This is a genomic window from Frigoribacterium sp. UYMn621, from assembly GCF_040549525.1.
Taxonomy (GTDB): Bacteria; Actinomycetota; Actinomycetes; order Actinomycetales; family Microbacteriaceae; genus Lacisediminihabitans.
The window spans coordinates 227,923-275,162 of sequence record NZ_JBEPTM010000005.1; the positions used below are offsets into that span (position 1 = coordinate 227,923).

The 47,240-nt window shown below is 67.3% G+C and carries 45 protein-coding genes (1 of these 45 running past the window's edge); 17 read left to right on the plus strand and 28 right to left on the minus strand.

Going from position 1 to position 47,240, the window contains the following annotated elements:
- On the minus strand, positions 1–850 hold the 5' end (the start) of the coding sequence (locus tag ABIB54_RS10975; protein WP_354575544.1) for a RecQ family ATP-dependent DNA helicase. Its footprint begins 1,250 nt before the window's first position; 850 of the gene's 2,100 nt are visible here — the first part of the coding sequence; it begins with the start codon at positions 848–850; its stop codon lies off the left edge, out of view.
- A 187-nt stretch (positions 851–1,037) separates the two neighbouring features.
- Here ABIB54_RS10975 and ABIB54_RS10980 point away from each other — a divergent pair, with 187 nt between their 5' ends.
- Positions 1,038–1,511, plus strand: coding sequence for a hypothetical protein (locus tag ABIB54_RS10980; protein WP_354575545.1), 474 nt, complete (start codon positions 1,038–1,040; stop codon positions 1,509–1,511).
- An 87-nt stretch (positions 1,512–1,598) separates the two neighbouring features.
- On the opposite strand, the gene ABIB54_RS10985 is transcribed toward ABIB54_RS10980, so the two are convergent.
- A complete protein-coding gene (locus ABIB54_RS10985; protein WP_354575546.1) occupies positions 1,599–2,102 on the minus strand; it encodes a glutathione peroxidase in 504 nt (167 codons plus the stop codon).
- A gap of 216 nt (positions 2,103–2,318) precedes the next feature.
- Here ABIB54_RS10985 and ABIB54_RS10990 point away from each other — a divergent pair, with 216 nt between their 5' ends.
- On the plus strand, positions 2,319–3,239 hold the full coding sequence (locus ABIB54_RS10990) for a J domain-containing protein (protein WP_354575547.1): 921 nt from the start codon (positions 2,319–2,321) through the stop codon (positions 3,237–3,239).
- Positions 3,240–3,268: 29 nt separating this feature from the next.
- Here the strand turns inward: ABIB54_RS10990 and ABIB54_RS10995 are convergent, their stop codons facing one another.
- Together ABIB54_RS10995 and ABIB54_RS11000 are read right to left on the minus strand one after the other, a co-directional pair.
- Positions 3,269–3,991, minus strand: a complete 723-nt coding sequence (locus ABIB54_RS10995) for a DUF2510 domain-containing protein (protein WP_354575548.1) — start codon at positions 3,989–3,991, stop codon at positions 3,269–3,271.
- A gap of 35 nt (positions 3,992–4,026) precedes the next feature.
- Positions 4,027–5,652, minus strand: coding sequence for a DUF2510 domain-containing protein (locus tag ABIB54_RS11000; protein WP_354575549.1), 1,626 nt, complete (start codon positions 5,650–5,652; stop codon positions 4,027–4,029).
- Positions 5,653–5,792: 140 nt separating this feature from the next.
- Between ABIB54_RS11000 and ABIB54_RS11005 the strand changes: the two genes are divergently transcribed.
- Together ABIB54_RS11005 and ABIB54_RS11010 are read left to right on the plus strand one after the other, a co-directional pair.
- Positions 5,793–6,644, plus strand: coding sequence for a phosphotransferase (locus tag ABIB54_RS11005; RefSeq protein ID WP_354575602.1), 852 nt, complete (start codon positions 5,793–5,795; stop codon positions 6,642–6,644).
- Between the two features lie 66 nt (positions 6,645–6,710).
- The gene (locus tag ABIB54_RS11010) at positions 6,711–10,124 is read left to right on the plus strand and encodes a TM0106 family RecB-like putative nuclease (protein ID WP_354575550.1); all 3,414 of its coding nucleotides are present in this window, start codon (positions 6,711–6,713) and stop codon (positions 10,122–10,124) included.
- Positions 10,125–10,197: 73 nt separating this feature from the next.
- Here ABIB54_RS11010 and ABIB54_RS11015 read toward each other — a convergent pair whose 3' ends face one another.
- Entirely contained in the window at positions 10,198–10,533 is a 336-nt protein-coding gene (locus ABIB54_RS11015) for a hypothetical protein (protein WP_354575551.1), read from the minus strand.
- Positions 10,534–10,755: 222 nt separating this feature from the next.
- Here ABIB54_RS11015 and ABIB54_RS11020 point away from each other — a divergent pair, with 222 nt between their 5' ends.
- Both ABIB54_RS11020 and ABIB54_RS11025 read left to right on the plus strand, forming a co-directional pair.
- On the plus strand, positions 10,756–11,445 hold the full coding sequence (locus ABIB54_RS11020; protein WP_354575603.1) for an endonuclease/exonuclease/phosphatase family protein: 690 nt from the start codon (positions 10,756–10,758) through the stop codon (positions 11,443–11,445).
- Positions 11,446–11,590: 145 nt separating this feature from the next.
- Positions 11,591–11,872, plus strand: a complete 282-nt coding sequence (locus ABIB54_RS11025) for a hypothetical protein (protein WP_354575552.1) — start codon at positions 11,591–11,593, stop codon at positions 11,870–11,872.
- 52 nt (positions 11,873–11,924) lie between these two features.
- On the opposite strand, the gene ABIB54_RS11030 is transcribed toward ABIB54_RS11025, so the two are convergent.
- The 3 genes from ABIB54_RS11030 to ABIB54_RS11040 all read right to left on the minus strand — a co-directional run bounded on the left by ABIB54_RS11030 (position 11,925) and on the right by ABIB54_RS11040 (position 13,868).
- Positions 11,925–12,383, minus strand: a complete 459-nt coding sequence (locus ABIB54_RS11030; protein WP_354575553.1) for a DUF2269 family protein — start codon at positions 12,381–12,383, stop codon at positions 11,925–11,927.
- A 32-nt stretch (positions 12,384–12,415) separates the two neighbouring features.
- Positions 12,416–13,267 (minus strand): universal stress protein, encoded by an 852-nt coding sequence (locus tag ABIB54_RS11035; RefSeq protein WP_354575554.1) that lies wholly within the window; start codon positions 13,265–13,267, stop codon positions 12,416–12,418.
- A gap of 139 nt (positions 13,268–13,406) precedes the next feature.
- Complete coding sequence (locus ABIB54_RS11040) at positions 13,407–13,868, minus strand: MarR family winged helix-turn-helix transcriptional regulator (protein WP_354575555.1); 462 nt, start codon at positions 13,866–13,868, stop codon at positions 13,407–13,409.
- A gap of 151 nt (positions 13,869–14,019) precedes the next feature.
- Between ABIB54_RS11040 and ABIB54_RS11045 the strand changes: the two genes are divergently transcribed.
- Entirely contained in the window at positions 14,020–14,799 is a 780-nt protein-coding gene (locus ABIB54_RS11045; protein ID WP_354575556.1) for a TetR/AcrR family transcriptional regulator, read from the plus strand.
- Between the two features lie 166 nt (positions 14,800–14,965).
- Here the strand turns inward: ABIB54_RS11045 and ABIB54_RS11050 are convergent, their stop codons facing one another.
- From ABIB54_RS11050 to ABIB54_RS11075, 6 genes are all read right to left on the minus strand, one after another.
- Positions 14,966–15,730, minus strand: coding sequence for an FAD:protein FMN transferase (locus ABIB54_RS11050; RefSeq protein ID WP_354575557.1), 765 nt, complete (start codon positions 15,728–15,730; stop codon positions 14,966–14,968).
- Between the two features lie 4 nt (positions 15,731–15,734).
- Entirely contained in the window at positions 15,735–16,238 is a 504-nt protein-coding gene (locus ABIB54_RS11055; protein WP_354575558.1) for an FMN-binding protein, read from the minus strand.
- Entirely contained in the window at positions 16,235–17,656 is a 1,422-nt protein-coding gene (locus ABIB54_RS11060; protein ID WP_354575559.1) for a ferredoxin reductase family protein, read from the minus strand. Before ABIB54_RS11060 ends, ABIB54_RS11055 begins: the two co-directional genes overlap by 4 nt.
- Positions 17,657–17,721: 65 nt before the next feature.
- Positions 17,722–19,071, minus strand: coding sequence for a sensor histidine kinase (locus ABIB54_RS11065; protein ID WP_354575560.1), 1,350 nt, complete (start codon positions 19,069–19,071; stop codon positions 17,722–17,724).
- Positions 19,072–19,073: 2 nt separating this feature from the next.
- Positions 19,074–19,793 carry a response regulator transcription factor gene (locus ABIB54_RS11070; protein WP_354575561.1) on the minus strand — a complete coding sequence of 240 codons (720 nt, stop codon included), beginning with the start codon at positions 19,791–19,793 and terminating at the stop codon, positions 19,074–19,076.
- On the minus strand, positions 19,786–20,514 hold the full coding sequence (locus ABIB54_RS11075; protein ID WP_354575562.1) for a VIT1/CCC1 transporter family protein: 729 nt from the start codon (positions 20,512–20,514) through the stop codon (positions 19,786–19,788). The genes ABIB54_RS11070 and ABIB54_RS11075 overlap by 8 nt, the downstream gene beginning before the upstream one ends.
- A gap of 280 nt (positions 20,515–20,794) precedes the next feature.
- Between ABIB54_RS11075 and ABIB54_RS11080 the strand changes: the two genes are divergently transcribed.
- The 3 genes from ABIB54_RS11080 to mgtA are packed head-to-tail and all read left to right on the plus strand — an operon-like array spanning position 20,795 to position 24,675.
- On the plus strand, positions 20,795–21,589 hold the full coding sequence (locus tag ABIB54_RS11080; protein ID WP_354575563.1) for an ABC transporter permease: 795 nt from the start codon (positions 20,795–20,797) through the stop codon (positions 21,587–21,589).
- A 40-nt stretch (positions 21,590–21,629) separates the two neighbouring features.
- Positions 21,630–22,178: a universal stress protein gene (locus ABIB54_RS11085; protein WP_354575564.1), complete on the plus strand. Its 549-nt coding sequence runs from the start codon at positions 21,630–21,632 to the stop codon at positions 22,176–22,178.
- A 16-nt stretch (positions 22,179–22,194) separates the two neighbouring features.
- Positions 22,195–24,675 carry a magnesium-translocating P-type ATPase gene (mgtA, locus tag ABIB54_RS11090; protein WP_354575565.1) on the plus strand — a complete coding sequence of 827 codons (2,481 nt, stop codon included), beginning with the start codon at positions 22,195–22,197 and terminating at the stop codon, positions 24,673–24,675.
- Positions 24,676–25,678: 1,003 nt separating this feature from the next.
- Here the strand turns inward: mgtA and ABIB54_RS11095 are convergent.
- The 6 genes from ABIB54_RS11095 to ABIB54_RS11120 all read right to left on the minus strand — a co-directional run bounded on the left by ABIB54_RS11095 (position 25,679) and on the right by ABIB54_RS11120 (position 32,892).
- Entirely contained in the window at positions 25,679–26,125 is a 447-nt protein-coding gene (locus tag ABIB54_RS11095; RefSeq protein WP_354575566.1) for a pyridoxamine 5'-phosphate oxidase family protein, read from the minus strand.
- A gap of 86 nt (positions 26,126–26,211) precedes the next feature.
- The gene (gene cydC, locus ABIB54_RS11100; RefSeq protein ID WP_354575567.1) at positions 26,212–27,915 is read right to left on the minus strand and encodes a thiol reductant ABC exporter subunit CydC; all 1,704 of its coding nucleotides are present in this window, start codon (positions 27,913–27,915) and stop codon (positions 26,212–26,214) included.
- Positions 27,908–29,542, minus strand: a complete 1,635-nt coding sequence (gene cydD, locus ABIB54_RS11105) for a thiol reductant ABC exporter subunit CydD (protein WP_354575568.1) — start codon at positions 29,540–29,542, stop codon at positions 27,908–27,910. The genes cydC and cydD overlap by 8 nt, the downstream gene beginning before the upstream one ends.
- Before the next feature lie 4 nt (positions 29,543–29,546).
- Positions 29,547–30,581, minus strand: coding sequence for a cytochrome d ubiquinol oxidase subunit II (gene cydB, locus ABIB54_RS11110; RefSeq protein ID WP_354575569.1), 1,035 nt, complete (start codon positions 30,579–30,581; stop codon positions 29,547–29,549).
- An 8-nt stretch (positions 30,582–30,589) separates the two neighbouring features.
- The gene (locus tag ABIB54_RS11115; protein ID WP_354575570.1) at positions 30,590–31,999 is read right to left on the minus strand and encodes a cytochrome ubiquinol oxidase subunit I; all 1,410 of its coding nucleotides are present in this window, start codon (positions 31,997–31,999) and stop codon (positions 30,590–30,592) included.
- Positions 31,996–32,892, minus strand: a complete 897-nt coding sequence (locus ABIB54_RS11120) for a universal stress protein (RefSeq protein WP_354575571.1) — start codon at positions 32,890–32,892, stop codon at positions 31,996–31,998. Before ABIB54_RS11120 ends, ABIB54_RS11115 begins: the two co-directional genes overlap by 4 nt.
- Before the next feature lie 182 nt (positions 32,893–33,074).
- Between ABIB54_RS11120 and ABIB54_RS11125 the strand changes: the two genes are divergently transcribed.
- The 5 genes from ABIB54_RS11125 to ABIB54_RS11145 all read left to right on the plus strand — a co-directional run bounded on the left by ABIB54_RS11125 (position 33,075) and on the right by ABIB54_RS11145 (position 39,498).
- Complete coding sequence (locus tag ABIB54_RS11125) at positions 33,075–34,793, plus strand: sensor histidine kinase (protein WP_354575572.1); 1,719 nt, start codon at positions 33,075–33,077, stop codon at positions 34,791–34,793.
- The gene (locus tag ABIB54_RS11130; RefSeq protein ID WP_354575573.1) at positions 34,790–35,431 is read left to right on the plus strand and encodes a response regulator; all 642 of its coding nucleotides are present in this window, start codon (positions 34,790–34,792) and stop codon (positions 35,429–35,431) included. Before ABIB54_RS11125 ends, ABIB54_RS11130 begins: the two co-directional genes overlap by 4 nt.
- A gap of 201 nt (positions 35,432–35,632) precedes the next feature.
- The gene (locus tag ABIB54_RS11135; RefSeq protein ID WP_502917119.1) at positions 35,633–35,995 is read left to right on the plus strand and encodes an aldo/keto reductase; all 363 of its coding nucleotides are present in this window, start codon (positions 35,633–35,635) and stop codon (positions 35,993–35,995) included.
- 45 nt (positions 35,996–36,040) lie between these two features.
- Positions 36,041–37,426 carry a MoxR family ATPase gene (locus ABIB54_RS11140; RefSeq protein WP_354575574.1) on the plus strand — a complete coding sequence of 462 codons (1,386 nt, stop codon included), beginning with the start codon at positions 36,041–36,043 and terminating at the stop codon, positions 37,424–37,426.
- A 5-nt stretch (positions 37,427–37,431) separates the two neighbouring features.
- The gene (locus ABIB54_RS11145; RefSeq protein WP_354575575.1) at positions 37,432–39,498 is read left to right on the plus strand and encodes a vWA domain-containing protein; all 2,067 of its coding nucleotides are present in this window, start codon (positions 37,432–37,434) and stop codon (positions 39,496–39,498) included.
- A gap of 13 nt (positions 39,499–39,511) precedes the next feature.
- On the opposite strand, the gene ABIB54_RS11150 is transcribed toward ABIB54_RS11145, so the two are convergent.
- From ABIB54_RS11150 to ABIB54_RS11185, 8 genes are all read right to left on the minus strand, one after another.
- A complete protein-coding gene (locus ABIB54_RS11150; RefSeq protein WP_354575576.1) occupies positions 39,512–40,279 on the minus strand; it encodes an SCO1664 family protein in 768 nt (255 codons plus the stop codon).
- Positions 40,280–40,281: 2 nt separating this feature from the next.
- On the minus strand, positions 40,282–40,845 hold the full coding sequence (locus tag ABIB54_RS11155; protein WP_354575577.1) for a DUF3090 domain-containing protein: 564 nt from the start codon (positions 40,843–40,845) through the stop codon (positions 40,282–40,284).
- Between the two features lie 9 nt (positions 40,846–40,854).
- On the minus strand, positions 40,855–41,565 hold the full coding sequence (locus tag ABIB54_RS11160; protein ID WP_354575578.1) for a histidine phosphatase family protein: 711 nt from the start codon (positions 41,563–41,565) through the stop codon (positions 40,855–40,857).
- Positions 41,566–41,690: 125 nt separating this feature from the next.
- Positions 41,691–42,137 (minus strand): pyridoxamine 5'-phosphate oxidase family protein, encoded by a 447-nt coding sequence (locus tag ABIB54_RS11165; RefSeq protein ID WP_354575579.1) that lies wholly within the window; start codon positions 42,135–42,137, stop codon positions 41,691–41,693.
- On the minus strand, positions 42,127–43,200 hold the full coding sequence (locus ABIB54_RS11170; protein ID WP_354575580.1) for a 2,3-butanediol dehydrogenase: 1,074 nt from the start codon (positions 43,198–43,200) through the stop codon (positions 42,127–42,129). Before ABIB54_RS11170 ends, ABIB54_RS11165 begins: the two co-directional genes overlap by 11 nt.
- 48 nt (positions 43,201–43,248) lie before the next feature.
- A complete protein-coding gene (locus tag ABIB54_RS11175; RefSeq protein ID WP_354575581.1) occupies positions 43,249–44,670 on the minus strand; it encodes an NAD(P)(+) transhydrogenase (Re/Si-specific) subunit beta in 1,422 nt (473 codons plus the stop codon).
- Positions 44,667–45,005 carry an NAD(P) transhydrogenase subunit alpha part 2 gene (locus ABIB54_RS11180; protein ID WP_354575582.1) on the minus strand — a complete coding sequence of 113 codons (339 nt, stop codon included), beginning with the start codon at positions 45,003–45,005 and terminating at the stop codon, positions 44,667–44,669. Before ABIB54_RS11180 ends, ABIB54_RS11175 begins: the two co-directional genes overlap by 4 nt.
- Complete coding sequence (locus ABIB54_RS11185) at positions 45,002–46,279, minus strand: NAD(P) transhydrogenase subunit alpha (protein WP_354575583.1); 1,278 nt, start codon at positions 46,277–46,279, stop codon at positions 45,002–45,004. Before ABIB54_RS11185 ends, ABIB54_RS11180 begins: the two co-directional genes overlap by 4 nt.
- Positions 46,280–46,629: 350 nt before the next feature.
- On the opposite strand from ABIB54_RS11185, the gene ABIB54_RS11190 reads away from it, so the two are divergent.
- Together ABIB54_RS11190 and ABIB54_RS11195 are read left to right on the plus strand one after the other, a co-directional pair.
- The gene (locus ABIB54_RS11190; protein ID WP_354575584.1) at positions 46,630–46,758 is read left to right on the plus strand and encodes a hypothetical protein; all 129 of its coding nucleotides are present in this window, start codon (positions 46,630–46,632) and stop codon (positions 46,756–46,758) included.
- A gap of 120 nt (positions 46,759–46,878) precedes the next feature.
- Positions 46,879–47,091 carry an aldehyde dehydrogenase family protein gene (locus ABIB54_RS11195; RefSeq protein WP_354575585.1) on the plus strand — a complete coding sequence of 71 codons (213 nt, stop codon included), beginning with the start codon at positions 46,879–46,881 and terminating at the stop codon, positions 47,089–47,091.
- Positions 47,092–47,240: the final 149 nt, after the last annotated feature.

Consider the following 47,240-nt stretch of genomic DNA (forward strand, 5'->3'; position numbering starts at 1 on the left):
CGGTGCGACCGGTGTAGGCATGCACCTCGTGGCCGGCCTCGCGCAGCAGACGGGCCGTGTCCTCCGCCGCCGAGACGGTGAGGGCGTAGATGATGCCGCTTCCGGGAAGTTGCGAGAGGTGGCTCAGCACCCAGGCCAGCCGGGCTTTCGAATCCGGAAGTCTCAGCACGCCGAGACGCAGGGAGGCCCGGGCGAGCGGACCCCGGATGGTGGAGACCTCCGAGTCGACCGACCCGGCGGTGTCGCCGAGCTGCTCCGCGACATCCGCCACCACCCGGCTGTTGGCCGTCGCCGTGGTCGCGAGCACAGGGATTCCTGCCGGAAGCTGAGCGATGAGGTCGCGCAACCGGCGGTAGTCGGGTCGGAAGTCGTGCCCCCAGTCCGAGATGCAGTGAGCCTCGTCCACCACCAGAAGCCCGGCGCGGGCAATCAGCGTGGGCAATTGCTCGTCGCGGAAGGAGGGATTGTTGAGCCGCTCGGGGGAGACGAGCAACACATCCACCTCGTCGGACCGCAGGCGCTCGAGCACCTCAGCCCATTCGTGCGCGTTCGAAGAATTGATGGCGACCGCTCTGACCCCCGCGCGAGCCGCCGCTGCGACCTGATCGCGCATCAGCGCGAGCAGAGGGGAGATCAGAATGGTCGGGCCGGCACCCCGCTGCCGAAGGAGCAGGGTCGCCACGAAATACACGGCGGATTTGCCCCAGCCGGTGCGCTGCACGACGAGGGCGCGGCGACGACGGTCCACAAGCGTCTCGATCGCTTCGAACTGGCCCTCATGGAACACGGCATCATCACGCCCCACGAGGGTGCGCAGGATGGCGAGGGCGGGAGCGCGGCTGTCGGTCATCGAGCCAGCTTGACAGGCCCGGGTGACAGGGGGGCGCTCGGCCCCCGATACCCCTGCGGAATCAGGGCGTGATCGGCGATGGGGAGGAGGGGCGGCACTCCTCCTCCACCGCCGGAGAGTCGCCTCACCGCTCCCCGGATTACCGAGGCAGCTGCCTTCGAGGCCGGCACCGGATCATCCTGAGGCGATGAAACCCCACTACGAAGACACCGTCACTCAGCCCCTCACGAGCGATGAGCTCATCCACAGCAGGGTGTCCGACCTCGTCGGCCGCGCGTGCCGACGACAAGTCTGGTTCCTGTTCCTTGACGACGATGAGGTTCAGTTGCCCCTGATCATCCCGGTCGCCGACCCGCCACTGCTTCCGGATACCGCGACATCTCGACTAGCCGACACCGTCGCCCAGGGGGTCGAACATCTCGGTGCCCGATCGGTGATCGTCGTTCTCGAACGGTATGCCGGGCCTCAGTTCAGCTCCGCTGACAAGGCGTGGGCGCGCGCCCTCGGCGAGGGCTTCGCCGGGGCGGGACTGCCCGTGCGGGCCACCCTCGTCAGCCACAACCGCGGGGTGCGCTGGTTCGCTGCGGACGATTTTCGCTGGGATTCGGCCGCTGAGAAGAGGGACGCGGGGGCCGCAAGAGACGCCGGAGCCCCGTCGTAAGAGTTTCCCCGTACGGGCGCGCGGGTCATGACACAGTCCGCGGTGTCGGAACAGTCCGCGGTGCCGGTGCGGCCCGCTCGCGTGCGATTACTGGGCGGTGGGGAGGGATGCCTCGATGAGATTCACGATCTCCGGGGCATCCGGTTCCGTCGTCGGGCGGAAGCGGTGGACTTCGCCGTCCCGAGTGATCACGAACTTCTCGAAGTTCCACTTCACCTTGCCCGCCTTACCCGCAGAGTCGGAACTCTTCGTCAACTCGGCGTACAGCGGGTGAGCATTCTTGCCGTTCACACGGGTCTTCTCGAACATCGGAAAGGTCACTCCCCACGTGGTGGAGCAATATTCCTTGATCGCATCCTCGGTGCCGAGCTCCTGCAAGAACTGGTTGCTCGGGAAGCCGAGCACGCTGAAACCCCGTTCGCCGTAGGTCTTCTGAAGATCTTCGAGTTTCTTGTACTGGGGGGCGAGCCCGCATCGCGACGCGACGTTCACCACGAGATAGACCTTATCTCCGAGATCGGACAGGGTGGTCGTGCTCCCATCGATCGTGGTGAGCGGGATGGTTCCGAGGGCGCTGTCGCTGAGGGTCATAACTGAGCAACCTATCGGCCCGAGCAGGGTATTCCCCTCGCGCGAAGCTGGGAATGGGGTGAGGGATTGGTCCGCGGCACCTGCAGAGGCGACCGCCCAGCGCTCCCCAAGGGTCCCTTCACGCCGATCCCAGCCAGCTTTCGCTATCGTCGTGAAGTGGTGCGCTCCTGATGAGCGTCCCTCTTCCGACACGAACGTCCCAACGGAAAGCGCGTCATGCCCGACAGTCCGATCTCCGCCACCCCCTACGAGGTGCTCGGCGTGAGTTCGACGGCGAGCCAGGACGACCTGCGCCGCGCCTACCGCCGTCTGATGCGGGAGACCCATCCCGACACCGGGGGCGACGCCGCGCGCTTCACCGCCGTGCAGGTCGCCTGGGAGCGCGTCGGCGACCCGGATGACCGAGCGGCCTATGACCGCGGACGTCCCGCCACGAGAGACGACGAGACTCCGTTCACCTGGGCTCCGCAGGCGAGGCCCAAACAGGCCGACACGCGCCCGCGGGCGCGCTCCTACGGACATCCGGGCGGCTGGAGACGCGAACGCTACCTGGTGCTGATGCGCGAATGGGTCGGCCGCGGGGAGCCGCTGGACGACCCCTACGACCCCGCCCTGGTGAGATCGGCGCCCATGGACCTCCGCCATCTGCTCGCGGATGCCCTCGCCGAGGAAGCCACCGCTCGCACCCTTGCCGAGCTCGGCATCGGCTTCACCGTGTGGCATGACGTGAGCGCCGGGGCGCCAGAAGAGAAGATCGACCACGTCGTGCTCGGCCCGACCGGACTGTTCGCGATACTTTCCGAGGACTACGGCGAGCCGGTGAAGAGTCGCCGTGGCGAACTCCTGGGCAAGCCGCTCGGCGAGGCACGACCGATGCACGACCTCGGAGCGCGCGCCAAGATCGTGTCCCGGGAGACCCGGGTGAAGTTCACCGCCCTGCTCATCGTGCTTCCCGACGATGCCCTCGACGAGTCCTTCACTGTGCTCGGCACCATCCGCGGCGCCACGACGGTGATCGCGCGCCAATCGATGCTCCCGGCGCTTCTGCGCGACGGAGTCCCAGGCGCGCGACTGATCGGGGGCAACGAGCTCTTCGACGTGCGCACGCGACTGCAGGCCGGCATCCGCTTCGTCTGATCGAGGCACCCGTCACCGGTGCGAAGTGGTCACCCGGTGGGAAGGGCCGCATATATTCGCGCGAATACCTGGATCCCCACCACGATGACCACCGCGCTGAGTACCAGGGAGATTGCGCAGTAACACCAGAGCGGGGCGGATCCGCGTCCGGATTGCCGTCGAACGAAGACGGTGCGAGCGATGAGGTAGCCGAGCGGGCCGAGGAGCAACCACCACCGACTGGGGAGGCGGTTGTAGCCGAGGGCCTCGAGAGTGATGCGATCCCGGGTGGCCGCGCCGATCGTCCACAGAAGAGGCAACAGGGCGATCGGGAGGGACCACAACCACGCCCCCGGCACGACGGTGCTCGCGAACACCGCCCCGACACCGCTGACCACTCCGACCAGCGGGGTGGCGCTGAGCGCCCAAGCCCCGCCGGTGTTCCAGCTGCTTGGACCGGTCATCGCCGCCGTGGTGGCCGCGGGGACGGCGGATCGTCTCTGTTCGGCCGGGGTCTCCGCGAAGAGGGAAAAGGGCGGTGTGACGGGCTGGGCGGGCACGAACGACCCGGGATGCGGCACCGGAGTCGATCCGTGAACCAGCGCGATGTTGCCGAGCACCGTGCCGGGGCGCGGGATATCCGCGGGATGCATCGCGGGGCTCGGCGCCACGTGTGCCGTCCACTCCGCCCCGCTCCACCAGCGAAGGTCGCTCAGTCCGACCGGATCGGCGAACCAACCCGGAGGAGCGACCACGAGCCCGTCGTCATCCACGACGGTTCACCACCCCGTACCTCTTTCGGGCACGCTCAGCTGGCCGGCGCTTCGCTCACGAGAGCGAAGGCGGAATTCGGCAATGTGGAGTCGATGACCACAGCGAGATTCATCTTCACCGAATCGATGCTGCCGACACACGTGACGGTGGTTCCGTCGAGGGTGTCCGGGATCGGCGGACAGCTGATCGAGGAGAACGTGAGGTTCTTCGCCAGGGTCTGGCGGGTGAGCTCGGCGGCCATTCCCGTCGGGGTCAGCTCTGCGGCGCGCTGGGCATCGGTGATCGGACCGCTGACGACGGCCACCGGCGCGGAGTCGGCGGCAGGGGTGAGTGGCGCAAGAGCGAATACCGCCGGAAACTGCAGGAGCACGAAGGAGTACGCCGCGGTCTGGAGCAGCAGCCAGAGCAGAAGGGGCAACACTCCCGCAGCCCCCACACGGATGGCCCGCACCAGGAGGTAGACGGGAGGGATGAGAGCGAGGACCACAGAGGCCGGGCGCTCGAAGCCGCGCGAGCGGAGCACGCGACGATCGGCGAAGGCGAAGACCAGATACAGGAGCAACGGGGCGGCGAGCACCGTATAGCGCACCAGGGGGTCACCCCCGAGATCCAGCCAGACGAGCACGCACCAGACAAGGGCGACGTGGAGGATGGGCAGAAGCACGAAGAGCCAGACGGCCGCCGTGTTCGACCGCGTCGGCTTGGCGAGAGTCGGCACGATGGTCGGCACCACGGGCATTACGAACGCGGAGGTCATGACGACGGGCTCCGCCCCACCCGTTGCGGCGGCGGTGGCGAAGGGATCTGGCGGGAGAAGGAATCCCAGGGGTGCGGCGGAGAACGACGGCGCGGCCGATTCGGCCACGCCCGCAGGGGGCACCTCGGCGCGCATTGTCGGAGTGGGCTGTACCGCCACCGCAACGGGGACGGATGCCGCGGGCACCCGGGGCGCAGCGGCGGCGATCCAGGGGCGCGCGACCGAGGAGTCGGACACGGGAGTCGTGCCGAGGAAGGCGGTTGCGTCGACGGTCGCCGACTCCGCCGATTCCCGCTCGGCGGGGGACGACGCAAAGAGAGCATCGAAGGGCGAGGGCGCTGCAGCTTCGGTGGGGACGCCTGCGCCGAATGCCGCAGGCGACTGAGGCGCAGCCTCTGGAGCGGGGCCGGGAACACCGGCGACCTCCGCGGCGGGAACCGGAACGGGGGCGGCCTGCGCGGCATCCGTCGGAACCGGGCCCGTGGTGAGCGGTCCGACGAGCTCGCGGAGCTGTCGGCGACTGAGGGGCGCAGCGGAGGCATCCGCCGGCGCAGCGGGGGGAGTCACCGGCACCACGGGCGGGACCACAGTCGCCGGGTCCGCGGTGGCGGGCACACCGATGCCTTCGGCGGTCATCGAATCGCCGGCGCTGGTCGATTCGGCATTGCCGGGTTCCGTGGGAGCTTCGGCACTCAATTCCGCCGTCCACGCGGTGCCATCCCACCAGCGAGACAGGGCCGAGCCCATGGGGTCGGCGTACCATCCGGGGGCGATCTCGGATATCGCCGAAGCGACCGTGTCTTCTCGCTGCCCGGTGGGCACCTTCCCCACTCCGTGAAGCGCGCTTCTTCGAGACGGCGCAGCGGGCTGCGCCTCGGTATCCGATTGCAGAGTGAGTGACACGATGATTCCCCCGGGTAGACCCGCCTGGACTGGGCAGGCTCTGATTTTATAAGCGGGGGTCCCGGCGATCTAGGCTGCGATGTACCCCAGTACGCGGGGTTCTGCGCCGTGCAGCCGGGCCACTGGTAGGTTGCATCGTGATGGTTCCCAACGGCGCGGTGAGGGCGAGAAAGTACCTCGACGATGGCAGGGGCGAGGTCGTCGAGCTGCCCGCCGGCGATGTCACGGTCGGGGTCATCCGCATCGGAGAGACGGTGCGCCGGCCTCACCAGGAGCAGTCCTGGGCCGTCGCGACCTACCTTGACCACCTCGCGTCTGTGGGGTTCACCATCGACGGCCTGCCCGCGAGTCCCCGTTTTCTGGGGCTCGATCCCGAAGGGCGTGACACGCTGAGCTTCATCCCCGGGGACGTGGCCGGGGCGGAGCTCGAGCCCTGGGTGCTCACGGATGCGCTGCTCGAATCAGTTGCCCTGCTCGTCACTGCCCTTCACCACGCGTCTGCCGCATTCGAGCCGATCACCGAGCCGTTTCCACCCCGAGAGATCGCGCAGGATCCGTTCGAGCTGGTGACCCACCTGGATGTGACCCCGCAGAATGTCGTGGTTCGCGACGGTCGCGCGGTCGGGCTCGTCGACTTCGACCTCGCCGGACCGAGCACCCGGTTCATCGATTCGGTGAACACGGCGATGCACTGGGTGCCGCTCCGCGACCCGGTCGACCTCCCCGCGTCATCCCGCGGTCTCGACCAGCTCGCTCGCCTGAAGATATTCGCGGATGCCTCGGCCTGGACCACTTCCGAGCGCAGAATGTTTGCCCGTTTCGCGGCCGGTCGCGCCGCCCTGAGCTGGCGGCGGATGAGGCTGCGCGCCGAGTCGGGCGGAGGCTGGGCCCGCATGTGGCAGGAGGGCGTCGGCGACGTGATCGAGCGTCGGCGACTCTGGTTGCTCGATCGGGAAACCGCGATTGGGCGCGCGTTGCTGTCACCGGGGTGAGGCACACTGGTGAAGTTCCGACCCGGTCACCGCAGGGTGACCCCATGCTGATCCGGAGGACACGGAATGTTCCTGCTCGATGATGGCACCGTCGTCTATTCGGCCTCCGACCTCACTGCGACAGCCGGCTGCGAATGGGCGGTGCTGCGCAAGCTCGATGCTCGCCTCGGGCGCATCGCTGCGCCCCCCGCGACGACCGACGACATGCTCGAGCGGGCCGCGCGCCTCGGCGACCGGCACGAGGAACGTTTTCTCGAGCGCCTCCGAACAGAGACGACGGTGGTGGAGATTCCCCGGCCCGAACGCCCGACGGATCCGGCACAGGTGGTCGAGCTCACCACCGCCGCCTTCGAGGCCGGGGCCCCGGCGGTGTACCAGGCCGCATTCTTCGACGGACGGTTTCTCGGCTACGCGGACTTCATCATCCGCAACTCGTCCGGCGCGTACGAGGTGTACGACACCAAACTGGCCCGGCACGCCAAGATCACCGCGCTCTTGCAGCTGGCGGCCTATGGCGAGCAACTCCAGCGGCTCGGTATCCCGACCGCCGATCGGGTCTCGCTGATCCTCGGCGACGACAGCGTGAGCGAACACCGTCTCGCCGACATCCTGCCGGTGTACCGGCATCGACGCGCGCGCCTCGAACAGTTGGTCGACGAGCGGCTGGCCGACACCGCGGCCACGGAGTGGGGCGACCCCCGGTACGTCGCCTGCGGGCGCTGCGCGGTCTGCGAAGAGCAGGTGCAACTGCACCGGGATCTCCTGCTCGTGGCGGGCCTCCGCGTCACCCAGCGCGCCCGGTTGATCGAGTCGGGGATCGACACCATCGAGCTGCTGGCCGGCGCAACTGGGCCCGTGCCCGGGCTCTCCGACGCGACTCTGGCCGCCCTCCGCGAGCAGGCCCTCGTGCAGCTCTCGCCTGGCCTGGCCTGGCGGGTCGTCGCTCCCAGCGCCCTCTCCGCGATTCCCGTTTCGGACCCGGGAGACATCTTCTTCGACTTCGAGGGCGATCCATTGCACCAGGAGGGCACCGAATGGGGGCTCGACTACCTCTTCGGGCTCGTCGAGGCCGATGAGACGTTCCGGTCGTTCTGGGCCCACGACCTTGCCGGGGAGAAGAAGGCTCTGCTCGACTTCCTCGACTACGTGGGGGAGCGACGGCGCAGGCATCCGGCGATGCACATCTATCACTACGCGTCGTACGAGCGCACCCACCTGCTGGGGATCGCGGCACGGCACGGGGTAGGCGAGGAGGCCGTGGACGACCTTCTGCGAAACGGGGTGCTCGTCGACCTCTACCCGATAGTGAAGCAGTCGATGCGGGTGGGAAGCCGCAGCTACTCGCTCAAGAAGCTTGAACCGCTCTACATGGGGTCGCGCGCCCGCACCGGCGTCGCCAATGCCGCCGATTCGATCACCGAGTATGTGCGCTCGCGCGAGCTTCTCAATGCCGGCGATGCGGACGGGGCGGCACGCGTTCTCGCGGAGATCGCGAGCTACAACGAGTACGACTGCGTCTCGACCCTCGCCCTGCGCGACTGGCTGCTCGACCGGGCGGCGGAGAACGCGGTGTCCCCGGCAAGCCGGGACGAGCTCGTGCTCGACGTACCCCTTCCCGAGCGCGATCCGGTCTACGTCGAACTCTCCGCCATAGTCGCGGAGTTTCCCCCGGGGGAGCGCTCGGCCGATCAGACGGCTCTCGCGCTCGCCTCCGCCGCCATCGACTACCATCGCCGCGAAGGCAAGAGTTTCTGGTGGGATCACTTCTCCCGACTCGTCGCACCGGTCGAGGAGTGGGCCGACACGCGCAATGTCTTCGTCGTGGAGGGTGCGGAGATCGTGCGTCGCTGGGGGATCGACGGGCGTGCCCGAAACCAATCCCGCGTGCTTCGGCTCACCGGAACCGCGGCCCCCGGAAGCTCCTTCGGCGCAGCGGATGCCCCGTGGGTGGTCTACGACCCGCCGTTCCCGCCGATCGCGGCCGGTCGCGATCCCGCCACCCGGGTCGCCCACTGTCGCTCCGCTATCGTTACAGCGGACGACGGCTCTCTGCTGCTGACCGAAAGGCTGGCATCCGGAGCTCCGCCCTACGACGAGGTGCCGCTCGCGCTCACCCCCGGCTCGCCGCCGAATCCTGGCACCCAGGTCACCGCGATCTCCGAGTGGGGTCGTGCGGTGCTCGATGCCTATCCGGAGATGATTCCGAACGCGGCCCTCGATATCCTCCGCCGGATTCCGCCTCGCGGCCTGGGCGACGCCGAGACCGACACGGGCGGAACGATCGCCGAACGGATGCGGGATTCCCTTCTCGGGCTCGATCACTCCTACCTCGCGGTGCAGGGGCCACCCGGCACGGGGAAGACCTGGAACGGCGCGCGGGTCGTGGCCGACCTGGTGCAGAACCACGGCTGGCGCATCGGCGTCGTGGCACAGTCCCATGCAACGGTGGAGAACATGCTCAGCGCGGTGGTCGCCGCCGGGCTCGAGCCCTCTCTTGTCGGCAAGAAACCGCGACCGGGTGCTGAGACCGAGCGGACCGCCTGGACGCCCCTGACCGACCAATCGCTCGGCGACTTCACCGCACAACCGGGCTTCGTCCTCGGCGGCACCGCCTGGCTGTTCAGCAACGCGGGGCGCGTGCCCCGCGACTCGCTCGACCTTCTGGTGATCGACGAGGCCGGGCAGTACTCCCTTGCTGCCACGATCGCGGCGTCCGTCAGCGCCACACGACTGCTGTTGCTCGGCGATCCGCAGCAGCTGCCGCAGGTGAGCCAGGGCACGCATCCGGAGCCGGTGGATGTCTCGGCCCTGGGGTGGTTGAGCGACGGGCACGACGTGCTGCCGCCCGAGTTCGGCTTCTTCCTCGACGTGAGTCACCGCATGCATCCGGCCGTGTGCGCGCCCGTGTCGAGGCTGTCCTATGAGGGCAGACTGCACTCGTATCCCTCGGACCGAAGTCTCGCCGGCGTCGCGCCCGGGCTGCATCCGGTGCCGGTCATGGCTCACGACAATTCGACATCGTCTCCAGAGGAGGCGGCCGCCGTGCTCGCGATCGTGCGGGACATGGTGGGACGCGCCTGGACCTCGGCAGGGACCACCGCACCGCTCAGGCCGGACGACGTCATCGTGGTTGCGCCATACAACGCGCACGTCCAGCTGCTGCGCGAGACGCTCGACGCGGCGGGCTTAGAGGCGGTGGCGGTGGGCACCGTCGACCGGTTCCAGGGCAGGGAGGCGGCCGTCGCGATCGTCTCGCTCGCGGCGTCCTCTGCTGCCGATGTGCCGCGCGGGCTCGAGTTCCTGCTTCTCGCCAACCGACTGAATGTCGCGATCTCGCGAGCCCAGTGGGCGGCCTGGCTCGTCTATTCGCCCGGGATCACCGAAGCGCTGCCCACCAGCATCACGGCGCTGGCCCAGCTGAGCGCGTTCATCACCCTCGTGGAGTCCCCGGGGCAGGCGACACCTGCCCTTCGGCCCTGAGGATGGGCCACAACAGCAAAGGTGCCCCGGCGGTCGGCCGGGGCACCCTCTGTTCGACTCTGCTGCTGCCGAATCAGTCGTGACGTTCGGTGCGGTCCTTTTCGGTCTCGGAGAGCTCCGAATCGGTGTACTCGCCCTCGTGCTCGGATGACTCCGAGCGATCCGAGGTGTGCGATCCGTCCGCGAACTCTTCGTCGGTGAACTTGCCGTCCGGCTCGTGTTCGTCGCGAGCGTCTCCTGCGTTGTCAGTCATTCTTCCTCCGCTGTCCTCTGGGGTGGTGTCGTCGTCATTGCCGTGAGCGCTGTCTCCCTGCTCTGAGCCGGGAGCCACGAGGTCTGCGTCGGCGGGCATCTCGCCGTCGCCGTAGACCGCATCGGCTTTCGCGTGATCGGTTGATGGACCGCTCATAGGCATTCTCCTTCTACGACCGCGTCGACACTGTCGCACTCCCACGATAGACAGGGCGAGGGCGATTACTAGCCCCCATTGCGGAATTGTCGCCGCACGAGAGGGCCCGATCCAGAATTCTCACAGGCGAGGAATGTCGTGCGGATGCCGTGGGCCACCGTAGGCTTTTGCGGTGGCCTCCGACCGGTGTGCCCTATGGGCGAGTCGAGCGGGATCCCAGTGATCAGAGTCATCAGTTACAACCTGCGAAAGAACCACGCCAGCGGCGAGCTCGTGGAGCTCGTGCAGAGGTTCAACCCGGATGTTCTGTGCCTGCAGGAATGCGACACCACGGACCTGCCCGCGGATGTCGGACACCTCCATCTTGCGGATTCCACCAAGCGCAACAGGCTCGGCCTCGCGGTCTATTTCCGCACCGACCGTTTCAGCGCGCTCGAGACCCAGGCCTTCTCGCTCAAGAAGTCCCTGCACGACATGGTGCTGAAGCCCGCGCACGAAAGGCTGATCGGCACGCGGTTGGTCGACCACGAGACCGATCGTGAGCTCGTGGTGGCCTCGTTCCACGCCGCTCCGCTCACCGCGCGCAATTCGCTGCGCCGGGAGCAGATTCGTGCGGCTCACGAGCTGCTGCTCACCCTCGGACACGGTCTTCCCACCCTGATGGTCGGCGACTACAACTATCCGCTGTTCACTAACTCACTCACCCAGAAGGTGAATGAATCGGGCTATGACCTGTCCCTCAGCGATCGCCGCACCTATACGCGGTACAAGTTCTTCCGCGGTCACTTCGACTTCGCGACCTCCGTTGGCCTGGGCATCGACAATGTCGAGACTCTGCAGCGCGGGGCATCCGACCACATGCCGATCATGGTGAGCGCGTCGTACCGCGAGAATGCGGTTGCCACTCTCTAGCCTTCACACTCTTCTCGGGTGGGCGACATCCCCTGCACGTCCCGGCCTCGTACGCAAGCCCTTTGACGGCGGCGTCCGCAGGGGGTTTGCTGGTGAGCAGCGCACGAATCGCGCACACCACTTGTCGCACCGGCGGAGGAATTCCATGCGCTATTCACACCAGGCCCAGTTGAGCGAGATCAGCGAGCTTCCCGCCCTCGGGGAGCCCCCGGTCACCTTCTGGAGCGGAAACCTGCGCCACGCCATCGCCGTGCAGGATGGCGGGAGCTGGTCCCTTCTCGAATCCTCCGGATCGCTCGTGGGGGAGTTCGTCAGCGAGGATGCGGGGTTCGCGGTCGTCGACGACGAGAACGGGGAGCGGGAGCGGTTCGAGACCTGGAGGTCCGCCGTGCGCCACATCCTGCGCCGCGGCCTTCGCGCGGCCTGACTCCCGTAGCCCCCCGTCGCCGGCCGGCCGCGGGGTGCAGCAGGAGACGGTCCTAGGGCCTCCAGACCATCAGCACCACCACGGCGACCAGCAGCAGGCTCGCGAGGCCGGAGCCACCGGCGATCGCACCGTAGCCGGCGGGACGACCGGAAGGGACTGCGCCGTCAGAGCCGCTCGCCTCTGAGACGCCGGCGGCGACTCGTTTCATCGCCGGAACGGTGACGAAGAGGTTGATCCCGAGGGCGAGCACGTACAGCACGATCGAGCCGATGATCCAGCCCGACGCGAAGCTGAAGTGATCCTTCGGATCGCTCATCCCCAGCACGGCGAAACCGAGCACGAACACGATGAGCGAGAGCAGCGTGAAGGTGGATGTCGCGCGGGCCAGAGACTGCACCTGCGCCCCGTTCCCGGCGCGGGCCGCACGCATGGCAGTCATCGGCAGAATCGCCATCGGACCGATGATGAAGACGGCGGAGACGACGTGGAGAACATTGAACAGGGTGTCCATGGTGACCTTTCGGAAGTGAAGTCGAAGCGGATTCAGGCGACGGCCGGGAGCACAGCAGGGGGCACGATCGCGATCGGGCACTGCAGGTGCATCACCAGTTCATGACCGACCGAGCCCAGCATCCACTCTGCCAGCCCGTGACGATGATGAGTGCCAACCACGACGAGTTCCATCTTCTGCGCGCCACCCTGGAGCGCAAGGGACGGGGTCGCATAGCTGAGTTTCTGCCGCAGCGAGAGCGTCCCGTGGCGGCTCGCGACGGAGGATGCAGCGGAGGCGAGCAGTTCGGCATGTGCTTCGTGGATCGCCTGCTCGACGGTGCCCGCCCCCAGCAGTTGAGGGGTCACCATCGGCGGCAGCTCCCACGCGCGCACCATCAGCAGCTCCCGGCCGAGACGTTCGGCCTCAGCGGCGGCGAACTCCTGGGCTCTCTCGGAGGTGGGTTCATCGACTCCGACCACCACCGGACCGGTCGAGGGGCGCCAGCCGACCGGAACGATGATCACGGGACACGCGCTGCGAGCTGCGATCGCCAGTGGCACTGTGGCGCCCAACAGCCCGGCAAGCCGTCCGACCTCGTGAGATCCGATGACCATGAGATCGGCGCTCTTCGATTCGCGAGCGAGCCGGTCGACGGCATCTCCCCGGAGCAACGCCATCTCGACCTTCCCTCGCGGTGCCACCGCCGAAAAGCGGGCCGCGGCCCTCCCGAGGGCCTGCGCCGCCTGAAGTTGTGTGAGCGAATTCCTGCGGGAGGTGCCGGACTCGTCGATCGTGACCAGCCGCACGTCCACCGCGGTGGTCGACGCTCGGGCGAGCGTCCACTCGAGGGCCACCGCACTCGCGATCCCACCGTCGATGGCAAGGATGATTCTCTCGGGCATTGCCGGACGATCCTTCCGCAGCGGGCATCCGCCTGGCTGACGGGAGCGTGTACTCAGGATGCCGAGGGTGACAGCTCTGCCCCGGGACTAAAGACCCCCGACTGCCTCAGCGGCGCCCCCGCTCCGGCGAGGCCCTCAGCTAGGAGGCCACGGCCTCGATGGAGGCGAGTTGCTCCGCAACCGACAGGAGCAGCGCCGAACAGGCGCGGAGGTCTTCCTCCTTGAGACCTTCGGTGGCGATTCCGATCGAGCTTTCGAACTCGCGGTAGTGCTGTTTCATGAGTTCGTCCGCAGCGGGGGTGAGCTCGAGGAACAGGCTGCGCCGATCGCTCGGATGGTCGACCCGGCGCATCAGTTGCGCCTCGACGAGCCGGGTGGAGATCGCCGTGACGGCGCCGGTGGTCATCTCCATCGACTCAGCGAGCTCTTTCGGGGTCACGCTCCCCGCCTCGGCCACCCGGGACAGGGCACGAAGCTCACTGCCGGTCACGCCGGCCTCACGCGAGATGCGGTGGCGGTTGCTGTCGAGCGCTCGCAGAAAAACGAGCGCGGCGGCGGGGAATCCGTCGAGCGTATGGGCGGACCCGAACTGCTTGTACATGAGAACCCCTATCTATCGAGTCGTCAGATCCGGATGCTCCCGGGCGCAACTCGAAGTGTACGTTTGTCAAGGTCTAGTATTTCATACGCTGAATGGCTTGTACTTTGAGATGTGTATGCGCCGCCGGCTCGCGGCGATCGAAAGGAATCCGATGCTTTCGTCAGAGGACACTCCCGCCGCGACCCTGAGGCGGCCCGCTGAACTCGCGCTGGACGCGAGAGAGGTTGCGCTGAGCACATCACTGCGAGAACGCCTCAGCGATGCGGCCTACCCCCTGTTCATCCGTCGAGGAGTGCGGGATGTCAGCCTGCATGACATCGAGCGCGCCGCGGGTGTCGACGCAGACGAGCTCGCCTCGGTGTACGCCTCCCGGGATGAGGCCGCCGCTGAGTTCCTCGCTCGACACGCCCGTGACTGGACCGTCGGCACCGTCGAAGCCGGAGCGCGTGCGCGCGGAAACACCGCGGAGGAACGACTTCTCGCCATCTTCGACGTGTTCGACGAATGGTTTCATCGCGAGGACTTCGAGGCGTGCTCGTTCATCAGCGTCATGCTCGAGATGGGTGCGAAGCATCCGCTCGGCAAGGCCTGCATCGAATATCTCGGGCAGAGTCGCCAGATCGTGACGGCCCTCGCCGAGGAGATGGGACTGCCAGAGCCTGACCAGTTTGCACGCTCCTGGCACATCCTGATGAAGGGCTCGATCATCGCGGCAGCCGAGGGGGATCTCCGTGCCGCCCGGCACGCCCAGACCATGGCGCGAGCCCTGATCCGTGAGCACCGGGAGGTCGGGCTCACCCAGACGGACGGCACCGGGGTCGAGTGGAGCGAGTGGGATGACGTGCTCAGCGATCAGGACTCACCCAGAAGCTCCGGCGGAGTCTCCGGCCTCGAGGCAGACGCTGCCTTCGAATTCGAGTACGGCCTGTGAGCAGACACCGCTTCTGGTGAACTGAGCTGAGCTGAGCTGAGCCTCGCTGAGGGGGGTGCTGGAGGCCATCCCGAACGGCCTCCAGCGGCGCCGCCCAAGGCGCACTGGATATCCTAGCTGTTCTCACTTAGGTATCTAGCTGCTCAATCAGTGAGACACCTCAGTGTCAGGAAATTCCCGGCTCAAGCCGCTCGAGAGCGGCACTGAGGCCCGGGGTTGCGGCGAGCGAACCGTCGCGGGCGACAGTGAGCACATCGATCGACCAGCGCTCGACGAACGAGGCGAGGGCGTCCGGTCCTCCAGCGATGATGGCGGTGGCGAGTACGTCGGCCGTCTCGATGTCGTCGGCCACGACAGTCACCTGGAGATAGCTCCGGTCGATCGCGGTGGCTGTCCAGATGTGATCGCCGCGTTCCGCGCTCCCGGAGGTGGCGACGGCATGGCGGCTGCCGTCAACCGGGATGCTGAAGAGGAGAGCGTTGCGGTCAGCGGGATCGACCACACCGACTCGCCAGGGCGAGCCGTCCGGTTGATTGCCCGCGCAGAGCACATCGCCGCCCGCATTCAGGCACCAGTCCGAGAACCCCCGGTCGAGCAGTTCGTCCGCCGCCGCCTGCATCGCCAGTGCCTTGACTGTGCCGTTCAGGTCGATGACGCCATCGGGACGGTGAGGGGTGAATGCTCCGCCGGTGTCGTCCCGCCACCGAAGGGCGGAGGCATAGGTCGACCTCAACTCGTCGCTCGATGCGGTCAGTGCTAGCTGCCCGCTCGCCACGCGGGAGAGTTCGGAATCCACAGCGTAGAGGCTGAAGCGCTCGTCGAATGCGCTGAAGTGCCGCGTGACCGCTGTCACGGCATCCGCGACACCGGGTGCGTCCGCGATGGCGAGGGACACGACGGTGCCCATCGTCTCGAAGACGTGTGAACCCACGAACTCAGATCCCGGCCTGGTCGAGAGCGGACTGCAGCGAGGTGAGGTAGGCGTCGCTGGTATAGGTTGCGCCACCGACCGAGGAGACCTGCGAGGACTGGGAGCTGAGCACTTCGGACCGCAGAATCGGAGCCGCGTAGTTGCTGATCTGCACCGAGCGCCCGCCGTTGTCGGTGAGGTGCAGCGGCGTGACGTTGGTGATCTTGCCGTTCGCCACCACCACCTTCACCTGCACGTTGCCGAAAGGCGTGCTGACATCGGATCCCGTGAACGTGCCGCTCTTCGCGGTGGTGGCTGGCGCGGCGGCGGCCGGGGCGGTCGTGGTCGGAGCGGCCGAGGCCGCCGGTGCCGGCGCCGTGCCCGTGCTCGTTCCCGAGCTCGAACCTGTGCTCGTGCTGGCGGTGGGGCCTCCCGTCGCGGCGGTCACCGCGGCGGTGCCGGCCTGCCAGCCGACGACGAGGATGGCTACGGAGGCGAAGATGCCGCTGAGTGTTGCGCGTGTTCTCACCAGTCGAACCTTTCTGTGTGGAGCTGATGCTCGGGAATTCCGGCACGTCGCGCATCGTTCTCGACCAGGTCGAGCCACGCGGTCGGGCCGCAGATATAGAGGTCGGAGTTGGCCAGGTCGGGAAACACGCTCTTCAGCGTGACTCCCCGGGAGGCATCGGCCTGGGGCATCCATCCCGGTCCGGACCGTGCTCGCTTGCCCACCATCGTGTAGAGGCGGGCGCCCTTCTTGGCGGCGAGCTCGGAGATCTCGTTCCAGAGATAGGTCTCGTCCTGAGTGGACGCCCGCAGCAGGATCGTGGTCTCACCCGGCCGTACCTTCGAGTCTTCGAGGAATGCCCGCACCGGGGTGATGCCGATGCCCGCGACGACGATGGCCAGCTTGGGGGCGGTGCGTCCGGCATCCGTGAACATGCCGTAGGGGCCCTCGAACGAGACCCGGGTTCCGGGTCGCACCGAACTGATGGCGCTGCTGCCGGTGCCGAGGTCACGCACGGTGATGCGAGCGCTCGTGTCGGTCGGAACGGACGAGAGGGAGATCGGATGCGAATGCCACCAGGTGCGTCCGGTCCAGAAGCGCCAGACGAAGAACTGGCCACCGGCCGACTCGAGCGATCGGAGGTTGCGACCGGAGAAGTGGATCGACACCACTCCCGGCGCCACCCTCTCCACCCGGGAGACCTGAAGGCGATGACGGAAGGTCGAGATCACCGGCTCGGCGAAGCGATAGGTGGCGATCGATCCGAAGGCGAGCACGTAGAGCGCAATCCAGTAGACCCGCTCGACGCTGCCTGCCGCGAGGATGGCGCCGACGCTCAACTGGTGCGGCACCGCGACGAGCACCGCGACGTAGCTGAGCAGGTGCACGATGTGCCAGCCCTCGTAGCTGAATTTGCGACGCACGGCCACCAGCGAGGTGATGACGACGGCGATGAGCAAGCCGAGGCCGATGAAGGCGAGCGGCATATCCGGGATGGCGAGCATCGGCCCGATCTCGGCGATCGGGTTGAAGCCGGAGTTCATCCCGTAGCCCACCATCAGGAGCACGCCGTGAGCGAGCAGCAGGTAGAGAGCGGGCTTTCCGAGCGAACGGTGCACGGCGATCGCCCGGTCGTGACCGACGGTGCGGTCGATGACGGGGATGCGGGCGGCGAGCACGATCATCACGAGCACGAAGTCGGTGCCGATGAGGCCCGTGACGATTCCGAGGCTCGTGATGGCATCCGCTACGGTGCCGAATTTGGCGGCCCCGCCGGTGGCGAGGAAGAGGGCGGCGGCCGCGGCACCGGATGCCCAGAGGGCGGTGACGAGCACGTCGGCGATGCGCGCGCGGCGCCGGTATTGCTTGCGCCGATCGGGCACCGCCACACGCGACGAGCCCGAGGGAACGGGGCGTCGGGTGGTGGTGTTTGCTGACATGACTACAGCTTCTGGTGGTTTGCTATGCGCTTGCCGTGAACGGGAGAGGACTCCCGCGTGAGTTCTCACATCTTGGGCAAAGAGACCGTTGCCGTGAGCCCGCTGCCGGTGTTCTGAAGCTGGATCGAGCCGTATGCCGCCATCACGATGGCGTGAACAAGGGCGAGCCCGAGGCCGCTTCCCCCGGTGTTCGCCGAGCGGGAGTCATCCGCCCGCGAGAACCTGTCGAACGCGTGCGGCAGAAAATCCTCGGTCATTCCCGGGCCGGAGTCGGTGATGCGGAGCACGAGAGTGCCGGCCTCGCCGGTGAGGTCGGCATCCACCGAGCCTCCCGGCCCAATCGCCGCGAGACTGTTGGCCAGCAGGTTGTCGATGACTCTCGCGAAATTCTCCGCGCTGATGGCGTAGCGCGCCCCAGCGTCGAGACCGGCCACCGTGAAACCGACCTCCGCATCGTCCGCGAGCCCGATCATGCGTGCACGATCGATGCTGCCCATCAGTTCGGAGACGAGCTGGTCGGCGGAACTCGTATGCACCGGCAGTGGTTGTGCGTCGAGCCGAGAGAGCTCGAGCAGGTTGCTCGCGAGGGAGGAGAGCCGGGCCACCGACTTCTCTGCCGCAACGACCTGGGCGGCAAGAGCGGGGGCGTCGTCGAAGTCGTCATGGGCGAGTTCGAGCTGGGTCTTGAGCGCCGAAAGCGGTGTGCGCAACTCGTGGGCGGCATCCGAGACGACCTGTTTCTCGCGCGCACTCGAGGCGCGCACCCTGCCGAGGAAGGCATTGAGGGTCGTGGCGAGCTCGGAGAGTTCATCGTTCGCCTCACCCACGGGGAGCACTGCGGCCGAATCCATGCCCAGGGACTCCGCCCTCTGCCGCATGCGTCTCACCGGGCCGAGCGCCGCGGACGCGAGCAACCACGAGGCGAAGCCGAATGCTGCGAGCAGCACGATCCCTCCGATAACGAAGGCGACATCGAGACTCTGCATGGCCAGGAGACTCGCGGCAGTACTTCGCGCCGCCCAGAGCGACCAGTCCCCGGTCTTCGTCGAGACGATCCTGCCGACGACGACGAAGGACGTACCATCCTCACCCGAGGTGAAGGTCTCGTCGCTGCCCGCCCTGTGCTCCACTGCCCGGTGGATATCGTGGGGGAGCGTATCGAGCTTCACCACTCCGCTCGGGTCACGGATGAACACGAGCAGGCCCTTGCCGGAGTCATCCACCAGCCCGGTGGGGTTCGCCACGATCTCCTGGGCGTAGGAGTCGAGATCGACGCGGGCGAGCGAGGCGTCGGAGGCGGAGAGGATGGAGACCACCTGCGACTGGGCAGCCACCATCGCGATGGTGAAGATCACGGCAGCGACCACCACGCTTCCGATGGTGATCCTGGCGCGGATGGTGAGTCGCTGGAACATGATCAGGATGCTTGGGCCGTGAGCGAATATCCGGAACCACGCACCGTCGTAATGGTGATCTCGGCATTCACCGGATCGAGTTTTCGGCGAAGGTACCGCACATACTGGTCGACGATCGTGGGGTCGATGTGACGGGTGGTGCCCCAGACCTCCTGCAGGATGTCGTTGCGGGGGACCACCTCGCCCTGCCGAGAGACGAGGTAACGCAGCAGCGAGAACTCCTTGGTGCTGAGGGGCAGGGGTTTGTTCTCGACGGTGGCCCGAACGCTCGCGGTGTCGAGGGAGAGCGCACCCAGTCGTAACACGGGCTTGGGGGTCGCCGCGTCGCGCCGCACGAGAGCCCGGATGCGCGCACTGAACTCGGCGAAGGCGAAGGGCTTGGTGAGGTAGTCGTCCGCACCGGAGTCGAGCCCGAACACCCGGTCCTCGACGGCATCCCGGGCGGTGATGAGCAATACCGGCAGCGTGCTGCCGTGCTGGCGGAGGTGCCGGCACACCTCGAATCCGGTCATCTCCGGCATCATCACGTCGATGGCTGCCGCAGCGAATTCCGAACCGGCGGCGGCGATGAGCGCCTCCATGCCGTTGGTGACGAGGGTGATGTCATAGCCCTCGCCGGTGAGCCCTTTCACGATGAGAGCGCCCATCGCCTCGTCATCCTCCACGACGAGAATCCGGGTCGGGCCCGTGCCGGTGAGACCGGGTAGCGCGGGGTTAGACAACGCCGGTGGTACCGAGCAGTGCACCGATCGTGAAAGTCGCGACGAGGGCGAGAGCGCCACCGATCACCACACGAGCAGCTGCACGTACCCGACCGGCACCGCCGAGGTGGGCGCTGACCAGTCCGGTCGCGGCCAGGGCGACCAATACGACGGCGAAAGTGATCGGCACCCGCAACTGCTCGGGCGGAAGCAGGATCGCCAGCAGGGGGATGATGCCCCCGATGAGGAACGCCGCCGCCGAGGCGAAGGTGGCGTGCCAGGGACTGACCACGTCGTCCTGGTCGATGTTCAGCTCTATCGAGAGGTGTGCGGCGAGCGCATCGTGGGCGGTCAGCTCCGTGGCGACCGTGAGCGCGGTCTCCTGGCTGAGCCCCTTGGCCCGGTACAGGCCGGCGAGCTCGGCGAGCTCCTCGTCTGGGGTCTCCAGGAGTTCGCGACGCTCCTTCTCGATGAGAGCATGCTCGCTGTCGCGCTGCCCACTCACCGAGACGTATTCGCCGAGGGCCATCGAGATGGCCCCGCCGACGAGGGCGGCGACACCGGCGGTGAGGATCGGCGCGATCGCGGTAGTGGCTCCGGCGACACCGACGCCGATGGCCGCGACCGACACGATGCCGTCGTTGGCGCCGAGCACTCCGGCGCGAAGCCAGTTGAGCCTCTGCGCGACACCGCCCATGTGCGGTTCGTCGATCTGTTGGTCGGGTGCGGTATCGGAGGTCATACGCTAATGGAACCCGTTTTCGCGCCGGATTTCCACAAAGGACAGGCTCGCCTACCCCGCGCGGTCGGCCCGAGCATCCGCCCGGGGGCGCGCGACCCGGTAGTACGGCAGCACCCAGATGCACACCGCGTCGGCGAGTCCCCGGCGGCGGGGCAGCGCGGCGGAGGTCACGGGAGATCCCACGCGCGCGCTGCACGGCATCCGAGTAGACGGCCGGGGGAGTGGCTGTGATGTAATCGACGAGCCCGCTCACCCCTGGAGCGACCGGATCGGAGCCGCGGTGACCCCCTTCGTCACGATCGTGGCAGTTGCCGTGCTCGCCGCCATCACACTCACTGTGGTGCTCGCCCTGAGGCTCGAGCATCCGTGGCTTCAGCCCTGGGCCGTGCTCCGCGCGGTCGTGCAACTCGGCATCCTCAGTGTCATCCTCGGTGGGGTGATCAGCAGTCGTTGGTTGGTCGCGGCATTCCTCTCCGTGATGGTGATCGCGGCGACCTGGGTGGTGTACCGCCGACTGGGGGTGGATGCGCGGTTCCTGCTGCCCATCGTCGGCACCGTGATCGCGGCATCAGCGGTGCCCCTTGTGGTGGTCTTCGCGACCGGAGCCGTCGCCTTCAGCCCGCGATACCTGCTCGCGCTCGGGGGAATCGTGATCGGGAACACGATGACGGTCTGCACGCTGATGGGCCGCTCGCTCGGCGCGCTCTACCTCTCCCAGCGTGACGAGATGGAAGCCTGGCTTTCCCTCGGAGCGACGCCGCGGCAGTCGGGGCTCCGGGCGGTGCGGTCGGCGGCCTCGACCGCGCTCATCCCGTCGACCGACCAGACGCGCACCACCGGCATCGTCACCCTGCCCGGCGCGTTCGTCGGCGCCGTGTTCGCGGGGGCGTCGCCGATCCAGGCCGCTCAGTTCCAGATCGTCGTGCTCGCCGCGATCCTGGCAGCGGGAGCCTTGACCGCCGCGTCGTTCACGGGAGTATTCGGTGCGCCGGAGGTGCTTCCCCTCGACGAAAGCCCGCTCGGGGGGCGTCGTGCCCTCTCGGTGAGCCGCGCTCCTCACAGAATCGGGCCTTAGGTCCCTAGGCCCGCGCCGACCGCTGGCGTGAAATGGTGTCATGCAACCGATGAACGGCACCGCCGCCACCCAGCCTTCACATTTCGTTGCCGACCCGGATGGGGCGCGCTACGAGTCAGACAGCCGGGTAAACCACAAGCCGGAGGCGGCACACACCGAGTCCGCCGTTCGCCCCGCGCGCACGGGACGCATCGTCGTGGGGGTCGATGGCTCCGAGGCATCCCTGCGTGCCCTCGCGAAGGCCGCGAGTCTCGCCGACACGCTGAACACGGGACTGCAGGTGGTCACCACCTGGAAGTTCTTCACCGAATACAACGACATCGGAGTGACCGGCTGGTCGCCCGAGGAGGACGCCACCGAGATCCTGGGGGATGCCTGCCGCAGCCAGTTCGGAGCCACCCTGCCCGAGTGGGTGGCTACGAGCTCCGCGGAAGGCAACCCGGCTCAGCGCCTCATCGACGCCAGCGAAGGTGCTGAGATGCTGGTGGTCGGCAGCCGCGGCCACGGGGGAGTGGTCGGCCTGCTGCTCGGCTCAGTGAGCTCGGCCTGCGCGGAGAAGGCGCACTGCGCCGTCCTTGTCGTCCACTGAGCGCACCCGGAGTGCGGTGACCGGTCCTGCCGGGGCGCCGATACCCGCCGAGCTGTGGAGCGCGTCAATCGAGCGTGTTCGGGCCATCGCGGCCAGTCCCCACGTCGAGACTCTTCCGCCACGAAGCCTGTCCTGGCCGGCGCTCGCGCTGAGGCAGTTCCTCTCGCCGGTCACGCTCATCCTCGTGATGGCGGCAGCTGTCGCCAGCGCGGTGGGGGATGCCACCGACGGCATCATCATCGGCGTCATCGTGCTCGCGAGCGCCGGGCTCGGCTTCGCGCAGGAATTTCGTGCCTCGCGGGATGTGCAGTTGCTCCTTGCCAGCGTCTCATCGACGGTGGACGTTGACCGGCGCGGTGAGATGCTCACCCTGGTGCTCGCGGACGTGCGGGCCGGGGATGAACTGCACCTCTCCGCCGGCGACATCCTGCCCGGGGACTGTCGCCTCGTCTCCGCACAGAGCCTCGTCGTGGATGAATCGGCGCTCACGGGCGAGTCCCTTCCGGTGGACAAGTCAGCCGAGGCATCGCTCGCCTCGGACACACCGCTTGCCGCACGAACCAACTGCGTGTTCCGCGGCACCCATGTGGTGAGCGGCACCGGCATCGCCCTCGTGGTCTACACCGGTCGCGACACCGAATTCGGGGCTGTCGCCGCTCGGCTGATGAAACACCCGGCTCCCACGGCATTCGAGCACGGCCTCAGCCGGTTCGGGATCCTTCTTCTTCAGGTGACCATCGCGCTGACGATCGCCGTCTTCGTGATCAACCTGGTGCTCGGCCGCCCGATCCTGGATGCGCTCCTGTTCTCCCTCGCCCTCGCCGTGGGAGTGACGCCTCAGATGCTGCCCGCCATCGTCTCGGTCAGCCTCTCGGCCGGAGCCCGCGCCCTCTCCAAACACCACGTCATCGTCAAGCGTCTCGACGTGATCGAGGACCTCGGTTCGCTCACCGTTCTCTGCACCGACAAGACGGGCACTCTCACCAAAGGAACCGTCGAGTTCTCGCAGGCCCTCGCCCCGGACGGCACGGCGGATGCCCGGATCCTCGAACTCGGGGCACTCAACGCCACGCTGCAGAAGGGGTACCGCAATCCCCTCGATGACGCGATCCTGCGGGTGCACCGGCCCGCCGCGGCGGAGTCGCTCGGCGAGGTGCCCTACGACTTCGAGCGCAAACGGCTCTCGATCGGAGTGGAATTCGAAGGAACACGCACCCTGGTGACGAAGGGCTCGCTGGAGGCCGTCCTGGCGGCCTGCACCAGCGTTCGGGGTAACAGCTCTCCCGCAGCCTTCGAGCTCGTGCGCGCGAGCTATCGCGCCCTGGGGGTCGACGGGTTCCGTGCCATCGGCCTCGCGACTCGCTCGCTCGAGACGGGCGAGCAGATCAGTGTTGCCTCGGAGGCTTCGCTCGATTTCGCGGGCATCCTCACCTTCCGCGACGACGTGAAGGATGACGTGAACCTCGAGATAGCGGACCTCTCGGGGCTCGGGGTTCGGGTGGTCATGGTGAGCGGTGACAACCGTTTCGTCTCCCAGTCGGTGGCGTCCCGCATCGGACTGCGCTCCCAGCTGGTGGTAACCGGGGCGGACATCGACCGGATGAGCCCCGCTCGCCTTCGACGGGCGGTCACCGAGTGCGACGTCTTCGCGGAGGTCGAACCCCGGCACAAGGAGGAGATCGTCACGGCGCTGAAGGCCGGCCGGCGAACCGTCGGATTCCTCGGTGACGGCATCAACGACAGCTCGGCGCTCCATGCGGCCGATGTCGGGATCTCCGTCGACGGGGCCACCGATGTCGCCCGCGAGGCGGCCGCGATCGTACTCACCGAGAAGAGCCTCGCGGTTGTCGCCGACGGAGTGCGACTCGGACGTCGCACCTTCGCGAACACCCTCAAATACGTGCGCTTCGCCTCGAGCTCGAACTTCGGCAACGTGCTCAGTATGGTGATCGCATCCGCCCTGCTGCCCTTCCTGCCGATGCTGCCCGGGCAGATCCTGCTCCTCAACTTCCTCGCCGACCTTCCGAGCATGCTGCTCTCGCGCGACCGGGTGGATCCGGAGCGCCTCGAGCGGCCGGGGAGCTGGAACCTGCGGTCCGTCCGCCGCTTCATGATCGTGTTCGGCGCGCTCAGTACCGTGTTCGACCTGGCCACATTCGCGCTGCTGATCACGGTCTTCCACGCCTCGGAATCCCTGTTCCAGAGCGGTTGGTTCATCGAGTCCGCGCTCACCCAGATGATCGTGCTCGTAACCCTGCGAACCCGGCGCACCTTCTTCCGCAGCCGCCCGGATGCGCTCTTCGGCGCAGCTGTGCTCGCGATCGCCCTGCTCACCCTTGTCATCCCATTCCTCCCGGTGGCGGCCGCGATCGGCTTCACCGCACCGCCTCTCGGAATGATCGCGCTGCTCTTCTCCCTCGCGGCCGTCTACCTCGCCAGTCTCGAACTGGTGAAGAGAGCGCCGTGGTCGGGCTTCGATCGCGGGCCGGCTCGGTAGGGGATCGCTCTCGCGACGGGGGAGGCTCGCTGGCGGGGCTCCCGGTGGGGCTCCTTTTTGGGGTCGGCGGGGCTCCAGGGTTCCCCGTGCGGGTGCCGTGGCTGCCCGCGAGGATTCCCGGGTTCCCCGTCGGCCGGCCGGGGCCTTCGGTGCCTGAGGCCACCGTCACCAATCCGTCACAAACAGCCGTGTCCGCCCCGCGAGGGAACACTTCGTGACGGATGGGCTTCCCGCGCCAGGAGCTCGCCTGTCACCTCGTCCCACCAACCGTCACCAACCGTCGTCTCCACCCCGCGAGGGAGCACTTCGTGACGGATGGGCGGAGGAGGGTCCGGCGCCAGGGCGAAGTGTTCTCCCGCGCCAGAAGCTCGCGCGTCACCTGGTCAGCCCAACCGTCACAAACAGCCGTGTCCGCCCCGCGAGGGAACACTATGTGACGAGTGGGCGGAGGAGCGTCCGGCGCCAGGGCGAAATGCTATCCCGCGCTAGGAGCTCGCCCGTCACCTCGTCCGCCCAACCGTCACAAACCGCCGTCTCCGCCCCGCGAGGGAACACTTTGTGACGAGTGGGCGGAGGAGCGTCCGGCGCCAGGGCGAAGGGCTTTCCCGCGCCAGAAGCTCGCCCGTCACCTCGTCAGCCCAACCGTCACAAACCGCTGTCTCCGCCCCGCGAGGGAACAGTTCGTGACGGATGGGCGGAGGAGCGTCCGGCGCCAGGGCGAAATGCTATCCCGCGACAGGAGCTCGCGGGTCACCTCGTCCGCCCAACCGTCACCAACCGCTGTCTCCACCCCGCGAGGGAGCACTATGTGACGGATGGGCTTCCCGCGACAGGAGCTCGCGGGTCACCTCGTCCGCCCAACCGTCACAAACCGCCGTCTCCGCCCCGCGAGGGAGCAGTTTGTGACGGCTGACGTTCGCGCCCGAAAAGCGCCCGACACCCGCCCGACACCCGCCCCGCCGCCCCACCAGCCCTGCCCACGACCGGCCCGCCACCGGAGGTGTCAGTAGCGCTCCGGCTCCGGACCGCGCGCGAACCGACGCCCGGTGACCTCGGTGGGTTCGATGCGCACATAGACGTATTTGAGCGTGGGGATCCACGGCGCCAGCGGCAGTTGATCGGCCGCGAAGACCTCCGACTGGCTCTCGATCGCGCGGGCGCGTCCCTTGATGACGACACTCCAGGCATCCGTATCGCTGTAGTGATCGCTCTCGAACGCGACGAGCGAATTGATCGTGAGTTCGAGGAGCTTCGTGCCCTCCGCAGTGCGGAACAGCACGGTATGGCCATCGGCCAGGAAGTTGAGGGGGAAGATCTCGGGCTGGTTGCCCACACTCACCGCGAGCCTGCCGAAGGATGCGCCTTCCAGCAGGTGCCAGCACTCGGCATCGGTCAGCAGTTGAATGGCGTCATCGCCAGACCGCCCTGTCGAGCCATCAGTATCCATCATGATTCCTCTTGCCTTTCGTCTTGTTTATCGCCGACTACGCACCCGTGAATGCCACCTGCGCCCGAAAGCGGGGGCGCGCGTGCCGCTCATGGCAGTGCCGGTGCGCCGAGCCGCACACGCTGGGTGACGAGTTCATCGGGCACCGGTGTGTGGGAGATCACGATGACCGTGCGTGAATCCTCCCCGTGCGGGTCCGAGGCTACGGAGAGGATGTCGCGCATCAACTCTGACGCGCGTACTGGATCCACGTTGGCTGTCGGCTCGTCGAACACGATCACCGGAAAGTCTGCGAGCAGCGCACGAGCGAGGGCGAGGCGCTGGGCCTGGCCTCCCGACACGAGCGCGCCGTCGTCGCCGACCCGGGCCGACAGGCCACCGCGCTCACGAGTCCACTCGGCAAGGCCCACCCGGGCGAGCACCGCGAGGAGTTCGTCGTCGGTCACCGTGTCATGAGCGAAGAGCAGGTTCTGACGGATGTCCTCATCGAAGAGATAGGGCGACTGTTCGCAGAGTCCCACGATGCCTCGCACGGCATCGGCGGAGAGCTCCCGTGCTTCGACCCCTCCGATGCGGTAGCTGCCGCTGTAGTCGAGGAATCGAACGAGCACATGCGCGAGCGTGGTCTTGCCGGAGCCCGATGCGCCCTCGATCACGATCCGGTCGCCGCGATTCACCCTGAGGTCGAGACCGTCGAACGCGGGCGCGGTCTCGCCCGGCCAGCGGGCGCCGAGCCCGAGCATCTCCACCATCGACGACGTCGGTCGCCGATCGACGCCGGAGCCCGGCTCGGGCAACTCCGCGGGCAACTCCGCGGGCGTCGCATCCGCCACTCTCGCGGCACTCGAGCGCACCTGCCGGAAGGCGCCGACAGCGAGCGGTGCGCTGGCGACGACCTCGAAGATGGCGAGCGGCACCAGGGCGATCACGGTGAGAGCGGGGCCCTGCAGTCCATGCCCCAGGGCCGGGATGCCCACGAGCAGCGCCGCGACCGAGGCCAGCGTCGCCAGCGCGGAGAGAATCGCGGATGTCGCACCCGCGCCCCCCGCCCGGGCGAGGGTCGCGACGCGCACTCCCGTGTCGGCGGCCTCGACCCGGGTCATCCGCTCCGGAACCGCGTCGTAGGCCACCAGAACGTCGAGGTTCGAGACGTAGTCGAGCAGCCGGTCGGAGAGCACGCCGCGCAGCGGCGCGATCGAGCGTTCCGCCCGGCCAGCGATCGCCGACTGGACGACTGCCGCGGCGACGAAGGCGAGCACGAGCGCGACCGCGAGGGTGACGCCGGCGGAAGGAAGCACGATGCTCACGCCGATCACGCTCAGCACCGCGGTGAGTACGGTCACCACCAGCGGTTGCACGACTCGCAGGGGAAGATTCTGCAACTCGTCGACATCGCTCACCAGGCGGGTGAGCAGATCACCACGACCGGGGCCTCCCGCATCCCCCCGAAGCCCATCCGGGGCGAGCGGGACCAGCCGCCGGTAGATGCCGATTCTCAGGGCGGAGAGTTGCCGGAAGGCCGCATCGTGGCTGCTGAGGCGCTCCACATAGCGGGAGGCGGCTCGCAACAGCGCGAAGGCCCGAACGCCGACGATCGCAGCGCCGAGGAAGAGGATGGGAGGCTGTTCGGCCGCCCTGGTGATCAGCCATGCCGAGGTCGCGAGCAGCCCGACAGAGCTGAGGGCCGAGACCAGGCCGAAGAAGACCCCGGGGGCGAACCGGCGGACCGGGGGCTGCGCGAGACGGAGAACGGCTGCCGTCGGAGAGTCGGCGCGCGTGCGGAGGTCAGACATGCACGACCCCCAGTTCGATCAGGTCATCCGCCGCGGCGATCACTGCGGGGCGGTGACTCACCACGAGAACGGTGTAGCCCGCGTCGGCGAGCTGCCGCAGGCCCCGAAGCAGCTCGGCCTCGGCCCGCCGATCGAGAGCCGCGCTGGGTTCGTCGAAGGCCACCACGGGGCAGTGACGGGCGAGTGCGCGATACATCGCCCGGGCGGCGACGACGCGTTCGCCCTGCCCGCCGGAGAGTCCGCTGCCGGTGACGGTCACCGCTATGCCGGGATCGACCTCGGCGAGCGCGGCGAGGTCCAGGGCGCGGCGCACGAGCGCCAGATCCGGCGCCGCATCACCGAGAGAGACGTTGCTGCTGATCGTCCCCTCGAGGAGAGGCGCGCCCTGGCCTGCCCAGGCTGTGAGCGACCGGCGGTCGGCAACGAGAACCGCATCACCGATCTCTATCGTGCCGTCGGACGGCACGAAGCCGAGGAGCGCCGCAAGCAGTGAGGACTTGCCAGAGCCGCTCGGCCCGGCAAGCACGGTCAGCCGTCCGGGGCGGATCACCGCGGAGAACCGATCGACGGCAGCCCGGCCCTCGTAGCGCACGCTCACTTCCGAGAAACGCAGCTCGCGCTCCACCAGCGAACCGGTCCCGCCGCGGGTGGCGGGGGCTTCGGCGGTCACCGCCATTGCGGCATCGAGGATGTCGAAGACGTCCTCTGCGGCCGCCACCCCGTCCGCTGCCGCGTGATAGTTGGCACCCACCTGGCGCAGGGGGAGAAAGGCCTCCGGCGCGAGCAACAGCACGAAGAGACCGACCGACAGGGCCAGGCTGCCGTCGACGAGCCGCAGCCCCACGGACACCGCCACCAGCGCGACGGAGAGGCTGCCGATCAGCTCGAGTGCGAAGCCGCTGAGGAACGACAGCCGAAGCACCTTCATCGTCTCAACGCGATAGTCCTCGGTCAGGGTGGCGATCCGCGCGGTCTGGCGGTGTTGGCGTCCGAAGATCTTGAGAGTGGCGAGCCCGCCGACCACATCGAGGAACCTGCTCGACAGCTGAGCGAGCACCGACCACTGTCGGCGCTGCACCGCCTGGGTGGCCAGTCCGATCAGGATCATGAAGACGGGAATGAGCGGGAGGGCGACGACCACGAGGATGCCGCTCAGCACGTCCTGCAGGAAGATCGTGACGATCACGAGCGGGGTCGCAATCGCGGTGAGCACGATCTGGGGCAGGAATAGCGAAAAATAGCCGTCGAGTGCGTCGAGGGCCGGTCCGGCGGTGGTCACGACATCCACCCGGTTGCGCGTGCCGAGCCAGCCTGGTCCGAGCCTGGTGATCCCCGCCACGAGGCGACGACGCAACTGGCTCTTCACCGTTGCGGCGCCGCGGGCCGATGCGACATCCATCGCCCAGATCGCCCCGGCCCGCACGATTCCCACCCCGGCGAGCGCGAGGATGCCCGGCGCGAGCTCCCCGAGCGATCGTCCCCCGATGGCGCCCACGATGGCCTGCGAGAGCAGCACGCAGAACGCGAGAGTGCTCGCCGTTCGCACGATCCCCAGCACGACGCCCATTCCGATGAAGGTGCGGGCGGCGGCCGCGTAGCGCAGCAGCCGGGGATCGAGGGGACGCATCGGTTCAGCCGCCGACGACTGTCGCGTCCGCGAGCGGCTGCGTGTCTTCCGGGATCGAATGACGCGTGATGCGCTTGCGGAAGACCCAATACGTGTAGGCCTGATAGGCCAGCACGAAGGGCAGCACCGCGACGGCGACCCAGCTCATCACCGAGAGCGTGTACGGCGTGCTCGAGGCATTCGCGATGGTGAGGCTGTTGGCCACATCGTTGCTCGCCGGCATCACATTCGGGAAGAGGGCGGCGAAGAGACTCGCGACCGCGATGGCGATCGTGCCCGCCATGAGTCCGAAGGCATAGCGTTCGCGGCCACGCAGGTTGGCGAAGAACGAGCCGATCAGCAGCACAGCGGCAAGCAACGCAAGCAGCCAGGAGGCGACCTGCCCGTGGGCGAGGTTGGTCCAGAGCAGGAACACCGCCGCGACGACGACCGTGATCGCCCCTGACCGCACCGCGAGTCTCTGGGCACGCAGCCGCAGGTCGCCATCGGTCTTCAGTGACACGAACACCACGCCGTGGGTGAAGAACAGCATGAGCGTGGTGAGACCGCCGAGCAGCGCGTAGGGGTTCAGAAGGTCGAACAGGGTGCCCGTGTAGTTGTGCCCGGAGTCGAGCGCGACGCCCTGCACGATGTTCGCGAATGCGACACCCCAGAGCAGCGCAGGCACGGCCGAGCCGACCACGATCATTCCGTCGAACCACTTCTTCCAGCGCGACTCCGGCCGGTGGTGGCGGTATTCGAAGGACACACCTCGTGCGATCAGGGCGAGCAGGATGAGCAGAAGCGCGAGATAGAACCCGCTGAACAGGGTGGCATACCACTCCGGGAACGCCGCGAAGAGGGACGCGCCGGCCACGATCAGCCAGGTCTCGTTCATGTCCCAGACGGGACCGATCGTGTTGATCATCACCCGGCGATCGATGTCGTCTCGGCCGAGGAACGGCAGCGCCATCCCCACCCCGAAATCGAAGCCCTCGAGCACGAAATAGCCGATGAAGAAAAATCCGACGATCCAGAACCACAGAATATTGAGATCCATCATTGCTCCTAGTAGACAGTCACGGTTGCGGTCGGGGCATCGGAGGCATCGGTGACCGGCACACTCTCTGGTCCCTTTTGGGCTGCACGCTTGAGCAGTCGGAATTCCACGACCGCGAGGATGCCGTAGATCAGGGTGAACGCGACGATCGAGATCAGCACGTCGAGACCGGTGAGGTTGGGGGAGACGGCATCCTTGGTCTTCAGCAGGCTGAAGACGATCCACGGCTGGCGACCCATCTCGGTGAAGATCCAGCCGACGATCATGGCGGCGAGAGGCAACGGGAACGCCCAGACGGCGATGCGCCAGACCCACTTGTTCTGCGGCAGGCGTCCCTTACGCATGAGCCAGAGGCCGACAGCGGAGAACAGAACCGAGAGCATGCCGAGTCCGATCATCCACCGGAAGGCCCAGTAGGTCACCCAGACGACCGGAGCGTAGTCACCGGGACCGTAGAGCGTACGGTACTGCGCCTGCAGGTCGTTGATGCCCTCGACCGTGCCCGTCAGGGTGTGCGTGGACAGGAACGACAACAGGTAGGGGATGCGGATCGAGAACAGTTCGCTCACCCCGTCCGGTGTGCCGAGGGTGAAGATGGAGAACGAGGCATCCGCCCCGCTCGCCGTGTTGTAGGCCGCTTCGGCCGCAGCCATCTTCATCGGCTGCGTCTGCACCATCACGAGCCCGAGCTGGTCGCCGGTGAGCACGGTGAGGATTCCGGCACCGATCATCGTCCAGAGCGCGAAGACCATCGCCGGCCGCATCGTGTCGAGATTCTGCTTACGGGCGAGATGCCAGGCGGCGATGCAGATCACGAGCGCGGAGGAGACCATGAACGAGGCGGCGATCGTGTGGGGGAACGAGGCGAGCGACACCTTATTGGTGAGCACCGCCCAGATATCCGTCAGTTCCGCCCGCCCGCGGGCCTCGTTGATGCGGAAGCCCACCGGATGCTGCATGAAGGCGTTCGCCGCGAGGATGAAGTAGGCCGAGAGGATCGTGCCCGCCGCGGTGAGCCAGATCGTGGCGAGGTGGATGCCCTTCGGCAGCTTGTCCCAGCCGAAGATCCACAGGCCGATGAAAGTGGCCTCGAGGAAGAAGGCGAGCAGCCCCTCCATCGCGAGCGGAGCGCCGAAGACGTCCCCGACGAATCGCGAATACGTCGACCAGTTCATTCCGAACTGGAACTCCTGCACGATGCCGGTCACCACGCCCATGGCGAAGTTGATGAGGAAGATCTTGCCGAAGAACTGGGTGAGGTGCAGGTACTTCACCTTCGCGGTTCGGTACCACGCCGTCTGGAAGACCGCCGTGGTGGTGGCCATGCCGATCGTGATGGGGATGAATAGGAAGTGGTAGATCGTCGTGAGCCCGAACTGCCACTGTGACAGTACGAGGGGGCTGAGGATGTCGTTCACTGATGTCTCCGGATCGGTTGGTCGAGGGCTGTGGGGTCGGTGGCGGCGACGGTGTCTCCGTGCACGACGAGAGTGGGGCCGGCGATGTTGAGCAACACGTCGTGGCTCACCGGTCCGAGGGCGGACATCTGGGATCCGTGCCGCCGGGAACTGCCGATGACGAGGAGTTCGGCCGACATCCCCGCATCGACGAGGGCCTCCGCCGGGGGGCGTCGCAGTGTGCGGGTGCGCACGAGCAGATCGTCTCCGGCGCTGCGGGCGAGCGCGACGGACTCGGCGCAGAGTGTCTCGGCGGCCTGTCTGGCGCGGGTGTCGGCTTGTTCGGCATCCGTGCTGGATGCGCCGCTGCCGACGTTCCAGGCGCGCAGAAGGATGAGCTCCTCGTGCGCCCGGTGGGCCTCGATCGCCGCAAAGCGCACGGCGGCCCGACCGGCATCCGAATCGTCGATTCCCGCGACGACGCCGTGTCGTTCGATCATCGACCCCTCCGGAATCACCGCGACCGGGCACCAGGCCGTCGCCGCGAGTTGGAGACTGCGCGACCCAAACGCCCGACCGTGCAGAAAACCTGTCTTGTGGGTGCCGATCACCACGAGATCGACCTCCCGCGAGGCGACTCCGAGTTCGACCATCGGGTCACCGAGCATCACCCGAGTGGTGACGGTGACGCTGGAATCGATCGAGCGGGCGAAGACCGCGTCCTTCTCCACGAGTTCGAAGGCCGAGGGATGGAGTTCGGAGATCGACTGCTCGCCGATCATGCCCCATTCGTCATCGACGATGTGGACGAGCATCACCCGCGATCCGACGGAGGCCGCACGGCGCACCGCCCAGCTGATCGCCGCACGACCAGCCGAGGTCCCGTCCGCGCCGACAAGGATCATTCCGTTCATCAGACCGCCCCGCTTCTTCTGTTGCTCACAGCCTGTAGGGATGCTCAGGCTTCGACCGGGCCTAAAGTCCCGTCGCCCTCGGATCGGCTCGGCCCCCGACGGACTACGCTCGAGGTGTCGGCACGCAAGGCACCTCGGCTTCCCCCTCGGGCAGCCCGGATCACCGCCGGCAGAGGAGTCACGTGGCATCGCAAGACGAGCGGCTCACCTTTCCCGACGAACCACGGGCCGATCTCGATCGAGCCCTCAGCGAGCTGGTGGATCGCGCCCAGGACGTGCTCGCGACCCAGGGGCGACTCCGTGCGCTGCTCCGGGCGAACCTCGCCGTCGTGGAACACCTCGAACTGCCCGTGGTACTCGAGCGGATCATCCAGGCCGCGGTCGAACTTGTCGGCTCAGAGTACGGCGCCCTCGGGGTGATCGCTCCCGGCGGCGGCCTCGAGCAGTTCATCCACGTGGGCATCCCTCCCGAGCAGGCTCGCATCATCGGGCACCTGCCCGAAGGGCACGGATTGCTCGGTGCCCTCATCGATGACCCGCGCCCCATCCGGCTCGAGCATCTGCACGAAGACTCCCGGTCGAGCGGATTTCCGGCCGGTCACCCGGCGATGGAGAGTTTTCTCGGGGTGCCGATCCGGGTGCGCGACGAGGTCTACGGCAACCTCTATCTCAGCAACCAGTCCTCCGGTGCTTTCAGTCGCGAAGACGAGCAGCTCGTGGAGTCCCTCGCCGCGTCCGCCGGCTTCGCCATCGACAACGCTCGGCTCTTCGCGGAGACCCGTCGCCGGCAGGCGTGGTCGGCGGCATCCGCAGAGATCACCGCAGCAATGCTCTCCTTCAACCAGTCCGATTCGCTGTCGACCATTGTGAACCGGGTGCTCGTGCTTGCCGAGAGTGATCTCGTCTGCATGATCCTGCCCGGCCCCACCGAGGGAACCCTCGTCGTCGAGGTCGCCCGCGGGCAGGGGGAGAACGAACTCACCGGGCGCATCTTCCCCGCGGCAGGGTCCCTCGCGGCGAGCGTGTTCGAGGGCAAGCAGCCTCGACTGGTGGGGGACGGCGGTGCGGATGCGCAGGTCTTCGCCATCGAGAATCCCCTCGGCCCGATGATGGCGGTTCCGTTGATCTCTGCCGGCCGCGCCGAGGGTGTGTTGCTCGTCGCCCGTGTGGCCGGGGGACTGCGATTCACCCCCGCCGACCTCGAGATGACGGCGGACTTCGCCGGTCAGGCCAGCCTCGCGGTGCAATTGGCGCGCGCCCGGGCATCCGAACAGCGGATGCTGCTTCTCGAGGATCGCGGACGCATCGCCCGCGACCTTCACGACCATGTGATCCAGCAGCTGTTCGGTACCGGGCTCGAATTGCAGAGCGTCGCGGGATCGATCGAATCGCCCATGGAGCGGGAGCGGATCCTGCAGGCGGTCACCAACCTCGACGCTGCCGTCACCCAGATCCGTACGGTGATCTTCGCGCTCTCCCCGCGCCAGGACACCCGCGACTCGGTGCGCCACCGCATCCTCGATCTCGCCAACGACCTCACCCCCGGCCTGCAGAAGAGCCCGACAGTCTCCTTCACCGGCCCGGTGGATCTCGTGGTGACGGGCACGCTCGCGGACGATGTGGTCGCGGTGGTCCGCGAGGCCCTCGCCAACGCGGCCAAGCATGCCAACGCCGACCAGACCGGGGTTACCCTCGACATCGTGGACGGAACCATCCGGCTCGTGATCTCCGACAATGGCGGAGGCATCAGCGACAGCTCGCGACGGAGTGGTCTGGCCAACCTCGAGGAGCGGGCGACGGCGCGCGGCGGATCCTTCACGGTGAACACCGGGCCAGCGGGCACCTCGGTCGACTGGAGAGTGCCCATCGATGGCTCGGACGATGGAACGGATGCTGCATGATCAGGGTGTTCCTGGTGGATGACCACGAGATCGTGCGGCGCGGGATCGCCGAACTGCTCGGGGCCGAGCACGACATCGAGGTGGTCGGTGAAGCCGGCACGGCAGCGCAAGCTCGATCCCGCATCGCCGCGACCCTGCCCGACGTGGCGCTTCTCGACGTTCGACTTCCCGACGGGAGCGGCATCGATGTATGCCGGGATGTGCGCTCACAGAATCCGCAGGTCAAGTGCCTCATTCTCACCGCGTATGACGACGACGAGGCGCTTTCCGCGGCCGTCATCGCCGGGGCATCCGGCTACGTGCTCAAGGATGTCCGCGGCAGCGGCCTCGTCGACTCGTTGCGTAAGGTCGCGGCCGGGCGGTCCCTGATCGACCCGATGCTCTCTCGCAAAGTGATCGAGCGCATCCACACCCGCACCGACACCGACCCGCGCCTCGGGTCGCTCACCGCCCGGGAGACGCAGATCCTGTCCCTGATCGCCGGGGGACTCACCAATCGTCAGATCGGCCTCGAACTCTCCCTCGCGGAGAAGACTGTCAAGAATTATGTGTCCGGCCTCTTGGCAAAGCTCGGTCTGCAGCGGCGCACGCAGGCGGCGATCCTGCACCTCGGGTCGCATCCGGCGCCCGAGGAGTAAGCGGGAGGGCTGCTGGGGGCACCTAAGGGCACCGAGCCCTACCGGGCTCCCGACGGCGTCCCGACTCCCGGCGGCTTCCCGACTCCCGACGGCGTCCCGAAATCCCGGCGGCCTCTTGGTCGAGTCGGGAGTAATGGCGACTTTTCCTGCCGCCTAGTCGCATCTACTCCCGAGTGGATCCACACGGCCGCCCGCCACAGCCTGCGGAGAGCCGCGGAGAGCCGCGGAGAGCCGCCACGCATCCTCGACCATTGCCGCCTCACAGGGATCACCCTCCAGGCCCGGTCGCCGTTCCAGAAGGGATTCTTCGACGGGGTATTCCTGGACGACCGGGAGAACTATCCCGAGCCGAATGACGCGATCGATGATCTCGCGATCACCTACGAGGTGCCGGCTGCCGCCATCGCGCAGGCCTGGATCACGCGTCATCCGGCCCACAGGCAGGTAGTGCTGGGAACGACGAACATCGAGCGGATGCGCGACTCGGCCCTCGGATCCGGCCTGCCTCTTACGCGGCCGGAGTGGTACCGGCTATTCACGGCTGCCGGTCACGCGCTTCCCTAGAAGGGCCCAGCAAGTGCGGTCGGGGGCGGGCGTAAAATTCAGAGGGTGATACGTCCAACCCAGACCACTGTCGGCGAGCTCCGGTCCTCCGGACACGTGCAGAAGACGCTTCGCGTCGAGATTCGCGAGAACCTCCTCGCGGCGCTTCGCGACGGACGTGACCCCTGGCCCGGGTTGCACGGCTTCGAGTCCACGGTGATCCCGCAGCTGGAGCGGGCCCTCATCGCCGGGCATGACATCGTGCTTCTGGGTGAACGCGGACAGGGCAAAACCCGGCTGCTCCGCACGATGGTCGGACTCCTGGATGAGTGGACCCCGGTGATCGAGGGCTCCGAGCTCGGCGAGCATCCCTTCGAGCCGATCACGACGGAGAGTCGACGGCGTGCCTCCGAGCTCGGCGACGAGCTGCCGGTGATCTGGCGGGCGCGGGACGAGCGATACGCCGAGAAGCTCGCCACCCCAGACACCTCCGTCGCCGACCTCATCGGAGACGTCGATCCCATGAAGGTGGCCGAGGGACGGAGCCTCGGAGACCCGGAGACCATCCACTTCGGCCTCATCCCGCGCAGCCACCGCGGCATCGTAGCCATCAACGAACTGCCCGACCTCGCCGAGCGCATCCAGGTCGCGATGCTCAATGTGATGGAGGAGCGGGATATCCAGATCCGCGGCTATGTGCTGAGGCTCCCGCTCGATGTGCTGGTGGTGGCGAGCGCAAACCCCGAGGACTACACCAACCGTGGTCGCATCATCACCCCGCTGAAGGACCGCTTCGGCGCAGAGATCCGCACGCACTACCCGACGGAGATGGCCGACGAGATCGCGATCATCCGTCAGGAGTCCGACCTCGTCGCCGACGTGCCCGACTACCTTGTCGAGATCCTCGCCCGCTTCACCCGCGCGCTGCGCGAGTCGAGCGCGGTCGACCAGCGCAGCGGCGTGAGCGCCCGCTTCGCCATCGCGGGCGCCGAGACCATCGCCGCGGCGGCGATTCATCGCGCCACGCGCCAGGGCGAGGCGGATGCGGTGGCCCGCCCGGTGGACCTGGAGACGGCCGTCGACGTGCTCGGCGGCAAGATCGAGTTCGAATCGGGCGAGGAGGGGCGCGAGGACGAGGTGCTCGACCACCTGCTCCGCACCGCGACCGCGGAGACGGTGCGCACGCATTTCCGGGGTCTCGACTTCGCCGTGCTGGTCGAGGCCATCGAAAGTGGCGCCATGGTCACCACGGGGGAGCAGGTCACGGCCCGCGACTTCCTCGCCGGGCTCCCGGCCCTGGGCGAATCGGAACTCTACGACGAGATCTGTGATCGCCTCGGTGGTACCAACGACGGCCAGCGCGCCGGCGCGATCGAGCTTGCCCTCGAGGGCCTCTACCTGATGCGGCGCATCAGCAAGGAGAGCGGTGGCGGCGAGGTCATCTATGGTTAGCCCGATTGTCGTCAGCGACCACCGTGGTTAGGGCCAATCGTCGACTCCTCCGTGCCCGCTACGGCCGGTACGACGGCGGGCCGGATCCGCTCGCCGCGCCGGTCGACCTGACCGAGGCTCTCGATGCCATCGGTGAGGAGGTGATGGCCGGCTCATCGCCCGAGCGGGCGATGCGGGAGTTTCTGCGCCGGGGCGGAGCCGACCGGGCCGGTCTGGACGACCTCGCCCGCCGGGTCGCCGAGCGCCGACGAGACCTCACCCGCAAGCACAACCTCGACGGCACGCTGCAGCAGGTGAAGGAACTCCTCGAGAAGGCGGTCCTGGCTGAACGCAAACAGCTCGCCAGGGACACCGAGATGGACGACGGCGATCGGATGCTGGCCGAGATGCAGCTCGACGCATTGCCCGCCTCCCCGGCCGCAGCGGTGAGCGAGCTTGGCGCCTACGACTGGAAGAGCAGCGAGGCCCGCGCCGATTTCGAGAAGATCAAAGACCTGCTGGGTCGCGAGATGCTCGACCAGCGTTTCGCCGGCATGAAGGATGCTCTCGAGAACGCCACCGACGAGGACCGCGCCGCCATCACCGACATGATGACCGACCTCAATGCCCTGCTCGACGCCCACGCTCGAGGCGAAGACACGCCGGAGCAGTTCGACGAGTTCATGCGGAAGCACGGCGACTACTTTCCCGACAACCCCACCACCATCGACGAACTGCTCGACTCGCTCGCCCAGCGCGCCGCCGCCGCTCAGCGTATGCGCAATTCGATGAGCCAGGAGCAGCGGGATGAACTCGACGCCCTCGCTCAGCAGGCCTTCGGGTCGCCGCAACTGATGCAGTCCCTCTCGCAGCTCGACGGCACGCTGCGGGCGTTGCGTCCCGGTGAGAACTGGGGCGGATCGGAACAGCTGGACGGGCAACAGGGACTCGGCCTCGGTGACGGCACGGGCGTATTCCAGGACATCGCCGAGCTCGATGCCCTGTCCGACCAGCTGTCCCAGTCCTACGACGGTTCGCGAATGGACGACCTCGACCTGGATGCCCTGTCGCGCCAGCTCGGGGACGAGGCCGCCGTCGATGCGCGCACCCTCCAGCAGCTCGAGAAGGCACTCCGCGACTCCGGAACACTCAAACGGGGCTCCGACGGCCAACTCAAGCTCACCCCCAAGGCGATGCGTCAGCTCGGAAAGGCGTTGCTGCGGGATGTCGCCGGACGCCTGTCCGGGCGTCAGGGCAACCGCGACCTCCGCCAGGCCGGCGCCGCGGGGGAGCGCTCCGGCGCCACCAGGGAGTGGGCCTTCGGCGATACCGAGGCCTGGGATGTCACCCGCACGATCACCAACGCACTGACCCGCACCGCGGGCGAGGGCGGCGACACCACGGCCGGCATCCGCATCGAGATCGGAGACGTCGAAGTTCAGGAGACCGAGGCTCGCACCCAGGCCTGCGTCGCCCTGCTTGTCGACACGTCATTCTCGATGGCCATGGATGGGCGATGGGTGCCGATGAAGCGCACGGCCCTCGCGCTCCATTCGCTCATCACCAGCCGATTCCGCGGCGACGACCTGCAACTCATCGCCTTCGGTCGCCATGCCGAGGTGATGGATATCGAGCAGCTCACCGGCCTCGACGCCCAGTATGACAAGGGCACCAACCTCCATCACGCCCTCCTCCTCGCGAACCGGCACTTCCGTAAGCATCCGAACGCGCAACCGGTGTTGCTCATCGTGACCGACGGAGAACCGACCTCGCACCTCGAGGCGAGCGGCGACGTGTTCTTCAGTTACCCGCCGCATCCGGTGACGGTCGCTGTGGCGGTGCGGGAGCTCGACAATTCGATGCGACTCGGGGCCCAGACGACGTTCTTCCGCCTCGGCGAAGACCCCGGTCTCGCCCGGTTCATCGATTCGATGGCCAAGCGGGTCGGCGGCAGGGTGGTTGCTCCCGAGCTCGACGATCTCGGTGCCGCGGTCGTGAGCTCCTACCTCGGCTCACGAGGATCCGGCGGATCGGCCGGCGCCGGCGAGGACTTCGACGGGATGTTCGGTCGCGGATGGGGGCGTTGGGGCTGACCCAACGCTCCGGCTAGAAGAGCGGCCAGGGCATGGCGGGCATCTCGCCGCGCGGCGCCGGAAATCGCCCCTTGGCGAGAAGCCGGGTGCATCGGCCGGCGAGGGCCGCCAGTTCCTCGGCGGTGATCAGTGGGGCCAAGGCCGCTCCGAGGTCCCCGGCGAGAGCCGATCGAACGCGATCGATGCCCGCGAGCTCCTCGGGATCGAGCTCTTCGCCAAGCCATCCCCACAGCACCGTCCGCAGCTTGTGCTGCTGATGGAAGGTGAGCCCGTGGTCAACCCCGTGGCGATGTCCGTCCGCCATCGCGAGCACGTGAGCGCCCTTGCGATCGGCGTTGTTCACGACGATGTCGAAGACGGCCATCCGTCGCAGGGCCGGGGAGTCCTCGTGCACGAGCGTCACCGGCCGGTCCGCGTGATCCGTGCCGTCGAAGACTCGACGCCAGCCCTGGTCGGGCACGGCTTCAGTCGCCATCAGGTCCACGGCATCCTGCCCGGGATCGACGTCCTGCCAGAGCTGCACCATCCCGGTGCCGAGCGGACCGTCGCGGAGCCAGGTGCGCGGCACGACACTCCAACCGAAGGCCTCGGACACCAGATAGGCCGCCACCTCCCGGCTCGCGAGATCCCCGTCGGGGAAGTCCCACAGCGGGCGTTCACCGCCGATGGGCTTGTAGACCACGGGGATACCGTCCAGCTGCGCGAGGAAGGTCGCGTTCGACGCGGTCCTGATGCGCCCCGTGAGTTCGAGCTCACCATGCTGGAGGTCGGCAGCGGCCATTGTCAGAGATCGCCGGGAAGCGTGTGGACGTGCCCGTCCGGGTCGATCGGCGACCCGCACACCGAGCAGATAGGGCGACCGGCACCCACAACCTCGAGGGTTCGCTTCGCAAACGCCCGGGCCGTGCCGACCGGGATCCGCACCATCAGCATCTCCGCCGGTTCTACCTCAGCGGGCTCCGGGTCGAAGGGGCTCGAATCGTCGTCCTCGGTCACCACGAGGGGGTACGCCTCGATCACGATCTGGGCGGTCGAAGGGTCCCAACCCAGGCTCATCACCCCGGTGCGGAACTCCGCATCCACGGGCTGCTCGAGCGGATCGTTGTCGACGAGCTCGATGGGAGTCTCCGCCGGCACGCTCACCGGGTTGCCCTCCGCGTTCATCAGCTCGTCGAGGATCTCCTCGATCTTCTCGGCGAGGAGTGCGGACTGCTCCTTCTCGATCCCGACGCTGACCACTCGTCTCCCGGCCCGGGCCTGAAGGTAGAAGGTGCGTGCACCGGGTTCACCGACGGTGCCGACGACAACCCGATCGGGCCAGTCGAAACCGTGAACGATGGTTGGCATACCCACATCCTACGAGGGGGATGTGGGTGCTTCCTCAGCGTTGCCTGCGCCGCCGCCCACCGGTGCGTCCCCGACCGGGGCGACGGCACGAAGCCAGGAGAGGTCGCCTGAATCGGTATTGGTGCCGATGACCTCGGGTCGACGCATCCCGTACCGCACGATCGAAACGGATGCCGGGCCCACGCTGATCCGCTGGAACAGGTCGAGGTGCATACCGAGGGCGTCCGCCAGGATCGACTTGATGATGTCGCCATGACTCACCGCCACCCACACGGCGCCGGGACCATGCTGCGATTCGAACGCCGCGTCGTGATGCCGAATCGCGGCCACGGACCGTGCCTGCATCGTCGCCATCGATTCGCCACCCGGAAATATTGCCGCCGAGGGGTGGGACTGCACCACGGACCAGAGCGGCTCGGAGGCGAGGTCCTTGAGGGCCTTCCCCTGCCATTCGCCGTAGTCGCACTCGGTGATCCCTTTGTCCAGCACGATCCCAGCGAGGTCGGTCTGGTGGGCGAGGATCGCCTGCGCCGTCTGCCGGCAGCGCTCGAGGGGACTCGAGACGACCCCGACGAGGGGAACCGCAGCAAGGCGCGTCCCGACCCGTGCCGCCTGTTCACGCCCGAGGTCGTCGAGTCGCACCCCGGCGGCGCGGCCCGCGAGCACGCCGGCGACATTCGCGGTGGTGCGACCGTGTCGCACGAGGATCACTGTGGCCATGCCCTCAAGCCTAGACATCGTCCCCGGGCGGGCTGACCCGTCGACGCCCGATGCCGCCTCGAGTCGGGAGTTGTTGCGGGTTGCGCCGAAGCGAAGTCGCATCTTCTCCCGAGTCGATCGAACTGCTAGAACCGTCCGATCGGCAGGCGATGCTCGAACAGTCGCCCACGCAGTGAATCAGGGGTGATTCGAACGTAGACAAAGGTCTGAATCGGCACCCACGGCGGCAGCGCATCGAGCTCCTGGTCGGTCAGGGTGGGATCGATATCCAGGTGGACTGCGTGGCCCTTCAGCACGACACTCCAGACACCGCCGTCTGTCTCGGCATCCACCTCGAAGACAACGTGCCGATTGTGGGTGAGCTCGCGAAGTTTCGACCCCTCGGCGGTGCGGAAGAGGATCGTCTCGCCGTCGCAGAGATAGTTGACCGGATAGATGTCCGGACGGTCCCCCTCGCTCAGCCCCAGGTGCCCGAAGTTCCGGCCCCGCAGCAGATCCCAGCTCGCGGCGTCGGACAGCTCCTCGACAGTTCCCTGAGGCGACCAGCCGTCTTCCGTTGTGTCATGGGACATCGGATACCTCGGGGCTGACGATGATCTTGACCGCGGTCTCCTTGTGATTGATGAGGGTGTCGAATCCTTCGTCGATGAGCCGGTCGAGGGTGATGCGGCCGGTGATGAACGGTGCGAGATCCACCTTGCCGGCCTGCACCAGGGCGATCGTCGCGGGGTGGTCGTCGACATAGGCGATGGTGCCTCGCAAGTCGATCTCCTTGAGCACGAGCTTCTGCATGTCGATGGTGGCCGGTTTGCTCCAGATGGACACGTTGACGATCACGCCGGCGGGCTTCACCAGGTCGAAGAGCTGGTCGAGCACCGCGTTGACACTGGTGCACTCGAACGCGACATCCGCTCCGACGCCGTCGGTCAGCGCCATCACCCGAGCGACCACATCGTCCGTCGTCGGGTCGATCACGTGATGCGCGACCCCGGTCGAAATGGCCTTCGCCTTACGCGCGGCACTCGGCTCGGACATGATCACCGTGATCCCCTCGGCCTTGAGCACGGCGGCGAGGAGGAGCCCGATCGGTCCGGCACCCCCGACGAAGGCGACGTCGCCGGCTTTCGCGCCGCTGCGCACGAAGGCATGGTGCCCTACCGACAGTGGCTCGATAAGGGCGGCCTGGTCAAGGGGGATGTCGCCGATCGGATGCACCCACCGTCGATCCACGACGATCTTCTCGCTCAGTCCGCCGCCGCCTCCGGCGAGACCGATGAAGCCCATCTTCGTGCAGAGGTTGTAGTTGCCCGCTCTGCACGGTGCGCACTCACCGCAGACGAAATACGGTTCGACGACGACGTTCTCTCCCACGCTGAGGTCGGTGACCCCGTCTCCGAGGGCGGAGATCGTTCCGGAGAACTCATGGCCCATCGTCACGGGCTCCTGCTCGTGTGTCAGAGGATGGGGGTGACCAGCGGGTGGAATGAAGAGGGGTCCCTCGAGGTACTCGTGCAGGTCGGTGCCGCAGATGCCGCACCACGCGACGTCGATGGCGACCGCTCCCGCTCTCAGCTCCGGTTCTGGGATGTCGTCGATGCGAATGTCTTTGCGTCCGTGGAAACGTGCGGCTTTCATGAAAATCTGCTTTCTCTTGCGATGATGTCGTCGTGAACGTGAGGTGGATCAGGCGGTGACGTACTCCTTCACCGCCGTCGTGATATCGGCCAGGCCTTTCTTCGCGTCGGCGAAGAACATGCCGGTCTTCGGGTCGGTGAACAGCGGATTGGTGATGCCCGCATAGCCCGGACGCATCGACCGCTTGAGCACCACTACCGACTTGGCGTGGTCGACATCGAGGATCGGCATCCCGGAGACTGCATTGCCAGGCTTCCTCGCGTCGGGGTTGCAGACGTCGTTAGCGCCGACGATGAGCGCGACATCGCAGTTGCCGAAGGCCGCGTTGGCCTCGTCGAGCTGCAGCATCTGCTCGTACGGCACATTCGCTTCCGCGAGCAGCACGTTCATGTGGCCCGGCATGCGCCCGGCAACGGGGTGGATCGCGTACTTTACGTCGATCCCGTGATCGGTGAGCAACTTGGCGAGCTCCGCGACCTCGTGCTGGGCCTGCGCGGCAGCGAGCCCATAACCGGGCGCGATGATCACGTGCTGGGCGTAGGCGAGCTGGATGGCGACATCATCGGCGGTGAGTTCACGCACGTTCGTGAGATCGGCCGCGGCGGCTCCGCCCGCGGTCGCTGTGTCACCGGTGCCGAATCCCCCCAGGATGATCGCCCCGACCGAACGGTTCATCGCCTTGGCCATCTGCAGGGTGAGGATGGTGCCGGCTGCGCCGACGAGGGCACCGGCGATGATGAGCGCCTGGTTGTCGATCGCGAAGCCGGCCATGGCGACGGCCAGCCCGGTGAATGCGTTGAGAAGAGAGACGATGACCGGGGCATCCGCCCCGCCGATCGGGAGCACCATGAGCACGCCGAACACGAGGGAGGCGACCATGATGACCAGCAGGATCAGCAGGTTCGGCGGCATGATGAGCAGCAGCACACCCGCGCCGACCGCGATGAGGGCGACGATCACATTCAGCACTCGCGCACCCGGGAACGTGAGCGGCTTGCCGGAGATGATGCCCTGGAGCTTGCCCGCCGCGATGAGCGAACCGGAGAAGGTGATCGAGCCGATGAGCACATCGAGCACGATCGGAATCGAAACCGTGAGGTCGAGGGATGCCCGACTCAGGTTGGCGACGAAGTCCGCGAAAGCCACGGCCGCTGCGGCCCCACCTCCGACGGCGTTGAAGACGCTGACCAGTTGCGGGATGGCGGTCATCTTCACCGTGCGCGCCCGGATGACCCCGTAGCTCGCGCCGACTGCTGCCCCGAACACGAGGGCACCCCAACCGATCACGTTGCCGCCGAAGTCGACGAGGGCGAACACGATGGTCGTCAGTACGGCGATGGCCATACCTCCGGCGGAGATCAGGTTGCCCTGCCGGGCCGTGGAGGGAGCGCGCATCTTGTGCAGCCCGACGACGAAGAGTGTCGCCGCGCCCAGATAGAAGGTTCCGACGAGGAATTCGAACATGCTCATGATGCGACCTCTTCGCCCGTGGCGGGTGGGGCAGGTGCGGCGGTGGGGGCGGGATGCGGCCGGGTGAACATCTGCAGCATCCGATCGGTGACGACGTAACCGCCGAACACATTCGCCGCCGCGAGCACCGCGGCGATGAACGTCAGCACGTAGGCGGCCGGGCTGCTCGCCACGGACGCGATCACGATCGCGCCCGCGATGACCACGCCGTGGATGGCATTTGCGGCCGACATCATCGGGGTGTGCAGGGTGGACGGGATCTTGCTGATCACCTCGACCCCCACCAGGAGGCTCAGGATGAAGATGGCCAGATTGCCGAACAGGGTGTCGATCATGATGCCTTCACTTTCGATGCTTCAGGCTCTGCCGGGAGAGCGTCGAGCTGCAAAGCCGTGCGGACCGCCGCGTTGGTGATGGTGCCGTCGTAACTCACGACGATGTTCTTGTGCACCTCGTCCGTAGTGTCGATCACGACAAGGTTCGCCGGTGCGAGGGAGGCGATGACGGCGATGACGTTTCGCCCGTACATCTGGGAGGCGGAGGCCGGCAGGTCGGAGGCGAGTTCGCCCGCTCCGATGATCGTGACCCCTCCGGCCGTGACCGTGGTCTTGCCGTCGATGGAACCGGCGACGTTCCCGCCCTTATCGCTCGATCCGAGGTCGACGCACACCGTTCCGGAGCGCAGGCTCTTCTGGGTGGCTTCTGAGACCAGCTCAGGGGGAGTACGACCGGGGACCTTCGCCGTCGTGATGATGATGTCGAAGTCGAGAAGGGCCTTGGCGAGTTCGGCCCGCTGGGTGGTTTGCTCCGCATCGGTCATCGCACGGGCATAACCCCCCTTTCCGGCACCCTGGGCGACGGACGAGGTGAGGAACTTGGCTCCGAGCGATTCGACCTCACCGCGCGATGCCGCCCGGACGTCGTACCCGGTGACCACCGCGCCCAGGCGCTTCAACGTCGCGATGGCCTGCAGCCCGGCCACCCCGGTACCGATCACCATGGCCTTTGCCGGGGTCGCGGTACCGGATGCCGTGATCATCATCGGCAGGTAGCGACCGTAGGCCGCCGCCGCAACGATTCCGGCGCGATACCCGGCCGCACTCGACTGCGAACTGAGCGCATCCATCGACTGGGCACGGCTGAGAGTGCGGGGAAGCAGCTCGAGGGCGATGGCAGTGACGCCCCGGTCCGCGAGATCCGTGATGCCGGGGAGGTGATTGAGCGGATCGATGAGCCCCACCAGCATCTGCCCGGATCGCAATGCCCCCGCGAGTGTGTCGTCAGGAAACCGAAGGACGGGGATGACCGTGCACGTCGCAATGATCTGTTTTCGCGGAACCACTGTCGCACCGGCCTCGGTATACGCCGCATCCTCGAAGCTCGCGCTCGCCCCGGCCCCCGACTCCACGGAGACGACTCGACCGTCGGCGGTGAGTCGTTTCACGGCTGCGGGGTCGAGGGCGACCCGGCGTTCACCCGCCGCGGATTCCTTCAGCAGCCCGATGGTCAATGCGGGGGTCTCGCTGCCCGATGGCGCTGTGGTGTCTGAAGTGGGCTCCGTTGTTCCACCGGGAGCGCTGGAAGGAGTGGCGGTGATCGACGTTTCCATGGGATCCCTTGCTGGGTGGCGATGCGTTTCACCGACGACCCGGGCGATGGACAGCCCGTTGCCTCAGCGGTGAACGGCTTACAGTCCAACAGCCGGTCACCATCCAAGTCGAGGGACCTAGGTCCCGAGCATCGATCGCGAGCTCACCCTGCACTGGGTTTAAAAGCAGAGTCCATGCCCGTCGGGGAGATCGTTCCCCGGGCCCTCGCGGCCACCGAGCGGGGCTGGACCGTCGTCATCGCCGGCATCCACCGGGCTGACATCCCCGCCATGAACAACGAACGTGACCTGTTCTACGAGCGCGATCTGCGAACGGTAACGGCGAAAACCAGGACGGAGGGGATGCCTTTTTGCGGACCGCCCCCCACCTCGCGCTTGCGCCAGAGGTCACCGTCTACGCCTTCACTACAGTCGATGTCGCCGTGGATGACCTCCGCGCCGGCCGGGCGTCGGGCTCGCTCTCGATCGCGTTGAGCTGACAACTCGCCTGTGAACCGAGCTCGAACGGAGTGCTGAAGGCCCAAAGTCCCTAGTAGCGTCCGGCAGCGATGTGAGGCTCGAAAACGACGCAGCGCCGCTGCAGAAAATGGTCCTTCGACATGACGTATCAGACGATCAATCCCTACACCAATGAAACTGTCGCGACCTTCGCCGATGCGACGCTTGAAGAGGTCGACGCTGCCATTGCTGCCGCACACGGTGCGTTCCTCGCCTGGAGGGAGACCCCTTTTTCGACCAGGACCGCTGTTCTCGCCAAGGCAGCCGAGCTGTTGCGCGCCGACAAACGGGTCAAGTCCCAGGTAGTGGTGTAGCCGGTTTTCCTTCGAGCTAAGGATTATGCGCTGAGGGCCAGTTCTGGTTCGGTCACCTCGCTTCCGGTGTCGGGGACGAGGGTGAGGCGGGATTTGGCGAGGATGTCGAGGCCGAGGTAGCGGCGGCCTTCGGCCCATTCATCGGTCTG

What these genes read in the sequence shown, in the direction of transcription:
- ABIB54_RS11180 (WP_354575582.1), bottom strand. Translation starts at nt 45,005, where the DNA reads ATGATCGACACCCTGTTCGGCAATCTGGCCATCTTCATCCTGAGCCTC.
- ABIB54_RS10990 (WP_354575547.1), top strand. Translation starts at nt 2,319, where the DNA reads ATGCCCGACAGTCCGATCTCCGCCACCCCCTACGAGGTGCTCGGCGTG.
- ABIB54_RS11120 (WP_354575571.1), bottom strand. Translation starts at nt 32,892, where the DNA reads ATGAACGGAATGATCCTTGTCGGCGCGGACGGGACCTCGGCTGGTCGT.
- cydD (WP_354575568.1), bottom strand. Translation starts at nt 29,542, where the DNA reads ATGCGTCCCCTCGATCCCCGGCTGCTGCGCTACGCGGCCGCCGCCCGC.
- ABIB54_RS11170 (WP_354575580.1), bottom strand. Translation starts at nt 43,200, where the DNA reads ATGAAAGCCGCACGTTTCCACGGACGCAAAGACATTCGCATCGACGAC.
- ABIB54_RS11015 (WP_354575551.1), bottom strand. Translation starts at nt 10,533, where the DNA reads ATGAGCGGTCCATCAACCGATCACGCGAAAGCCGATGCGGTCTACGGC.
- cydB (WP_354575569.1), bottom strand. Translation starts at nt 30,581, where the DNA reads ATGGATCTCAATATTCTGTGGTTCTGGATCGTCGGATTTTTCTTCATC.
- ABIB54_RS11035 (WP_354575554.1), bottom strand. Translation starts at nt 13,267, where the DNA reads ATGCCCGAGAGAATCATCCTTGCCATCGACGGTGGGATCGCGAGTGCG.
- ABIB54_RS10985 (WP_354575546.1), bottom strand. Translation starts at nt 2,102, where the DNA reads ATGACCCTCAGCGACAGCGCCCTCGGAACCATCCCGCTCACCACGATC.
- ABIB54_RS11005 (WP_354575602.1), top strand. Translation starts at nt 5,793, where the DNA reads ATGGTTCCCAACGGCGCGGTGAGGGCGAGAAAGTACCTCGACGATGGC.
- ABIB54_RS11065 (WP_354575560.1), bottom strand. Translation starts at nt 19,071, where the DNA reads ATGTTCCAGCGACTCACCATCCGCGCCAGGATCACCATCGGAAGCGTG.
- ABIB54_RS11060 (WP_354575559.1), bottom strand. Translation starts at nt 17,656, where the DNA reads ATGTCAGCAAACACCACCACCCGACGCCCCGTTCCCTCGGGCTCGTCG.
- ABIB54_RS11130 (WP_354575573.1), top strand. Translation starts at nt 34,790, where the DNA reads ATGATCAGGGTGTTCCTGGTGGATGACCACGAGATCGTGCGGCGCGGG.
- ABIB54_RS11165 (WP_354575579.1), bottom strand. Translation starts at nt 42,137, where the DNA reads ATGTCCCATGACACAACGGAAGACGGCTGGTCGCCTCAGGGAACTGTC.
- ABIB54_RS11040 (WP_354575555.1), bottom strand. Translation starts at nt 13,868, where the DNA reads ATGTACAAGCAGTTCGGGTCCGCCCATACGCTCGACGGATTCCCCGCC.
- ABIB54_RS11010 (WP_354575550.1), top strand. Translation starts at nt 6,711, where the DNA reads ATGTTCCTGCTCGATGATGGCACCGTCGTCTATTCGGCCTCCGACCTC.
- ABIB54_RS11155 (WP_354575577.1), bottom strand. Translation starts at nt 40,845, where the DNA reads ATGCCAACCATCGTTCACGGTTTCGACTGGCCCGATCGGGTTGTCGTC.
- ABIB54_RS10980 (WP_354575545.1), top strand. Translation starts at nt 1,038, where the DNA reads ATGAAACCCCACTACGAAGACACCGTCACTCAGCCCCTCACGAGCGAT.
- ABIB54_RS11045 (WP_354575556.1), top strand. Translation starts at nt 14,020, where the DNA reads ATGCTTTCGTCAGAGGACACTCCCGCCGCGACCCTGAGGCGGCCCGCT.
- ABIB54_RS11185 (WP_354575583.1), bottom strand. Translation starts at nt 46,279, where the DNA reads ATGGAAACGTCGATCACCGCCACTCCTTCCAGCGCTCCCGGTGGAACA.
- cydC (WP_354575567.1), bottom strand. Translation starts at nt 27,915, where the DNA reads ATGTCTGACCTCCGCACGCGCGCCGACTCTCCGACGGCAGCCGTTCTC.
- ABIB54_RS11175 (WP_354575581.1), bottom strand. Translation starts at nt 44,670, where the DNA reads ATGAGCATGTTCGAATTCCTCGTCGGAACCTTCTATCTGGGCGCGGCG.
- ABIB54_RS11075 (WP_354575562.1), bottom strand. Translation starts at nt 20,514, where the DNA reads ATGACCTCCGATACCGCACCCGACCAACAGATCGACGAACCGCACATG.
- ABIB54_RS11085 (WP_354575564.1), top strand. Translation starts at nt 21,630, where the DNA reads ATGCAACCGATGAACGGCACCGCCGCCACCCAGCCTTCACATTTCGTT.
- ABIB54_RS11095 (WP_354575566.1), bottom strand. Translation starts at nt 26,125, where the DNA reads ATGATGGATACTGATGGCTCGACAGGGCGGTCTGGCGATGACGCCATT.
- ABIB54_RS11150 (WP_354575576.1), bottom strand. Translation starts at nt 40,279, where the DNA reads ATGGCCGCTGCCGACCTCCAGCATGGTGAGCTCGAACTCACGGGGCGC.
- ABIB54_RS11025 (WP_354575552.1), top strand. Translation starts at nt 11,591, where the DNA reads ATGCGCTATTCACACCAGGCCCAGTTGAGCGAGATCAGCGAGCTTCCC.
- ABIB54_RS11160 (WP_354575578.1), bottom strand. Translation starts at nt 41,565, where the DNA reads ATGGCCACAGTGATCCTCGTGCGACACGGTCGCACCACCGCGAATGTC.
- ABIB54_RS11030 (WP_354575553.1), bottom strand. Translation starts at nt 12,383, where the DNA reads ATGGACACCCTGTTCAATGTTCTCCACGTCGTCTCCGCCGTCTTCATC.
- ABIB54_RS11195 (WP_354575585.1), top strand. Translation starts at nt 46,879, where the DNA reads ATGACGTATCAGACGATCAATCCCTACACCAATGAAACTGTCGCGACC.